A 57,671-nucleotide genomic window follows, 5' to 3' on the forward strand; every position below is an offset into this window, starting at 1 on the left:
CCTCGTTCCTGAACCTGACGCCGATGATCGAAGTGATCACGAATATCGACGCCGATCACATGGACACCTACGAGCACGATTTCGAAAAGCTCAAGCAGGCCTTCGTGCAGTTCACGCACCGCTTGCCGTTCTATGGCCGCGCCATGCTGTGCATCGACGATCCGCACGTGCGCGCCATCATCCCGTCCGTCACCAAGCCCGTCACCACCTACGGTTTCGCGGAAGACGCGCAAGTGCGCGCCATCAACGCGCGCGCCGTGGGCCTGGAAATGCATTTCACCGTGCTGCAGGAAGGTTATCCGGACCTCGACGTGGTGCTGAACCAGCCCGGCATGCACAATGTGCAGAATGCCTGCTCGGCGATCGCCATCGCGCGCGAAATCGGCATCGCCGACAGCGCCACGCAGCAGGGCCTGGCCGAGTTTTCCGGCGTGGGCCGGCGTTTTACGCGCTATGGCGACGTGGCGCTGCCGAACGGCGGCACTTTCGCGCTGGTCGACGATTTCGGCCACCATCCGGTGGAAACGGAAGTGACCCTGGCCGCCGCGCGCGCCGCCTATCCGGGGCGCCGCCTGGTGCTGGCTTTCCAGCCGCACCGCTACAGCCGCACGCGCGACCTGTTCGAGGATTTCGTCAAGGTGCTCGGTGCGCCCGACGTGCTGCTCTTGTCCGAAGTGTATGCGGCGGGCGAGGCGCCTATCGTCGCCGCCGACGGCCGCGCCCTGGCGCATGCGCTGCGCGCGCGCGGCAAGATCGAGCCGATTTTCGTCGAGTCCATGACGGACATGGCCGACACCATCATGAGCGTGGCGCGCGACGGCGACGTCGTGCTGACCATGGGCGCCGGTTCCATCAGCGGCATCCCGAATCAACTGACAACGTATCAATCTCACACTGTAAAGGCCTGACGTGAACCAAGCTTCAGCTATCGACGTTAAACAATTGGGCAAGGTCGGCGTCCTGTTCGGCGGCCGCTCGGCCGAGCGCGAAGTGTCGCTGATGTCCGGCGCGGGCGTGCTGGCCGCTTTGAAAAGCCATGGCGTGGATGCGCATGGCTTCGACACGGGCGAACGCAGCCTGGCCGAACTGGCCGCTGAGAAGTTTGACCGCGTCTTCATCGCGCTGCACGGCCGCTTCGGCGAAGACGGCAGCCTGCAGGGCGCGCTGGAACAGCTGGGCATCCCGTACACCGGCAGCGGCGTGATGGCTTGCTCGGTGGGCATGGACAAGGTCTATACCAAGATGATCTGGCTGATGCACGAGCTGCCGACGCCGAAGTACGCGGTGCTGGACGACAGCTCCGACCTGGCCAAGGTCGCCGCGGAACTGGGCTTGCCGCTGATCGTCAAGCCGCCGCATGAAGGCTCGAGCATCGGCATCACGACGGTCAACGAGGCCTCGGCCTTCCAGGCGGCCTACGACATCGCCGCCGGCCTCGATGATTCGGTGCTGGCCGAGGAATTCATCAAGGGCCGCGAATTCACCGTGGCGATCCTGGGCAAGGGCGCCGCGGCGCGCGCGCTGCCGCCGATCGAAATCGTCGCGCCGCAAGGCAATTACGATTACCAGAACAAGTACTTCACGGACGATACGCAGTATTTCTGCCCGCCGCAGCTGGACCCGGCGATCATCGCCGAGATGGAACGCATCGCCCTGGCGGCCTACCGCGCCCTCGGCTGCGAAGGCTGGGGACGGGTCGATGTGCTGATGCGCGCGGCCGATAGCAAGCTGTTTTTGCTGGAAGTGAATACCTCGCCAGGCATGACGGGCCACTCGCTCGTGCCGATGGCGGCGCGCGCGGAAGGCACCAGCTATGAGGACCTGTGCCTGGAAATCGTTTCCGGCGCAAGCCTGAAAATGCACAAGGGACAGCGCTGATATGTGGCATGACGCTAAAAGCCTCAATACGACTGCCAACGGCTTGCTGGCCGCGGTGCTGGTCGTGTGCGTGGCCGCCGGCGTCTGGTGGGTGTCGCAGCGTCCCATGTTCGACCTGCGCACGATCAAGGTGGAGAGCGCGGACGACAAGGGCCTGCGCCACGTGAATTACCTGACCCTGCGCAGCGGCACTTTGGGCCGCATCAAGGGCAATTTTTTCACGACCAACCTGGAAAGCGTGCGCGGCGTGTTCGAATCGGTGCCCTGGGTGCGCCGCGCCAGCGTGCGGCGCGAGTGGCCGAACCAGCTGATCGTGGCGCTGGAAGAACACGAAGCGCTGGGCACCTGGGGCGAAGATGGACGCCTGCTGTCGGTCAAGGGCGATGTGTTTACAGCCAATGTGGCCGAAGCCGAGGATGACCATGAGTTGCCTGCGTTTGCCGGCCCCGATGGCAGCGAGAAGGAAGTACTGACCACCTATGTGCAGCTGGCAAAGTGGTTTTCACCGTTGAAGATGGTGCCTGAATCGCTGTCGCTGTCGAGCCGCTATGCGTGGACGGTGAAACTGAATAACGGCATGAGCGTGGCGCTGGGGCGCGAGCAGAATCATACAACCCTGAAAGCGCGGGTCGACCGGCTGGTGGGCATCTACCCGCAGCTGGCGAGCCGGCTGGAAAATATCGACACGATCGATATGCGCTACCAGAATGGCCTGGCGCTCAGTTCAGCCGGCCTGGTGATACCGGCCGAAGGCAAGGATGGCAGGCCGGCGCCGGCGATCAAGAAGAAAAATGGCAGTCCGATTAAAAAACCGGCTTGACCGAATACTCAATTAATCAATTAATAGCCCAAAAAACTAGGCGAAAGAAATGACAAAAGACGCGAAAAACCTGATCGTCGGCCTCGACATCGGCACCTCGAAAGTGGTGGCGGTGGTAGCCGAAGTGATGTCCGACGGGCGCCACGAAGTGATCGGGCTGGGCCAGCACGAATCGAAGGGCCTGAAAAAAGGCGTAGTGGTCAATATCGAGGCCACGGTGGAGTCCATCCAGCGCGCGCTGGAAGAGGCCGAGCTGATGGCCGACTGCAAGATCCGCAATGTGTACGCGGGCATTGCGGGCAGCCATATCCGCAGCTTCAATTCCAGCGGCATGGTGGCCATCAAGGACAAGGAAGTGACGGCGACCGACGTGGCGCGCGTCATCGAGACGGCAAAAGCGGTTAACATTCCGACCGATCAGCAATTGCTACACACGGTGCCGCAAGAGTTCATCGTCGACAGCCAGGAAGATGTGCGCGAGCCTATCGGCATGAGCGGCATCCGCCTGGAGGTGAAGGTGCATATCGTCACCGGCGCCGTGTCGGCGGTGCAGAACATCGTCAAGTGCGTGCGCCGCTGCGGCCTGGAAGTGTCGGACCTGATCCTGCAGCCGATGGCCTCGGCCGATGCGGTGCTCACGCCCGACGAGAAGGAACTGGGCGTGGTCCTGATCGACATCGGCGGCGGCACGACCGATGTGGCGGTATTCTCCGATGGCGCGATCCGCCATACGGCAGTCATTCCCATCGCCGGCGACCAGATCACCAACGACATCGCCATGGCCTTGCGTACCCCGACCGCGGAAGCGGAAGAAATCAAGATCCGCTATGGCGTGGCCAAGCAGGTCCTGGCCGACCCCGGCGAATCGCTGGAAGTGCCTGGCCTGGGCGACCGCGGCCCGCGCAACCTGTCGCGCCAGGCGCTGGCGGCAGTGATCGAGCCGAGGGTCGAGGAGCTGTTCGCGATGGTGCACCAGGTGGTGCGCGAATCCGGCTACGAAGGCGTGCTGTCGTCGGGCATCGTGCTCACGGGCGGCACGTCCATCATGCCCGGCATGGTGGAAATGGCCGAAGATATTTTCCTGAAACCGGCGCGCCTGGGCACGCCCGAGTATCGGGGCCAGCTGGCCGACGTGGTGCGCAGTCCGCGCTATGCCACGGTATTGGGCCTGCTGCTGGAAGCGAAGAAGCAATACCTGCGCGGCCACATCGTGACGCGTCAGGACGGCTCGGTGAAGGCAGTCTGGCAACGCATGAAGGAATGGTTTTTAGGGAATTTTTAAGGGCATGATTTACGCCCGGCAGTACAGGTTTTTTGGCAGCATCGCAGGTACACACACATAACTTTATTTTATATTTAACCGCAGTTTTCAATCTCCAGTTCTCCTACCAATATGAGGCCTGGCGCTTGGAAACCGCATCTGATAGGAGCACATCATGGAGTTCGATATGGTCGATAACACAGCTTTAGGTACCGTCATCAAGGTCGTCGGCGTCGGCGGTGCGGGTGGCAATGCAGTCCAACACATGATCAACAAAGGCATGTCGGGCGTGGAGTTCATTGCCGCCAACACCGACGCACAGGCCCTGTCAACATCGAAGGCCCACAACATCATCCAGATCGGCGATACCGGTCTGGGCGCCGGCATGAAGCCTGCCGTCGGCCGCCAGCTGGCCGAAGAATCGCGCGCACGCATCGCCGATTCGCTGCGCGGCGCGCACATGGTCTTCATCGCCGCCGGCATGGGCGGCGGCACGGGCACTGGCGCCGCTCCTATCGTGGCCGAAGTGGCCAAGGAACTGGGCGCGCTGACGGTGGCCGTGGTCTCCAAGCCATTCTCGTACGAAGGCCAGAAGTGCATGGACATCGCCGACGAAGGCCTGGAGCAGCTGTCCCTGCACGTCGATTCGCTGATCATCATCCTCAATGAAAAACTGGAAGAGATATACGAAGACGAAAGCATGCTGGAATGGATGCAGCACGCCGATGATGTGCTTAACAACGCGGTGGCCGGCATCGCCGAAATCATCAACGTGCCTGGCCATATCAACGTCGACTTCAACGACGTGAAAACCATCATGGGCGAGCAGGGCAAGGCCATGATGGGCACGGCGACGGCGTCCGGCGTCGACCGCGCGCGCATCGCAGCCGAACAGGCTGTCGCTTCGCCGCTGCTGGACGGCATTGATCTCTCTGGCGCGCGCGGCGTGCTGGTCAACGTCACGGCCAGCCGTGGCTTGAAAGGCAAGGAGATCAAGGAAGTCATGGCTGCCGTGCGCGCGTTTGCCGCGCCGGACGCGTCGATCGCGCAAGGTATCGCCTACGACGACGCCATGGGCGACGATATCCGCGTTACCGTGGTGGCTACGGGCCTGGGCCGCGCGAAGAAAAACATCCAGCTGGTACCGCAGCAAGTGCTGCGCACCGGCACCCACAACAGCCCGCTGACCCCGTCGGCTGCCATGGGTAGCGCGCAAGCGGCGACGACGACGGTTGGCGTAGCCACGCCGGCAGCCGGTTTTGACGGCATGAAGGCGCCGGCAGTATGGCGCCGCGAATCGGCTTCCGAGCAAGTGCGCGCGATGGAAAAGAATGGCATGGAAACGTACGACATTCCAGCGTTCCTGCGCAAGCAAGCAGATTAAGGTGATCTGATGTCAGTAACGATGACGGCGGCCTGAGGGCCGCCGTTTTTTTTTCCGTTTTTTGACTTTTGGCTTTGCCTTTCTTGCCGCTTTCTGCACAAATGCGGCAAGTCAGGCATACTATCGCGCAGTGCCGGCATCATGCCGGCAGCATCCTCAACCGACAGCACACAAGGAGTCAACATGACCATCAAGATCGGCGACACCCTGCCAGAAGGCACCCTGGCCGAATTCATCGAAAGCGAAACCGAGGGTTGCGCACTGGGCCCGAACACGTTCAACGTGCAAGACCTGGTCAAGGGCAAGAAGATCGCCATCTTCGGCCTGCCAGGCGCCTACACCCCGACTTGCTCCGCACAGCACGTGCCAGGCTACGTCAAGCACGCTGCCGACCTGAAAGCCAAGGGCGTCGATGAAATCTGGTGCATCTCCGTCAACGACGCGTTCGTGATGGGCGCCTGGGGCCGCGACCAGAAAGCCACCGGCGTCGTACGCATGATGGCTGACGGCAATGCCGCCTACAGCAAGGCCCTGGGCCTGGACGCTGATTTTTCCAAGCACGGCATGGGCACGCGCTCGCAGCGCTACTCGATGCTGGTCGACAATGGCGTCGTGACGCAATTGAACGTCGAGCAGGGCGGCAAGTTTGAAGTGTCGAACGCCGAAACCTTGCTGAGCCAGCTGGCCTAAGCAGATCGTAGGTCGGCGTAGGTCGGCTTAGCGCAGCGTAAGCCGACGAGCGGAATTGGCATCACGTTTGCTCTGGCATTGTTGGATTACGCGCTGCGCGCTAATCCAACCTACGCAATAAAAAACGGCGCCATCGGCGCCGTTTTTACGTTTACTGTACCGATGGCTTGGTCGCTTCGAACATGGCCGCATCGATGCTGAACGAATAGTCGTCCTGCAGTTGAGCCAGCTGGCCTAAGCAGATCGCAGGTTGACGTAGGCCAAACGTAGGCCAGGCGTAGGTCGGCGTAGGCCAGGCGCAGGTCGGCGTAGGTCGGCTTAGCGCAGCGTAAGCCGACGAGCGGAATTGGCATCACGTTTGCTCTGGCATTGTTGGATTACGCGCTGCGCGCTAATCCAACCTACGCAATAAAAAACGGCGCCATCGGCGCCGTTTTTACGTTTACTGTACCGATGGCTTGGTCGCTTCGAACATGGCCGCATCGATGCTGAACGAATAGTCGTCCTGCAGCGCGAAATACCGGCGCGCTTCCTCGGGCGCGCCATCGAAGAGGTTGCGGATGGCCGCCACGCGCTCGTCCGGCGTGCGCATGCGCGCCACCCACTCGTCGAACTGCATCGTCAGTTTCCATACGCTGCGCAAGCTGTGCGTAAAGCCCGCGTTGCCGAACTTGGCGCCCCATTCGCACGTGCGGTAGTCGCGCACGTGCGAGGCGTCGCGCAGCATTTCCACCGCCTGCAAGGTGCTGTCGTACAGGGCCGTCTTGGGCGCCACGATATCGACCACCAATAACGTGCCGTTCGGACGCAGCACGCGCCACGCTTCGGCCAGGGCTCCCGCCACGTCGTTCCAGTGGTGCGCGGAAAAGCGCGTGACCACCATGTCGAAGCTGGCATCGGCAAACGGCAGACGCGCCACGTCGCCCTGTTGCGTGCGGATGTTGTGCAAGCCCCGCTGCGCTCTCGCGTGCTCCACCACGTCGAGCATGGGTTGCGCCAGGTCGTAGGCGACGACGGATGCCGCCACGGGGGCGACGGCAAAGCTGGCGTGGCCGGCGCCGCAGCCCAGGTCCAGCACGGCCGGCCGGCCGTGGCGGCGCGCGCATTCCTGCATCAGCACCAGGTCGGCGCCTTGCGCGTGGATTGCGCTGCTCAGGTAGGCATGGGCTGTCTTGCCAAACTGTTCGGTAACGACATCGTGCTGCTGCATGGTTTTCTCCTGTTGATGGGTGAGTTCCTGCAGAATAGGGATAAAATTATCCTGTAACAAGACCATAACTTATACTGGTATGTCCACTACCATGCATCTGTGCCATGTCGAACAAGCTCGCTGAATTCATCCGCGCCCGGCGCGAAGCCGTCACCCCCGCCATGGCTGGCTTGCCCGGTGGAGGACGCCGGCGCACGCCCGGCTTGCGGCGCGAGGAACTGGCGCAGCTGTGCGACGTCAGTCCCACCTGGCTGACGTGGCTGGAGCAGGGGCGGCCCGTGTCGGCGTCGGCCAAGATGCTTTCTCGCCTGGCGCAGGTACTGCAGCTGAGCGCGGCCGAGCGCGCCTATCTGTTCGAGGTGGCCGACAAGCATGACCCCAGCCATGGCACAGGCGAGGGCGGCGGGCCTGCCAGCGCCGAGCTGGCCGCCATCGTCGCCGCCATCGACGCGCCCGCCTACATCCTCGACCGCGAATGGAGCGCCGTGGCGTGGAACGGAGCGGCGTCCGCCTTGTTCACGGGCTGGCTGCATGGCGACGGGGACGCGCCGAACCAGCTGCGCTTCATGTTCCTGGAACCTGGTGCGCGCGACCTGATCGTCGGCTGGCCCGAGCGGGCGCGGCGGCTGGTGGCGGAGTTTCGTGCCGATATCGGCCGCCAGGCGGACCAGGCGCCGCTGGCCGGCCTGATCGCGGAGCTGGCCGACGCCAGCCCTGAATTTCGCCTGTGGTGGGGCGCGCAGCAGGTGCAGGGCCGCGATGGGGGGTTGCGCCGCTTCCAGCATGCGCAACAGGGGGCGCTCAGCTTCAACCAGGTCACCTTGCACCTGGCGCGCCAGCATGAGCTGAAGCTGGTGATGCTGTTGCCTGTGTCATAAGGTAAAACGGCCGCGCTTGCTATAATCGGCTTGATGGTTTGGCCTTGCCATGCTGTCCTGGCTCCGGCCGTCGCCATGATGACGGTCCCGTTCTTTTGCCAGGAGTCTGTCCTGTTACCCCGCAATCCCAACCTGCGCAGCATCTATGTGATGCTGATCGCCGTCGCCATGTTTTCCCTGATGGACACGGCCATGAAGCTGTTGTCCGCCCACTATCCGCCCATGCAGGTGACGGCCTTGCGCGCCCTGTCGTCCTTGCCGCTCGTTTGCCTGTACCTGCTGTACCGGGGCGCGTTCAAGAATGTGCTGAAGGTGCGCTGGCCGCTGCACTTGCTGCGCGGCGCGCTGGGCGTGCTGATGATTACCCTGTTCGCGTATGGCTTGAAGCGCATGTCGCTGGCCGAGACGTATGCGCTGTTTTTTGTTGCGCCCTTGCTGATCACGGTGCTGTCGGTTTTTATCTTGAAGGAAAAAGTCGACTTCGCGCGCTGGTGCGCCATCGCCGTGGGTCTGCTGGGCGTGCTGGTGGCGCTGCGTCCCGACGGTTCGGGATTCTTTTCGCTGGCCGGGCTGGCCGTACTGGGCTCGGCCGCCTGTTACGCCATTTCCGCCGTCACGGGCCGCATCCTGAGCCGCACGGATGCCAGCGAAAGCATGGTCTTCTGGCTGATGGTGATGATGGCCGCCGGCGGCGTGGCCTTGTCGGCGCACGAATGGGTGAGCATCCGCCGCGAAGACTGGTGGCTGCTGGCCGGCTTGTCGCTGAGCGGCTTCCTGGGCCAGCTGGCCATCACGGAAGCTTTTCGTTTTGGCAAGGCATCGAGCGTGGCGCCATTCGAATACTCGGCCCTGGCCTGGGGCATGGCCCTGGACTGGATGCTGTGGCGCGCCTTGCCCGACGAATACACCTTGATCGGCGCGGCCATCATCATCGGCAGCGGCATTTACCTGGTGCGGCGCGAAGCCGTGCATGCGGAAAGCGAACATCCGTGAGGAACGGTTGTGGTATTTCTGGCGTGAGCCATGCCGCACCGCAACGAAAATCCGGCAAATAGATATAATCGACAGATGTTAAAACAACGCACCATCAAACAACAGGTCCGCACCATCGGTGTCGGTTTGCACTCCGGCACCAAGGTTGAGCTGATTCTGCGTCCCGCCGCGATCGACACGGGCATCGTGTTTCGCCGCATCGACCTCGATCCCATCGTCGAGTTTCCCGCCAGCGCCATGGCCGTGGGCGATACGCGCATGGCGTCCGTACTGATCAAGGACGGCGCCAGGGTTTCCACGGTGGAACACCTGATGTCGGCCGCAGCCGGCCTGGGCATCGACAATATGGTGATCGACGTGAATGCGGAAGAAATTCCCATCATGGACGGTTCCGCTTCGTCCTTCGTCTACCTGCTGCAGCAGGCCGGCGTGGAAGAGCAGCAGGCGCCGAAGAAATTCATCAAGGTCATCAAGCCCGTGGAAGTGCGTCAAGGCAAGGGCGACGCGGAAAAATGGGCGCGCCTGTCGCCGTACGACGGCTTCAAGCTCGATTTCTTCATCGAATTCAACCACCCGGCCGTCGATGGCACGATGCAGCGTGCCTCGGTGGACTTCGGCGACGTGTCCTACGTGCACGACGTGGCGCGCGCGCGCACCTTCGGTTTCATGCAAGACGTGGAAAGCTTGCGCGGCATGGGTCTGGCCCGTGGCGGTTCGCTGGAAAACGCCATCGTGATGGACGAGTACCGTATCCTCAACGCCGATGGCCTGCGCTACGAAGACGAGTTCGTGCGTCATAAAATCCTCGACGCCATCGGCGACCTGTACCTGGTGGGCCATCCCTTGCTGGCGTACTACACGGCGCACAAGTCCGGCCACGCGCTGAACAACCAGCTGCTGCTGGCGCTGCTGGAGCAGCCGGAATCGTATGAAATCGTCTCGTTCGATACCAATGAGGCGGCGCCGCAGTCGTATTTGCGGCAGATGGAGCGCGAGTGGTCGTTGACATAGGTCGGATTAGGCCGCAGGCCGTAATCCGACAACCCCGGAGGCGCCAACAATGTTGTCGGATTACGGCCCGAAGGGCCTAATCCGACCTACGTGCCGCCGCATGGTGTTCTTAATCTTTTGGTTCGCGGTGGTGGCGGACCATATTGCGCAGCGCCGCGATCAACTGCTCGTTCTGCTTCGATGGCGGCAATGCCGTGCTCAGCTCTTCCAGGGCCGACATGGCTTTTTCCGGCAAGACCAGCGCCCGCGTATGCACGATGGGCGCAATGCTCTTGATGACTTGCACTTTCAGCTTGATGCCTGAAATCTGCCAGCCCTTTCTTTCCAGTTCCCCTTGCAGTTTCGGCAATTGCTGCTTGAGCTTGGCCGCCAGCGCCGCGTTCGGCGTGGCCAGCACCAGCTGCCCGCCTTCGAATTGCAGGATGTCGCAATGCTCGAACATCGCCGGCAAGGCCTTGGCGCAATCTTTCTGCAGGGCGGCCAGGCGCGTGACGGTGGGCATCAGGGAAGCCATCGTCGCGTTGCCGCGCAGAAAATCGGTTGCCCCCGTCGCGGCCGGGCCGGAACGGGCAAAGCCGTAGCCGCGACGGGGCGCCGGAGAATAAGTGGGAGTTCGCATGGCCGAAACATAGCACACTCGCCCGCGCATGACGAGTGCGGCGGCGGGTGCGGCGCAGGCGGGCAGGCCGTATTGCCTTGCAGTATGGGAAATGTCCGCAATTTCTGCCATTTGTTTGTCATTAAGCTATTGTTATATGGTGCATTACCCCAACCTTGGCGGGAACGCATGATAAAATCATCGTCTTTTGCCATAGTCGAACTCCGTGCGGTGACGCGATTACTACCTCGTTGTTCCCTACCGAGCTTTTTTTAACGGCGTTTTTTCAAGAATTCAAGCATGTCATTACTGACCCAGATTTTCGGTAGCCGCAACCAGCGGCTGCTCAAGCAATACCAAAAAACGGTACGCGAGATCAATGCGCTCGAGCCGGCCATCGAAAAGCTGTCGGATGCCGAGCTGCAAGCGAAAACGCCTGCCTTCAAGGAACGCATCGCCGCTGGCGAATCGCTCGATGCCTTGTTGCCGGAAGCCTTTGCCGTTTGCCGCGAGGCCAGCAAGCGCGTCCTGCGCATGCGCCATTTCGATGTGCAGATGATCGGCGGCATGGTTTTGCATTTCGGCAAGATCGCGGAGATGGGCACGGGCGAGGGCAAGACCCTGATGGCAACCTTGCCAGCCTACCTGAATGCCTTGTCGGGCAAGGGCGTGCATATCGTCACCGTCAACGACTACCTGGCGCAGCGCGATGCCGAGACCATGGGCCGCCTGTATGCATGGCTGGGCCTGTCGACGGGCGTGAACATGTCGCAGATGGAGCACAGCGCCAAGCAGCAGGCGTACAACTCCGACATCACGTACGGCACGAACAATGAATTCGGTTTCGACTTCTTGCGCGACAATATGGTCTACGAAGCGCGCGAGCGCGTGCAGCGCAGCCTGAACTTCGGCATCGTCGATGAAGTCGACTCGATCCTGATCGATGAAGCGCGTACGCCGCTGATCATTTCGGGCCAGGCCGAGAACCACACGGACCTGTATCACAAGATCAATGAACTGCCTGCGCGCCTGACCCTGCAGATCGGCGAAGAAACGCCGGACGGCAAGGGCAAGGTTGAAGTGCCGGGCGACTACACCAAGGATGAAAAAGCGCACCAGGTGCTGCTGACGGAAGCCGGCCACGAAAAGGCCGAAGGCATCCTGATGGAGATGGGCCTGCTGCCGGAAGGCGCGTCGCTGTACGATTCGGCCAACATCACCCTCGTGCACCATCTGTATGCGGCCCTGCGCGCGCATGCGCTGTACTTCAAGGATCAGCACTATGTGGTGCAGAACAATGAAGTGGTGATCGTCGATGAATTCACGGGCCGTCTGATGACGGGCCGCCGCTGGTCCGACGGCTTGCACCAGGCCGTCGAAGCGAAGGAAGGCGTCAATATCCAGAACGAGAACCAGACCCTGGCCTCGATCACCTTCCAGAACTACTTCCGCATGTACGCCAAGCTGGCCGGCATGACCGGTACGGCCGATACGGAAGCGTACGAATTCCAGGAAATCTACGGCCTGGAAACGGTCGTGATTCCGCAAAACCGTCCGCTGCAGCGCAAGGACCGCCAGGATCAGGTCTACAAATCGTCGGCGGAAAAATACAACGCGATGTTGAACGACATCCGCGACTGCTACGAGCGCGGCCAGCCCGTGCTGGTGGGTACGACCTCGATCGAGAACTCGGAACTGCTGTCGGGCATCCTGACCAAGGCCGGTTTGCCGCACAACGTGCTGAACGCGAAACAGCATGCGCGCGAAGCGGAAATCATCGCCCAGGCAGGCCGTCCGAAAGCCATCACCATCGCCACCAACATGGCAGGCCGCGGTACGGACATCGTGTTAGGCGGTAACGTCGAAAACCAGATCAAGTTCATCGAAGCCAATGCTGAGCTGAGCGACGCCGACAAGGCAGCCCAGTCGCAGACCTTGCGCGATGAGTGGCAGTCGCTGCACGACCACGTGGTCAATGCGGGCGGCTTGCACATCATCGGCACCGAACGCCACGAATCGCGCCGCGTCGACAATCAGTTGCGTGGCCGTGCCGGCCGCCAGGGCGATCCGGGTTCCTCGCGCTTCTACCTGTCGCTCGACGACGCGCTGCTGCGCATCTTCGCCGGCGACCGCGTGCGCGCCGTGATGGACCGTTTGAAAATGCCGGAAGGCGAACCGATCGAGGCAGGCATCGTCTCGCGTTCGATCGAGTCGGCCCAGCGCAAGGTCGAAGCGCGCAACTTCGACATCCGCAAGCAATTGCTGGAATACGATGACGTCGCCAACGACCAGCGCAAGGTCATCTACCAGCAGCGTAACGAGCTGCTGGAAACGACCGATATTTCCGAGATGATCGGCTCGCTGCGCCATGGCGTGTTCACCGACCTGGTGCACGAATACGTGCCGCGCGAATCGGTGGAAGAGCAGTGGGATATCAAGGGCCTGGAAAACACCCTGGCCAGCGAATGGCAGCTCGACCTGCCGCTGCAGCAAATGCTGGAAGCCGATTCGACCCTGACGGACGAAGAGATCCTGGAAAAAGTGCTGGCCGCGGCCGATGCCGTGTACCAGTCGAAGATCGATATCGTCGGCAAGGAATCGTTTGGCGGCTTCGAGCGCAATGTCATGCTGCAAAGCGTGGACAGCCACTGGCGCGAACACCTGGCGGCGCTCGATCACCTGCGCCAGGGTATTCACCTGCGCGGTTATGCGCAGAAGAACCCGAAACAGGAATACAAGCGCGAAGCGTTTGAACTGTTTGGCCAGATGCTCGACATGATCAAGAACGACGTCACGAAACACGTGATGACGGTGCGTATCCAGTCGCGCGAAGAAGTCGATGCGGCCGAACAGGCGATGCAGCAGTCGCACGTGGAAAACGTGCACTACCAGCACGCCGAATTCGACCCGAACGCGGCGCCGGAAGAACTGCTGGCGCCGACGGCTGGCGACAGCAACGACCAGTATGTCGACGACATGAGCGTGAGCATGGGCGTCAAGGTCGGCCGCAATGATCCATGCCCTTGCGGCAGCGGCAAGAAGTACAAGGCTTGCCACGGCAAGCTGGCTTAAGCGCGGTTTGTCAGCGTGAACAAAAAACGGAGACTGCGGTCTCCGTTTTTTTATGCTTGCTTTTCTGTCGCAGTCAATGCCAGCTCAAGGAAATTCCCAATACCGCGGCACGGGTAATGGCCTGCCCCGCAATCCGCCACGATCTTTTGCCCGCAGACCCGCCTTGATCATGGTGGCAACATCGGTCAGTACGACACGATTGCTGACAAGATAGTCGTGGCCGATAAAGTTCATTGTCACGTTCGAGGCATCGATAAAATCAAGGCCGGGAATGTTGACGATGGGGCCGCGGATGTCGCCAATTTTGTCCCAACCGGAATACCTGTAGGACAAACGCATAGCCATGTCATTCTTCGATGCATACAGCGTGACTGGCAAGCCCAGACTGGCAAGGCGAGGTGCGATCTGCTCGCGGAATACATCGGCGTTGATGTCCGGCGCCGCCAGCACCACTTGCTTGAAACGCGGCAGCAGTTCCGGGCGTTTTTCCAGCAAGTTGGCCAGGGCCATCGTCGTCGGGCGGTTACCCATGCTGTGCGCAATGATGTAAATATCGGTGGCATCGGAGCGGTCGGCGAAATCAGCGAGGAAGTTTTGCAGATGTGCCTGCGTCCATTGAGCAGAGTTGTCATCAAAACGATAGCCGGTAAATTCTCCCTTCGATGGCCAGCTGTAAAACACGGGCATGGCGTTGACATTAAGATCGACAGCCATCTGCGCAGTGCGCAAGGCGGCATCGTCAAACGCATTGTAGTATCCATGGATATAAATGAAGGCGGCCCGCCTCTCCGGGGGGAGAGAGGCTGCCAGCCGCGTTTTGACTGTGGCAAAAAACCTGGCGGCCGACCAGCGCTCCAGGTCCATGATGAGCATGTATTTTCGGGCGTCGCCGCCTTGACCTAAAATCCACCACGGCGTTTTTGTTACGGTGCCGATTTTCCTATCCTCGGGAACACTGACCAATACGCTGCCGTAACTTAAATGAGGCGCTTTGCGGTTTGGTTGCCAGCTATAGTTTTTCTTGTCAGCTTGAAATTGCCGGTCGGTGGCGTAATAAACCCTGACCAGCGTGCTGCCCGCTTGCGCCGCTACCTCTGCCGGCAGTCCGCCCGATACCGGCGGCGGGGCCGGAGCAGACCGTGGCGGCGGGGGAGGCGGAGGCGGCAGCGAAGCCGTTGCAGGCGCTTCCGGGGCGGGCTCGATCGTGCTGATCGATGCTGGTGGCGTCAGGGATGCGCATGCGCTCAGCACACTGCACAATAGGGCCAGGGACAAAGGCCCGGCTGTCACACGATATGATTTGATCAGGCAAACGCATTTCTGTTGATTCAGCATGGCATTCTCTCTTCTGTTGGTGCCGCATTGGAAGGTCGCACGCGAAGTACCGTGCACTCTCACCTTAGGCACGCATGTCTCTGCCATCATGACAAATCGCAAGCTTGCGAGCCGGGGCAGGAGCGAATGTTCGTCGAGTATAAGGGCGCCCGCATGGTCAATGCCGCCGCGAAGGCGCTACAATAGCGCTTCCCTTTTCCCTCGCAGAAGAACTCATATGGCCGTCAATTCTCCCAAGCCCGTCGCCGCCGACTTGAAAGCCGTCGCCGGCATTGAAATCGGTGTTGCCGAAGCCGGCATCAAGAAACCCAACCGCAAGGATTTGCTGGTATTGAAACTGGCTCCGACGGCCATCGTGGCCGGCGTGTTCACCCTGAACCGCTTCTGCGCCGCGCCCGTGCAAATCTCGAAAGCCAACCTGGCCGCCGTGACGGCCGGCGCCGCGCCGATCCGCGCGCTGCTGGTCAACACGGGCAACGCGAATGCGGGCACGGGCGAATCGGGCCTGGCCGACGCGCAGGCCAGCTGCGCCGCTCTGGCGGAGCTGCTGGGCTGCACGCCGCAGCAAATCCTGCCGTTTTCCACCGGCGTGATCCTCGAACCGCTGCCCGTGCAGCGCCTGGTCGCCGGCTTGCCGCAAGCCGTGGCCGCGCTGACCTCGGATAACTGGTTCTCGGCCGCCGAAGCCATCATGACCACCGACACGCAGCCGAAAGCCGGTTCGCGCACGGTCACCATCGGCGGTCATGCAGTGACCCTGACGGGCATCAGCAAGGGCGCCGGCATGATCAAGCCGAACATGGCCACCATGCTGGGCTTTCTCGCGTTCGACGCCACCGTGGCCCAGCCCGTGCTGGACCAGCTGGTGAAACAGGCGGCCGACAAATCGTTCAACTGCATCACCATCGACGGCGACACGTCCACCAATGACTCGTTCATGCTGGTGGCCACGGGCGCCGGCAGCCTGGTCATCGATTCGATCGATTCGCCGCACTATGCGGAACTGGCGGCCGCCGTCACCGAACTGTCGACTTTCCTGGCGCAAGCCATCGTGCGCGACGGCGAAGGCGCCACCAAGTTCATGACGGTGACCGTGGAAGACGGCCGCAACGTGGAAGAATGCCGCAAGATCGCCTATTCCATCGCCCATTCGCCGCTGGTGAAAACCGCGTTCTTTGCCTCCGACCCGAACCTGGGCCGCATCCTGGCCGCCATCGGCTACGCGGGCGTGGACGACCTGGACGTGGGTCAATTGAATTTGTACCTGGACGACGTGTGGGTCGCCAAGAACGGCGGCCGCAACCCCGATTACCAGGAGCAGGACGGCCAGCGCGTGATGCAGCAAAGCGAAATCACCATCCGTGTAAAACTGGCGCGCGGCGATGCTACGGCCACCCTGTGGACGTGCGACTTGTCGCATGATTACGTGTCGATCAACGCCGACTACCGCTCATGACCGCCCTCGATCAATTCCTGATCCGCGCCGAAGCCTTGCTGGCGCGCGTGGAAGCGATCCTGCCGCAGCCGGTGCCCGCACCGGACTGGAACAGCTTTGCCTTCCGCTGGCGCCGCCGGCAGGGCGCCGCCAGCCATCTGCAGGCGGTGGCGCACGTGTCGTCCATCGCCCTGGATGACTTGCACAACATCGGCACGCAAAAAGCGCAGATCGAGCAGAATACGCGCCAGTTCGTTGCCAGTCGCCCCGCCAACAACGTGCTGCTGACGGGCGCGCGCGGTACGGGCAAGTCGTCGCTGATCAAGGCATGCCTGAACCAGTTCGCCGGCCAGGGCCTGCGTCTGATCGAAGTGGACAAGGCGGACCTGGCCGACTTGCCCGACATCGTCGACCTGGTGGCGGCGCGTCCCGAGCGCTTCATCATCTTTTGCGACGACCTGTCGTTCGAAGAGGGCGAAAGCGGCTACAAGGCGCTGAAAGTGGCGCTCGACGGCAGCATCGCCGCGCAATCGGACAATGTGCTGATCTACGCCACCTCGAACCGCCGTCACCTGATGCCCGAGCGCATGTCGGACAACAGCAGCTACAAGACGGACGACGATGGCGATTTGCATCCGGGCGAGACGGTGGAAGAGAAAATCTCGCTGTCCGAGCGCTTCGGCCTGTGGCTGTCGTTCTACCCGTTCAAGCAGGACGATTATCTCGACATCGCGGCGCACTGGCTCGCTTCGTTCGGCTGCACGCCGGAACAGATCGCGCAAGCGCGCGGCGACGCCCTGCGCTGGGCCTTGCAGCGCGGTTCGCGTTCGGGCCGGGTGGCGTGGCAATTCGCGCGCGATTATGCTGGGAAACTACCTGCGGGAAAGCTGCCGCAATGAGCGAGATGAAAGTGAAACCGGTCGATGTGGCCGTTGGCATCCTGATGAAACCGAATGGCGACGTGCTGCTGGGCCAGCGTCCGGCTGGAAAGCCATATGATGGCTATTGGGAATTTCCTGGCGGTAAAGTCGAGCCAGGCGAAGCCATTTTGGACGCCTTGAAGCGCGAGTTTGTCGAGGAGCTGGGTTTATACATCGACAGCGCCGAAGCCTGGTGCGGCGTCGAATATGTGTATCCGCACGCCCATGTGCGCCTGCATTTCTATATCAGCCGCGACTGGCGCGGCGAGCCGCAAAGCCTGGAAGGGCAGGCGTTCGCCTGGCAGGGCACGGTGGGCGTGGAACCCTTGCTGCCGGCCACCATTCCCCTGCTGGAATGGCTCGACGAAGTGCGCCGGGAATCCCTGGCGCCTGCCTGATCCCCACTTGTGCCAGCGGGCAGCGCCATGCTGCGTGCTGGCGCAAGCTTTGCTGTGACTTTCCTTGTATCGTGCGCGCTTTGCGCTACAGTGCTTTCATCAAGCACCGGGGGAGTCTCGCATGCCGCTGACACTGACCTTTACCGATACCGATGAATTGCTGATCGCCGCCTTGCACAAGCGTGCCCGCGCGCATGGGCGCAGCATCGAAGACGAGCACCGCGACATCCTGCGCAGCGCCTTGCGGCCCCTGCCGAAGCGCCCGCTCGACGATATTCTACGCGGCATGCCCGACGTGGGCCTGGACGCGGATTTCGAGCGCCGCCCCTGATGCTCCATGCCTATGCCCGCCTACCTGGTCGATACGGATGTGATCGTTGCGGCGCGCAAGGGCAGTGCTGCGCCGGCGGGCGTGGCCGATTTTTTCGAGCGGGTAGCGCCGGAGTTGCGTTATGTGCCGGTGCAGGTGATCGCGCAATTGCGCGCAGGCATACAGTGCAGCTGGCGGCGCGAAGCGGCGCTGGAAGCACTGGCGCTGGAAGGCTGGCTGGAAGCCGTGCTGGCGGAATATGCGCCGCGGCTGCTGGAATTCGACCTCGATTGCGCGCTCGTGTGCGCGCGTCTGCATGGCCGTAGTCACGCGCATGGCGTCGATGGACAGATCGCGGCGATGGGCATCGCCTATGGCTTGACGGTGGTCAGCGGCAGGCTCGACAGTTTCGCGGCGCAGGGGCTGCGCCTGGAAAATCCATTCAAATGAAGCTTACTGGGGCTTGTTGTCTTCGTCTGCCAGGGGATCTTCGAACGGGTCGGCGGCGGGGATCGTGTATTTCTCTTCGGCCCAGGCGCCCAGGTCGATCTGCTTGCAGCGTTCCGAGCAGAAGGGGCGGTATTTATTGGCTTCAGTCCATTCGACTTTGGCGGCACAGGTAGGGCAGTTAACGACGGTCATGATGGGGCAAATAAGTAACAGTTAAAAATTACAGAGCGTGAGCTCGAATGGTACATCTTCTTCCAGCGGCTTGGGTTTCAAGTCGCCGCCCTGGGTAGTGAAGCGTACCCACAGCATGTATTTGTTGGCGGAAATTTCCGGGATGGCGCCGCTGTTTTCATCGAGGCTCAGGCGCAGCATCTGATACACCTTGCCTTGCAGCATTTGCTGGTAGCTGCCGCCATTGGCGATCAGCTTGACGGGACCGCCGGAATCGCGCAGCAGGCGCAAGACCAGGGCCAGCGCGTCGAACAGCGGTGCCAGCGGGGCGAACCACGCGTGGATATCGGTCAGGCGCTGCTCGCAGCTGCGTTTTTGCCAGGCAAAGTACGAGGGCAAGTCGAATTCGCAGGCGCCACCCGGGATGATGGTGCGGCCGCGGATGCTCATCAGCCATTCATTGTCGCGGATATTCTGGCCCGTCTTGCCTTGCGCCGCCACCAGGGCGCCGCTGACACTGTCGAGTTCGCCGAGGATGGCGTCCAGGGTTTCCGGCTCCACGTTCGGATTGCTGCGGTAGCCCAGCAGGCTCTGGCGCTGGCGTTCGAGTTCCTGCAGCAGGTCGGACTTCAGGTCGGCGCGGCCGGCCACTTCAAGCATATCGAAAATAGTTGCCAAAGCAACATGATGCTGCATTGCATGCTCTTGCTGGATGAAGAACTTGAATTTGTCGTACAGGTCTTCCAGCCGCAACAAGGTACGTATGCGTTCGTTGAAAGGGTATTCGTAGACAATCAAAATAATTCCCTTAAGTAAGGACCTGCAAACAATCCCGTGATTTTGAACCAAGCGTCGACAAATTACAAACGTTGCGGCCCGATTCCAGCCATTCTTTTTGAAAATGCCAGATATAAATCGTGCAACTGGGCAATCTGCGGCGCCAGGGCCGCCAAATCGCCATTATTGTCGATCACATCGTCCGCCGCCGCCAGGCGCATGGCACGCGTGGCCTGCGTGGCCATGATGGCTTTGACTTGTTCTTCCGACAAGCCATTGCGCGCCATCACGCGCGACACTTGCAGGCTTTCCAGGCAATCGATGACCAGTACGCGGTTGACCCGCTCCACCCAGCCGCCGGACTCGACCAGCAGGGGCACGGCAAAGATCACATAGCTGCCCGTTGCTGCGGCGGCCGCCTCCAGGGTCGCCTGGCGGATGCGCGGGTGCAGGATGGCTTCCAGTTTCGCCTTGGCGGCGGCGTCGGAAAACACGAGGTTGCGCATTTTTGTACGGTCGAGGGCGCCGCGCGCATCGGCGTAGCCGGGGCCAAATTCCGCCACCAGGGCTGGCATGGCCGCGCCATTGGGCGCCGTCAGGCTGTGCGCGATCTGGTCGGTGTCGACGATGGAGGCGCCGCGCGCGGCGAACAGGTCGGCCACCGTGCTCTTGCCGCAACCGATGCCGCCGGTGAGGCCGACGCTGAAATAGGGGGCGTTTTGTTGTTGCATGTGTGTATCCATAAGGGGCCGGTCAGCCGGTCAGGCCCAGCGTGAGCCGCGACAGGGGCGTGCCGTACAGCAGCGCGATCAGGCCTGCCGCCGCCAGGTAGGGGCCGAAGGGAATCGGTTTGTCGCGTCCCCGCTTGGCAAACACGATCAGGCCGATGCCGACCACGGCGCCGACCACCGACGACAACAATATGATCGTCGGCAACATGGTCCAGCCCAGCCACGCACCGAGCGCCGCCAGCAATTTGAAGTCACCATAGCCCATTCCCTCCTTGCCTGTCGCCAGCTTGAAGGCCCAGTACACGGCCCACAGGGCCAGGTAGCCGGCGGCCGCGCCGATGACGGCGTCCTGTAGCGGCACGAAAGTGCCGTTGATATTGACCAGCAAGCCGGCCCACAGCAGGGGGAAGGTGAGGTCGTCCGGCAGCATTTGCGTATCGGCATCGATGAAGGTCATGGCGATCAGCAGCCAGGCAAACACGAGCGTTGCCAGGCCCGTCCAGCCGCTGCCGAAATGCCAGATCAGCAGGGCCGACAGCGCGCCCGTCAGCAGTTCCACCAGCGGATAGCGCACGGAGATGGGGGCCTTGCAGGCGCTGCATTTGCCACGCAGCAGCAGGTAACTGATGACGGGGATGTTTTCCATGGCCGTGATGCGGTGGCCGCAAGCGGTGCAGTTCGAGTGCGGCAGCATCAGGTTGTAGCGGTCCGTGTGCGGCAAGGGCAAGCCGCTTTCTTCCGCCACGTAATTGGCGGAGTCGCGCTCCATCATTTTCGGCACGCGGTGGATCACCACGTTGAGGAAGCTGCCGACGATCAGGCCGAACAGGGCGGCGACGAGGGCGACGGGCAAATTGCCGGGCGCGGCGAACAGCAGGGTATCTTGCAGCATGGTGGCGTTGTCTGAGGTGGTGATATTGCCGTGCAAACATTGCTTGGCACTGCCGCAGTGTAAAACATCTGCCAGCACATGGGGATGTTTTGCGCAGGGTTCTGGTCGAGGGATGACGTCGGGCCAGCATGGCGGCCGTAGTTTTCGCGTGGATCGAATTCTTCCAGTCGCTCACCGATGTGTGGGTTTGTCACCCGGCTTGCGGAGGCTGTCCCGCAAACCGGACGCTGGAAACTCTTACGCTGCCTTTAGATGGTCAATATTCGGTTGGCGGCAACAATGAGGTCACCTTTCTGGCTTACGGTGCACCTTGTCGCGCCGGTTGACCGCGCGCGCCAACAGCGAGCGAGTCAGGAGCTTATGAAACGGCATGATGATAAACAAATAAACTCTTCCAAAGAGATTGTTTATTTTAACCAAGGTTGAAATCGTCACTTCCGATCCTTTCAGACTCGGTTGAATGCTTATCCAGATCCGAAAATCCAGATGCTTGTCGTCACCACCGACGACGACTTCAGTGCCCGTACTTGAAATAATCGGAAACATGCCAATCTTGCCCAGCCCGCGATCGCTAAAGCTAATACTTTTCTTTAGTCCCAACGGTGCGACGATTCCGTTGCGCAGAATAATGAGCCAGGTGAGCATGCAATGCGGTTCAGCGAACACGGCGCGCCCCGCTTGTTCGGCGTCCACGTAGGTTCGATCCCCCTGACCGGAATAGCCGTCGGAGAAATCAATGCGCGTCAATCCTGACGCCGACATGGCTGCTGCCGGTGCGGCAATGAGGAAGACTTTGTTTGCTTCGTTTGTCATGAATAAAACGCTCTCTGTAAAGTGAGTGACGGTCGGACTGCGGTTGTTTTGATTGGCGCGCATTCCAAGTTTGCAAACGTGCACTGGCGAACGGAGTGCTTGCATAGTGGTCACATGGGCCGGAATGCTCCATCTAAGTAATCATCAGGAAATTATTGTGAATTTATGACGAACAGAACCGAATGCTATGCAAGGCGCCCGCTGCGACGCAGTGCGAGCACTGCTAGCAGCGGGCAACACAGCAGAGCGCCGGTTATGGAAGTCAGAAATCACTATAATTTATTGGGGGTTACTTAATATTGCGCCAACGCCTGCTTTCGGGGCAATGGCGTCTCGAATACTCGTATCAATTAGTCGTTCATAGATTGCGCTTTGGCCGGCCGGAATAAGTTCTCTGAGTGTTTCTTTACGTTTGTCCCGGCCGAACAAGGCCTCAACGGCCCAAGCGATCAGATACACGGCAGACAAACAGCCGCCTGCGGTCGCCACATTCCCTTCGCATACCAGGGGCAAATCGAGAACCTCAATTCCCAGGGCTTGCAGTTCCTCTTTGGCATCGGGATGAGTCGTGGCTGGCCCCTTTGCCAGCAGACCCAACTTGGCAAGAATGAAGGAGCCGGCACAGATCGATCCGATGAGCTGCGTATCTGGATTCAGGGAAAATGCACGCATGAAATCCTGGTCGGCGATAGCGCCTTTCACGCCAACTTTACCGCTGGAAAACAATACAAGGTCTGCGTCATTCGCTTCGCTGATGCACCCGTGGGTCTTGATAATCAGACCGTTTGCGGATTGATGCGCTTCCTTTGTTCCCAATATCTTCACTTGCCAATCCGTCTTATTCCTCCCAAGGATGTCCCACATCAGGAATAAATCCAAATCGGTGAAATGATCAAAAATCACGATGACTATTTTCTTCATGTTGCGCTCCGCCGTTTGCGTTGATTCAAAATGAGACCACGGACGAGCACCACTTTTTTTTGCGTCCGCAGTTGTGACTAAGTCCGTCAAATATCTGTTTGGGAGGAACTTCTTTTCCTGATTGGAGGGGGGCTCAGTGCTGGCCCGCCAGGACAGTTCTTGCCGACTGCGCGTCGGCTTTCAGTGCGAAGTAGGTCCACATTCCTCCAAGCAGATCTGCGACGCCGAAAAAAACGATCATTGGGCTGGCAAGGCCTATGGCAGCGAAGGTCGTGAAGGCCGCGAACACGAAGAGGCGCGTGTATACCGACGCTACCAGAAACGGCTTGTTTTCGTGCTTGGCTGCGACCCACGCATAGACGCCAATCATGGATACAATAACGCCAAGCAAATGAATCCAGACCTCGGAGGTTGGCGGCATTTGTAAGATCGACAGCAAGAAGTTCGGCGCGACGACTAACACGGGCCCAACGACGAACAAGTAGATGGCGAATACTTTGGCGCTATACGCAGACTTGGACATGTTTTTCCTTTTCGAGAGCGTTGCCGATAGGCTTGATGGTTTCACGGCGGGTGATTGAACTGTGGTGGCGATACTGCGCAAGCGCGGCACGGCTGCTGCCAGGCATGATGAAGACCGCGCATCGCGGAGGCGGAAACGTGGTATGCATTTAACGAATCCAGGCGTTGGCGGTGCGCACACGTGCACCGAGGGTTTTGAGAAGCTGGATCAGACCTAAATAGGCCCGGTCTACGTAGGGCAGTTCCTCCGGCAAGGACTGCAGGTGCTGAAGTGCCTGGCGCTGATGCTCGGCTGATGGACGTGGGTATGGCGGGTGTTGCGCAAAGTCATACACCGCCACGGTAAACGGCAACTTCTGCCAGGCATGCCGCTCGGCCATTGCCGGCAGCAGTTGCTGGCAAAAGTCCTGCTCATTCAGATTCGGCCCAATCAGGCCCAAGTCCCGATAGGCCTGATGCATGGCACTGTGGTCCGCCGGGGTGCGCAACTGTGCCGACCAAAGCGCGCTGAGCGCTTGGCAAAAGTCAGCGGCCAGCGTGCGGGTGCAGCCAAAGTCCAGCAGGCCCAGTCGGCCGTCCGGCATGAACAGATAGTTGCCCGGATGCGGGTCGGCTTGCAAGCGGTGCAGCACAAAGGTGCAATGAAAGAAGGCGTCAAACAGCAACTGACCAGCCTGATCACGTGCGGCTTGATCGGGTTCGGTCAGCAACCATTCGTTGAGATGCAGTCCCGGCAGGCGTTGCATGGTCAGCACGCGGCGTGTGGTGCGGTCCATTACCGGCTGGGGGATCACCAGGCCCGGCAGCGTGAGATGCTGTGCAAACCATTGCATGGTCTGTGCCTCGTGCAAATAGTCCAGTTCCTCGGCCAGTTTCTGTTCGATGTCATCCATCATGCGCGCGATGATATCGGCTTTGGGCATCATCTCCGAGCGTTCCCCCCAGGCTTGCAGCAGGCTGCGCAGCATACGCATGTCGCTGCCAATGGAGTCCGCCATTCCGGGGTATTGTAGTTTGACGGCCACTGCCAGACCGTCGCTCATGATGGCAGCGTGGACCTGACCCAGACTGGCGGCAGCAAAGGCGATCGGATCGAATTGCTGGAACAGGGCTTGCGGATCCTGGCCAAACTCCTGGCGCATCACTTTGATCACCAACGCGCGGTTCAGCGGCGTAACCTGGTAGTGGGCGCGGGCCAGTTCCTGGCGCATGCCCTCGGGTAGAAAGCCTAGTTCCATGCTGAGCAGCTGCGAGGCTTTGAGTGCCGTGCCCTTGAGCTGGTTCAACGCGGCAAACAGGATGCGCCCGAGTTCCGCCTCATGTGCCACGCGGGCCTGTTCCGTTTTCGCATCGTCGCGCGTCATCGACTTGGCCTTATGGCCCAGGTGGGTCAGCCCGGCCCGCGCCACTGCCATGCCGACAATCGCGCCACGCGAAAGACGTCCGGTGCGCGGCAACTGCGAAACCTTGTTCGTCCTGGTCGTGGGCTTCATGAGCGTACCCCGCCCAAGCCGCGGCGGGCCAATTGCAGCAGATCCAGCAAGCCATTGCCGTCTTGCATCAGGCGCGCCAGCTGGCTGCGCACCATGAAACCGCCCAGCTCCAGCAGCTTGTCCACCAGGCCGCTGCGCAAGGCTAACACCAGCACGCTCAAACTTAAATCGACCATTTGTGTGGTGTTGGAAAACTGCTCGGAGGTGTCGCGCAGCCAGTACGCAATGACGCCGTACACATAGTCGGCCAACAGTCCGGCCAGGCTGGGCTTGAAGCCGCAAGGCACGATTTCACCGGTCGTCTCGGCCTGCTCCAGCATCTGGAGGAAGGTTTGCTGGAGCAAAGGCTTGCCGGGTAGTTGCTCGCCCAACAGCAGCGTGGGCGCGCGCTCCACCATGCCACGCGCCAGACCCACAAATTCGCGGTCGGCCAGCAAACCTTCCAGCAGACTCTCGATCACCAGTTGCAGGCGCTCCTGCAGCGAAAATTCGTTCTGTCCCTGCGTCTTGTCGGCCTGCGCCACTGCGTCTGCAATTGCTTGCTGAAAGTAGGCGGTTACCAGTTTCTCCTTGGTAGGGAAGTATTTGTAGATGGTGGCATCACCGACGTCGGCGGCACGCGCGATCTGCTTCATCGTGGTGCCCTCAAACCCATGCTGGGTCATCAGGTCCACTGCGGTCTGAATGATCAGCCGATGGTTTTTGGCTTGTTGGGCTTTGGAAGTACGCATGATCGAAATTTGAAAAAGAGTGGAATGTCGGGGCGGGGCGAAACAATCAAGTCTGGCCCTACCATGTAAGCAGTGCGACGGCGAGCAGGCATATCGTTGCCCCCGCAGCTACAAAATATCCATTCATAGAATGGCTTGCGAGAAAGTTGCGGCCACGTGCCTCTTGAACTTGACGACGCCACAGACGACGCGTGCAAGCCCCGACCAGTACGTGAACCAGACCACTGTATTTGCCATATCCATTCTCGAGATTACCTCATGCCCTACATTGCGATATGAATATACGATACTTACTATCTATTCATTTAATATATTTCACATCTATTGCATAGTCAATGACTATTATTTGATAAAGAGGTCGATGTATTCCAAGCATGGCTTCATGCCGGGTGTCGGTGGCAATCCACCGAACTTGGCAGCGCCGCGCCTCGGCACGGCTTCTGACTCATGGATTTGTGCGATTCAGGACGTGGAGCCCGAGGCTGCGATTTGATGATGCCAGGGCGGTGCCAGTAGGCGAGCGGCAACGCGCCATGTGGGCCTAAGTAGTACCGGGCGACGGCATGGCCCTGCTCAGCAGCTCGTAAGAACCATATTCTCGCGGCTACGTAGTCGATTCGGACACCGTCCCTGGAGATGCATGAGGACTGGCGACATTGATTTGGGCATCGGCACGTCTAAGCCCGGCTTCGAATGCCCATCGTGATACGGCATGTTGCACCGAGTCCTGACTCATCGAACGCTTCCATCATGTCTCATCACTAAGAACCTACAGGCGCGCAGTCAAATCACGGCTCCCAACTTGAAAATCGGCAAATACAGGGCAATCACGAGGGAGCCGACGAGCACACCCAGCACCACCATCAGCGCCGGTTCCAGCAGGGCCGACAGGGTGGCGACGGTGGCGTCAATGTCCGCCTCGATGATCTCGGCCGCGCGCGACAGCATGGCGTCGAGCGCGCCCGACTCCTCGCCGATCAGGGCCAGTTGCGTCAGCAGCGGGGGAAATACGCCGCTGTGTTCCATGGCCAGGGCCAGGCCGCCGCCGGCGCGGATTTCACGCTCGATGCGCGCTGTCGCTTCGTGGTACAGCGCGTGGCCGGAGGCGGCGCCCACGAGGCCGAGCGAGTCGAGCAGCGGCACGCCGGCGGCGAACATGGCGGCCAGGGTGCGCGTCCAGCGGGCGATTGCCGCCTTGCGCAGGAGCGGGCCGAACACGGGCAGGCGCAGTGCCCGCAGTTGCGTGTTGCGCCTTAAGACGGGCCAGCGGCGCCAGGCCAGGTGCAGCAGCACGCAAACGAGCACGAGCGCTGCCAGCAAGACCAGCCAGTAGCGGACCAGAAAGGCGGACACGCCCATGACGGCCAGGGTGGGCAACGGCAAGGGCGCGCCGAAGCTGTCGAAGACCTGGCGGAAGGCGGGCACGACCACGCTCATGATGATGGCCGTGACAACGATGGCGACGAGTACGATGACCAGCGGATACATCAGCGCGCCGCGCACCTGCCGCCGCAAGGCGATGGCTTTTTCCTGGTGCGTGGCCAGGCGCGCCAGCAAGTCCTGCACGATGCCGGCCTGTTCGCCCGCCGCCAGCAGGTTGCAATACAGCTCGTCAAACAGCAGGGGAAACTGGCGGAACGCTTGCTGCAGGCTGCTGCCCGCTTCGATGTCGTGGCGCAAGTCGCGCATCAGCTCGGTGATCGCGGGTTTGGCGTGGCCCTTGCCTGCGATGTCGAAGGCGTGCAGCAGCGGCACGCCGGCCGCCATCATGGTCGACAACTGGCGCGTGAACAGGGCGATATCCTTGCGCGTGATGGCCTTGCCCGGCGCGGCGCGCGCGGCCTGTACCCGGGTGGCCAGGATGCCCTGGCGTCGTAGCGCGACCGTGGCCGCGCCGGCGTCGGCGGCGCGCAAGACGCCTTCGGCCGCCTTGCCATGGCGGTCCGTGCCCTTCCACGCAAAGCGCCGCTCGACCGCCATGTGCACCTCCTGCCGTCACGGTAGCAGCGCCGGACAAAAGCACCAGCGGCGCTGGCGGCAGGCTTGATGTGGCTCAGCTTTTTGTGGTTTGCACTTCCGTCTGCACAACGGCCTGGGCCTTCACGTCGGCCGCATCGTCCTCGTCGCTGTCCGTGCCCTTGCTGATGCTTTCGCCATCGTCGCGGCGCAGGGTCCAGAAGGTCAGCGAGGACAGCACCGTCAGGGCGGCCAGGGTGAGGAAGGCGTGGTGCAGGGCCGTACTGAGCATGGCGCGGTCCGACTGCGGCATGTCGCCCAGGTACCAGCCCGTGATCAGCGAGCCGAAAGCGAGGCCAAAGCTCATCGACAGTTGCTGCATCGAACTGGCGATGGTGCTGGCCATGCTGGAGTCGCTCTTGTCGACGTCGGCGTACGCGATGGTGTTCATGCTGGAAAACTGCAGCGAATTGAAAAAGCCCATGCACAGACTGATGGCGACGATCACGTACAGGGGCGTGCCCACGCCCACGAGCGAAAACATGGCGATGGTGATGCCGATCAGCACCGTGTTGACGATCAGCACCTGGCGGTAGCCGAAGCGGGCCAGCACGCGCGCGGAAATGAATTTCATGCCCATGGCGGCCGCTGCCGACGGCATCATCAGCAAGCCCGACTGCCAGGCGGGCAAGCCCAGGCCCAGCTGGTACAGCAGCGGCAGCAGGAAGGGCAGGCCGCCCACGCCCAGGCGCGTAACGAAGCCGCCCACCACCGAGACGCGGAAGGTGCGGATCTTGAACAGGGTCAGGCGCAGCAGCGGGTGCAGCACTTCGCTTGAATGCCAGGCATACGCGGCCAGCAGGCTGATGGAAATGAACAGCAGCACGGCAAACGAAGTGCCGTCGATGCGGTGTTCGCCGAAGATTTCGAGCAGCCACGACAGCAGCGCGATGCCCGTGCCGAACAGCACCAGGCCGATCAGGTCCAGCGGACGGGGCTTGTCCCCATAGTAGTCGGGCATGTAGCGGTGCGCCAGGTACAGCGCCGCCAGGCCGACAGGCACGTTGACGAAGAAAATCTCGCGCCACGACAGCCAGTGCACGATCAATCCTCCCACCGTGGGGCCCAGCAGGGGGCCGATCAGGGCGGGGATGATGACGAAATTCATGGCCGCCAGCAATTGCGACTTGGGAAAGGTGCGGATGATGGTGAGCCGGCCCACCGGCATCATCATGGCCGCGCCCACCCCTTGCAGCAGGCGCGCGGCCACCAGCATCGGCGCATTGACGGACAGGCCGCACAGGATGGAAGCGATGGTAAAGATGGCAACGGCGGCGGAAAACACGCGCCGCGTGCCGAAGCGGTCGGCCATCCAGCCGCTGATGGGAATGCACACGGCCAGGCTCAGGATGTAGCTGGTGACGACGGCCTTCAGGCTCAGCGGCGTCACATGCAGGCTGGCGGCCATGGCGGGAATGGCGGTGTTGACGATGGTGGAGTCGAGTTGCTCCATGAACAGGGCGGTGGCGACCACCCAGGGAAGGTAGCTTTTAATCGGGGAACTGGTCATGGATGCGAGCCTGAGGAGGTAAGACGGAGCCGACAGTACGATGAATTGTCACATAAATGGTGCCCGCGTGCCGCCCGCGCCATTCATTCTGGCAGTGCGCCGGGGGCATCGTCCATGGAACATTTGTTCCATGGCAATAGATTACTGGCAAGGCTAGCATGTGTTTTCCGGCAGTTCCCGCCCCTCCTTCCCGAAAGTCCTATCACATGAAAAATGCACTTACCTTCCTTGCCCTGAGCGCCGCCCTGTCCGCCTGCGGCGGCGGCAGCGATGGCGGTACGCCGGAAGCGCCAGTCACGCCGCCCGTCGTGGTCACGCCCGTCCCCGATCCCGTGACGGTCGCCTCGCAAGCGGTCGCGGCCCAGGCTGGCCTGGCCGTGATCGCCGGCGCCAATGCAGACGAGACGGTGTATGATGTGGCGGCCGATATCGGCGACACGTGGCGCATCACGTTCGACAGCGCGAAGAAAACCTACGCGATCCGCGTGCTGTCGACGCAGTTCGGCTTGAGCGACCGCAGCGGCACGTTCAGCGCCGTCACCGTCGGCCATCTCACCACCTACACGGCAACGGATTTCAGCGTCACCGTCGATGCGCGCACGCGTCTTCTTTCGGGCAATATCAAATTGGGTAATATGGTCTCGACCGTCAGCGGCACCGGCTATGCGGTGGGCGACGTGGCCAGGCTGGCCGGCAGCTATATTTTCCTGGGGGCCATGCGCAATGCCTCGAACGGCGGCGACCGTTTCAATCCGAAAGGCAGCCTCAAGGTGGCGGCCGATGGCAGCGCGCAACTGTGTAATGGCGGCGTGTTCAATGCGCAAGGCGTGTGCTCCGCGGTATCGCCGCAGCTGGAAGCGGAAAACGCCAGCCTGACCCTGGTCAAGGATGCGAAGAATGGCTTGCTCGTCGCCCGCCAGGGCCAGCAGGATTTCGGCATCGTCCACGTGCATGCGGGGGACCGGGGGCTGGCGCTGTTTATCGACCGCTACAGCCGCAACCAGGAAAACGTGCTGCGCGTCGGTACCATCGTGGCCGCCAAACAACAGAAGATCGGCAGCGAAATCGCCGGTACTTACGCCTGCGCGGCGCCGGGCATCAGCGCCAAGATCGAGATTGCGGGCAACACCGCCACCTTGACGAATAACACGAGCGGCAAGACGCACGCGGAAACCATCACCGCCAACAAGCTGGGCCTGGGCGCGCAGGCCGTCGATTTCGATGGCATCGCCGTGTTCAAGGACCCGGCCGACGTGCCGGCAGATTACTCGATGTTCATGCCGGTGTCGTCGAGTATGGCGGTCGAGTTTTCGACCGACCGCTCGTACATGGGCACATGCTTGAAAAATTAAGGGCTAGGTGTCGGATTACGCGCTCACGCGCTAATCCGACCTACCACGGGTCGGTGCAAGCAGGTCGGGTTAGCCGGTACGGCGTAACCCGACATCACCATCAGCGTGGCATTCGTTCCAGCGCATCCATCAACGGCATCGCCGCATCGGCAATCCGTTCCAGGCTCGCTTCGCGCAGGGCGGCGGTGTCCACCGTGTGGCCGGAGTCCAGCCCCGCCCAGCGCAGCAGCGCCGCACACGCGGCGGGCGTGTCGAACATGCCGTGCAAGTAGCTGCCGAGGATTTGCCCGTCGCCCGATACGGCGCCTTCCGGCCGCCCGTCGATGACGAAAGCCGGCTGCGCCAGCGCCGCGCCATGCGACATGCCCATGTGGATTTCATAGCCTGACACGGGCGCTTCGGCCGCGCCGCCAAACGCGCAATGGCCGGCGACTTGCTGCAGGCGTTTTTCCGCTGTCAGCTCCGTCACCAGGTCGAGCAAACCCAGTGCCGCTGACTCTCCAGCCGCGCCTTCCACGCCCCGCGGATCGCGCACGCTTTGCCCCAGCATCTGGAAGCCGCCGCAGATGCCCAGCACCTTGCCGCCATAGCGCAGGTGCTTGGCCAGGTAGGCGGGCCAGCCTTGCTGCTGCAGCCAGGCCAGGTCGCCACGCGTGTTCTTGCTGCCGGGCAGGATCACCAGGTCGGCCGGCGGAATCGGCTGCCCCTGCTGGATAAATTGCAGGTCGATGCCGGGGTGGGCGCGCAGCGCGTCGACATCCGTGTGGTTGCTGATGCGCGGCAGTTGCGGCACCACCACCTTGAAGGCGCCCCGTTCGGCTTGCGTCGTTTCGACGGCGTCTTCCGCATCGAGGAACAGGCCTTGCAGGTAGGGCAGCACGGCCAGCACGGGCTTGCCCGTCTGCTGTTCCAGCCACTCGATGCCGGGCGCAAGCAGCGAGATGTCGCCGCGGAAGCGGTTGATGACGAAGCCGACGATGCGTGCCCGTTCGCTGTCGGACAAACACGCCAGGGTGCCGATGATGTGGGCGAAGACGCCGCCCCGGTCGATGTCGGCCACCAGGATCACGGGGCAGTCGACGGCTTCGGCAAAGCCCATGTTGGCGATGTCGCGCGCGCGCAGATTGACTTCGGCGGGGCTGCCCGCGCCTTCGACGATGACGGCGTCGTATTGCTGGCGCAAGCGCGTAAAGGATTCCAGCACGGCGCCCATCGCGATGGTCTTATATTGCTGGTAGTCGCGCGCATCCATCTCGGCGCGTACCTTGCCGTGGATGATCACTTGCGCGCCCGTGTTCGACGACGGTTTCAAGAGCACCGGATTCATGTCCGTGTGCGGCGCGATGCCGCAGGCCAGCGCCTGCAAGGCCTGGGCGCGGCCGATCTCGCCGCCGTCGCTCGTCACCGCGCTGTTCAAGGCCATGTTTTGCGGCTTGAACGGCGCTACCGTCACGCCACGCCGTTTCAATAAGCGGCACAGGGCCGCGACGACGGTGCTCTTGCCCGCGTCGGATGTCGTGCCCTGCACCATCAGGACGGGGAAGGGGCTCTTCATGTCTGCTGCTCCTGCAGATGTTGCCAGCGCGCGATGATGTCGCTGATCTGGCGCAGCCCTTCGGTAATCGCCGCCGGGCCGGGCGACAGGATGTCGGGCGACTTGATCTCGAACAGCATCTGGTTTTTCACGGCGGGAATCGCATCCCAGCCCGGGCGCGCCGCCAGTTGCGTGGGCTGGAACTTCTTGCCGCACCAGCTGGCGAGGATGATGTCGGGCGCGCGTGCGGCCACGTCACGGGAATCGGCGATGATGCGTTCCTTTGCGCCGGGCTGCCGGGACAATTCCGGGAAGGCGTCCGTGCCGCCGGCGATGGCGATCAGTTCCGCCGCCCAGCCGATACCGCTCATCAGGGGATCGTTCCACTCCTCAAAGTAAATCACGGGCTTGCGCGTCCACGACATTGCGCGGGCCTGTGCGGCGGCGATGTCCGCGCGCAGGCTGGCGATCAGCAATTTGCCCGCTTCCTCGCGCTGCACCAGCGCGGCCAGCACGGCGATCATGCGCAGGATGCCGTCGACCGTGCGCTGGTTGAACTGGTGTACTTCGATGCCGGCCCTGACCAGGTCGCGGCAGATATCGGCCTGCATGTCGCAAAAGCCGATCACGAGATCCGGCTCCACTGCCAGGATGCGTTCCAGGTTCGTGGATGAAAAGCCGCTGATCTTGGTTTTTTCCTCGCGCGCCCGTGGCGGACGCACGGTAAAGCCCGAGATGCCCGCGATGACGTCCTCGGCGCCCAGCGCGTACAGCGTCTCCACGGCCTCCGTCGATAAACAGGCGATGCGCTGGTAGTGGCTCATGATGCGGACTTGGCGCGGCGCTGGCGCGCCGTTTCCAGCTGTTCGCACATGGCGGCCGTGCCTTCGATCATGCGCGGGCCGGCGCGGTTGAGCAGGTCGCCATTCAGGCGGAACAGGTTATTTTTGCGCACGGCCGTCATCGACGGGAAGGCGCGCCACATGGCCAGGCCGCCTTCGCTGCGCGGGTCGCTCTTTTCGCTGGTGCCGAAGATGACTTCCGGGTCTTCCTGCAGCACGCCTTCCGGCGTGACGACGGGCGCCACCACCTTCATCGCGGCGAACACATTCTGGCCGCCGCACACGCGCATCGAATCGCTGATGATGCTCGCGCCGCTCAAGGTATATAGAGGTTTGTCCCATACCTGGTAAAACACGCGCACGGGCGGGCGCTGCGCGTATTGCGCCGTCAAGCTGGCCAGTTTGGCGCGCAGCTGGGCGGCGGCCGGCCTGGCGATTTTTTCCGTGCCCATCAGCTGGCCCAGGCGCTCCATGCTGTCGGGGATATCGGCCAGCTTGCGCGGCTCGCTGTGATAGATGGGCACCTTCAGCTGGCGCAGCATGGCGATCTGGCGCTCGGCGCTGCCATGCATCCACACGACGATCAGGTCCGGCTTCATGGCGATGATGCGTTCCATGTCGTACTGGCGGTTGTCGCCCACCTGAGGCAGTTTCTTGGCCGCTTCCGGGTAGTCGCTGTAGCTGACGACGCCGGCGATCTTGTCGCCGCCGCCGGCCGCGAACAGCAGTTCCGTGACGTGCGGCGCCAGCGCCAGGATGCGCTGTGCCGGTTTTGCCACGGTGACGGTATTGCCGTCGTCGTCGCGCACGGTGATGGCGGCATGCGCCTGCAGCGAGACCAGTCCGGCCAGCAGCAGCGATATTTTCAGGATTTTCATGTGTGCTTCCATGCGGTGAGGGCCTGCTGCAGGCGCAGCCAGGCATGTTCGTCGGGGGGCAGGCCCAGGCGGATGCCATGGGCGGCATGGCGGAACAGGCGCACCCAGATGCCCGATTCCGCCATGTGGCGCCAGAGCGCCTCGGCGCGTGCTTCCGGCCACCATTGAAACAGCGCCGTGCCGTTGCTGGCGATGCCGTGCGCGGCCAATAACTGGCGCAGGCGGGCGCCTTCGCCGCGCAGGCGCTTGCGCATGGCTTCCTGCCAGCGCGTGTCGTTCAGGGCGGCCAGCGCCGTTTGCTGCGCCGGGCCGCTGACGGTCCACGGACCCAGCGTGTCGGCCAGCTGTGCCAGCAGCGCGGGATGGGCGGCGACAAAGCCCAGGCGCAGGCCCGCCAGGCCAAAGAATTTGCCTACCGAGCGCAGCACGATCAAGCCTGGCCGATGCGCATGGGGACCCAGGCTGGCGTGGGACTCCGTGTCGCCAAACGCTTCATCGACCACCAGCCAGCCGCCGCGCGCGGCCAGCTTGCCGGCCCACTCCAGCAGCAGTTCCGGTGCGATGCGTTCGCCCGTGGGATTGTTCGGGTTGCAGACGACCAGCACGTCGCAGTGGTCGACGGCATCGGCCAGCAGCGCATACGGCACTTGCCGCAACTGGTGGCCGTGCTGGCCCCAGTGGTGCGCATGTTCCGCATACGACGGCGCGGCCACTGCCACGCGCGACGGTGCGCGCAGCCGGGGCAGGGCCTGGATGGCGGCTTGCGTGCCTGCCACGGGCAGCATGGCCGGCGCGTCGTAATACGCGCAGGCGGCGGCCGCCAGCGCGGGATCGGCTTCCGGCAGCCGGTGCCAGGCGTTGGCGTCGGGTGCTGGCGCCGCGTACCAGTGCGGATTGATGCCGGTCGACAGGTCGATCCAGTCGGCGATCGGCCGGCCGTATTCGCGCGCCGCGTCGCGCAGGTTGCCGCCATGTTCAAGCAAGATAGGTCTCCCGCAGGTAAGACAGGCCCGCCAGCAGCGCCACCCAGATCAGCCACAAGACAGCCGTTTCGGCGACCAGGCGCCAGGCGCGGTCGATGTCGCGCGCTTCGGCGGGACGGCCGGCGCCCAAAGGCGGGCGGCGTTCCAGCTCGCCGTCATAGATGGCGTCGCCGCCCAGGGCCAGGCCCAGGGCGCCGGCGCCGCTGGCCATCACGGGCCCCGCATTCGGGCTGCCCCAATTGGGCGCCTGCGTGCGCCAGCAGTGCCATGCGTTTTTTTTGTCCGCCATGCTCTTGCCCAGCAAGACATAGGACAAGGCCGTCAGACGCGCCGGCAGGTAATTGAGGATGTCGTCGATGCGCGCGGCGCAGCAGCCGAACCAGTCGTAGCGCGCATTGCGGTAGCCCCACATGGCGTCGAGGGTATTGGCCAGCCTGAAAAGCACGGCGCCGGGGCCGCCCGCCACGGCAAACCAGAACAGGGTGCCGAAGACGGCGTCGTTGCCGTTTTCCAGCAAGGACTCCGTGCTGGCCTTGGCCAGGCTGGCCGCATCGGCATTGGCCGTGTCGCGGCTGACGATGCGCGCCGTCAGCAGGCGCGCGTTGTCCAGGTCATCGATGGCCAGGGCATCGGCGATCGGTTGATTGTGGTCGCGCAGGCTGCGCAAGCCGAGGCACAGATACAGCAAAAGGACGTGCAAGGCCGCCCCGGCCAGGCCGCACAGCCACCAGGCGGCATAGCTGAGGGGCAGCACGGCCAATGCCCATGCCAGCGCGCCGCGCAGGAAACGCCCACGGCCCCGGTTCAGCAGGCGCTCGAGCGCGCTGGCGAGGCGGCCAAAACCCACCAATGGATGCCAGCGGCGCGTTTCTCCCAGCAGCATGTCGAGCAGCACGCCGGCCGCCATCAAGGCGGCCAGCATGGGCAGCGACAGGCCGCTCAGCATGGGCTGCCTTTCAGGTACAGGGGCAAGCCGGCGGCGACAAAGACAGCCTTGTCGCACACGGCGGCCACGGCCTGGTTCAAGCGGCCCGCTTCATCGGTGAAGCAGCGCGAGATGGCGCCGTAGGGGACGATGCCCATGCCCACTTCATTCGAGACGAGCACGAGGTCGCAGCCGGTGTCTTCGATTTCGGCCAGCGCGTACAGCAGGTGCGCGCGCTCGCTGTGGAACAGTTCGGGCAGGGCCAGGTCGCCCACGTCCGGATACGTCGCGCCGCCGGAAAACATCAAATTCGTCAGCCACAGTGTCAGGCAGTCGACCAGCAGCAGCCTGCCGGGCAGTGCTTCCCGCAGGATGGCGTCGCCCAGGCGCAGCGGTTCTTCGATAGTCACCCACCCGGCCGGGCGCTGGGCACGGTGATGCGTGATGCGCGTGGCCATCTCTACATCGCCCGCCTGCGCGGTGGCGATGTAGAGCACTTCCTTGCCGGACTCGCGGGCCAGCTTTTCGGCATAGGCGCTCTTGCCGGAGCGGGCGCCGCCGAAGACCAGGGTGCGCGTCATGGCGCTGTTACCACTCGGTGCCGATTTGTGCGCCGATGCCGGCCGCGTACGCATGCTTGACGACGGCCATTTCGGTGACGGTGTCGGCGATGGCGATCAATTCGTCCGGCGCGCCGCGGCCCGTGATGACCACGTGCTGCATGGCCGGGCGTTCCAGCAGGTCGGCGATGACTTTATGTACGTCGAGGTAGTTGTACTTGAGGGCGATATTGAGTTCGTCGAACAGCACCAGGCCGTAGCTTGGGTCGGCCAGGAAGGTTTTCGCCTGCTCCCATGCCAGTTCGGCTTTTTCGATGTCGCGTTCGCGGTTCTGCGTTTCCCAGGTATAGCCTTCGCCCATCGCATGAAAACTGATTTCATCGGGGAAGCGGCGCAGGAATTTCTCTTCGCCCGTCGACATGGCGCCCTTGATGAACTGCACCACGCCCACTTTCATGCCGTGGCCCATGGCGCGGATGGCCATGCCGAAGCCGCTCGAGCTCTTGCCCTTGCCGTTGCCTGTATTGACGATGATGATGCCGATTTCCTTGTCGGCCTTGGCGATGGCCGCGTCGATGATGGCTTTTTTTCTCTCCATGCGTACGCGGTGGCGTTCGTTGATTGCGGCTGTTTCTACGTCGATAGGTTTGTTGTCGCTCATGTCTGATCCTCTTTCGGTATGAATATCTTGCGTTTGCCGTGATCGATGATCTCGATCGGGTGGCCCAGGTAGTCGCCCAGGATGGAGGCCTGCATCACCTCGGCCACGGGGCCGGCCAGCCAGCCGCCGTCGCCCATCAGCAGCAGCGCATGGGTCGAGACGCTGTGCGCCAGGTTCAGGTCATGGCCGACCATGACCACGGTTTTATTCTGTTCGCGGCACAGCCTGGCCAGCAGGCCCATGACGCTGACCTGGTGCGCCAGGTCCAGCGCGTTGGCCGGTTCATCCAGCAGCAGCAGGGGCGTGTCCTGTGCCAGCATGGCGGCAATCGCCACGCGCTGGCGTTCGCCGCCGGACAGGCTGCGCACGTCGCGTTCGGCCAGGTGGTCCACTTCCATCGAGGCCAGCGCCGCCAGGGCGATGCGCTGGTCGTCGCTGCCTTCCCAGTAATGGTTGTCGTGATACGGGTGGCGCGCCGACAGCACGGTTTCGATGACGCGGTACGAGAACGCGTCGTGCCGCGCCTGCGCGAGGAAGGCCCGTTCGCGCGCCAGTGCTTCCAGTGGCCAGTCGATCAGGGCGCGGCCCTGTATCGTCACGTGGCCGGCATCCGGTTCGCGCAAGCCGGCCAGGGTGCGCAGCAAAGTACTTTTACCCGCGCCGTTGCGGCCGATGACACTCCAGCATTCACCGTCTTTGATCTGCCAGGTGAGGTTTTCCACGAGGGAGCGCGTGCCCGCCTTCAGGCCCAGTTGGTAGGTGCGGATCATGCTTTTTTCATCTCCTGCGCAATCGATGGAGCTGGTACAGGAAGACGGGCGCGCCGATCATGGCCGTCACCACGCCGACGGGCAACTGCAATGGCGCCAGCACGGTGCGCGCCAGGGTATCTGCCAGGACGAGGAAGGTGCCGCCGGCCAGAGCGGCGGCCGGTATCAGCAGGCGATGATCGGGGCCGCAGGCGAAGCGCAGCGCGTGCGGCACGATAAGTCCCACGAAGCCCACGCTGCCGGCGCTGGTGACGGCGCTGGCCGTGAGCAGGCCGGAACAGAAAAACAGGCCCTTGCGCAGGGCGCCCACGCGTACGCCCAAGGTGCTGGCAGCTTCCGCGTGCAGGGCCATGACGTTGAGCGAACGCGCGCAGCGCAGCGCAAAGACCATGGCGCCCGCCAAAACCAGCCAGGGCATCAGCCGCGCTGGCGCGCCGGACAGGTCGCCGATCATCCAGAACACCATGCTGCGCAAGCGGCTTTCCGGGGCGATGGAGAGCATCAGGGTGACGATGGCCATGCAGGCCGAGGCCAGGATCACGCCCGTCAGCAGCAACAGCGAGGCGCCGCCTTCGGCCGCCGTGCCGCCGCGCAGGTCGCGCCGGGCAAAGAAGTACAGCAGCATGGACACGCCGACGGCGCCGGCGAAGGCGGCCGCGTCGACGACCCACAGCGCGCACATGAACAGCAGCGCGGCCAGCGCGCCGACGGAAGCGCCGGCGGAAATGCCCAGCACGTAAGGATCGGCCAGAGGATTGCGCAGCAGCGCCTGCATCATCAGGCCCGCCAGCGACAGCGCCGCGCCGGTGACAAAGGCGGTCAGCGCGCGGCCCAGGCGCAGGTCGAGCAGGGTGGCGGCGAGGGTATCGGTCTTGCCCTGTACAACATGGAACAGGGCGGAAGGCAGGTCGGCGAGCGGAATCGCGATCGAACCGATCATGCCGGAGAAAATCAGGCTGGCAATCGCGCACGCGATCAATACCGTGATGATCACGGTGGCGCGGTGGCGCATATTGCGGAAGAATGGGTGCATGTACTGCCTTAAAATCGGGAACCGCATCTGCGGGCGATGGCGGCATGCCATCGCCCGCAGCTTACATCATTACATCATGCTTATTTCATGCCGTAGCGTACGCCAACGAAGAGGTTCGAGCCTGGCGTTGCGTAGAAGCGGCCCAGTTCGTAGTCCTTGTTGGTGATGTTGTTCCAGCGTGCCAGCACCGACCAGTCACGCGCGAACTGGTAGGTGGTGTACAGGTTCAGCAAGCCATAGCCACCGAGCGTGGTTTTGTTGGCGGCATCTTCAAAACGCTTGCCAGACAACTGCCACTCCGTACCAGCGGTCAAAGGACCGGTCGTGTAATCGACGGTGAAATTGGCATGCTTTTTCGCGCGGCGTGCCAGTTGCTTGTCCGTGGTTTCATTGCGCGGATCTTGCAGGTCGATATTGCCGCTGACGTTGAAGGCGCCGAATTTGCGCGCGCCAGCCAGTGTCACTCCCTCGAGCAGGGCTTTGTCGACGTTCATGCTGCAGCCATAGCCTGGCTTCCAGCCGATTACCGGGCAAGTTGACACGTAGGTGAGCATGTCGGTGATCTTGTTATGGTAGTAGATCGCGCTCAGTTGCGATTGGCCGTCGTTGTAATGCAAGCCAATTTCAGCGTTGCGGCCTTTTTCCGGCTTGTTCGTCGGGATGCCGGAGTCAGGGTAGTAAAGATCGTTGAAGGTTGGTGCGCGGAAACTGGTGCCATAGCTGGCGTTGGCGCGCAAGGCGTTGCTGAAACGATAGCCGTAGGCGACGCTACCCGTGTTGTGCGTACCATACGCCGAGCTGTCGTCGCGACGGCCGCTGATGCTGGCCAGGTGGGCGCCGCGCACCAGGTTGTACGATGCAGCGAACGATTTGGTATTGCGGCCGCCGGACAGGCCCTTGGCCGAGCTCACGACGTCTTCATCACGGTATTCGCCCAGCAATTGCAGGGTGTCACGGCCAATGAGAATATCGTTTTGCCAGCTGATGTCGCTTTGTTTGGTGTCGAACTGGCTTCGGCCGAAGGCGCCGGTGGCGGACACCGAGGTTTGTTTGTCCTTTGCCTGGGCGTAGCGCAGCTCACTGGTCCAGTTCGGCAAGAACTGGTTCTTCGTGAAAACCGAAATGTTTTCCAGCTTATTGTCGTTGCGTGCGTCGAAGTTCAAGCCCGAATCGTACTGCGCATCCAGTTTGCTGTTCAGGAAAGTCAGGCCGACTTCATGGCCCTTGGCCATCTGGTAACCGAACTGGCCGCTGACGCTTTCCTTGTCGTAGCCGTCTTTATCCGGATTGTAGGTATACGTCGAGGCACCCAGCTTGGAGGCGGAAAAGCCATCCGATTTTTCCTTGCCTGCGGTCAGCGCGTAGCTGAAGCTGTTGTTGCCACCAGTAGAGCCGGCAACGCTGGCTTCCGCCTGGCGCGTGTTGTAGCGGCCGTAGCCAGCGAAGGCGGAGAAGCGCGCCGCGCCATCGCCTTTCTTGGTAAAGATCTGGATCACACCACCGACGGCATCGGCACCATACATGGTGCTCAGTGGACCGTAGACGATTTCAACGTGGTCGATGCTCGACAAAGGCAGGGCGCTCCAGTTGGCTGTGCCCGAAGTGGCGGAGCCGATGCGCACGCCGTCGACCAGCACGATATTCTGGTTGCTGTTCGCGCCGCGAATGAAGACGCTCGAATTGGTGCCTGGGCCGCCACTGCGATTGACTTCGATGCCGCGCTGTTTTTGCAGCAGGTCGATCAGCGTACCGGCGCCGGAACGCGCGATGTCTTCCGCGCTGATGGTCTGCGTATCGCTCAATACTTCGCTCAGGTGCTGCGGGTAGCGGTTGGCGGTGACGACGATCGGATCGAAGGTATCTGGCGTGGCTTGGGCGAAAGCGGCAGGCGCGGCAATGGCTAGCGCGAGCGACGTGAGCGTCGCGCGGCAGGAAACAGCATGGGTCATGATAATTTTCAGTAAGTAATATGCAACCAGCCGACGTCCCCGTAGGCCAGATTGAACAGAAGTGGGAACTGAGATTGACGATCGAAGATGGCCATCGGCCATTCGGATCGCGAACATCCCCGTTCGCACACTTCCACCTGTCCTGGCCGGTATCCGGGCTGGCAAGTACGGCTATCCCACCTTCCCATGCTCGATGATTGCAAGCACAGTGGTTGTCAGAGATAGCTTGTCGTCCGCTTCCTGTAGAGAGGGGCGACACTTGCTTACCGTTGCGGGGGCAGCACACGTTCGCCGCGGTTGCGGCATCGTGTTTCCCGTTTAACTGCGCTCATGGACATGAGCGCGGGCACCAAAACCCCGTCATTATACGTGCAGTGGGCGTGGACTGACATGGCTGGCTGGACGATTCGATATCAGAAATCGACGACGACCGTCGCACCGTAGGCGATTTTGTGGGCGGAATGGGCGGCCAGCAGGGCCGTTTCCTCCAATGGCAGCTGCGCCTGCAGCGCCGACAGCAAGCGGATGGTGCCCGCATGGCAGATGATGATCGCCGTGTCGTGTTGTTCGCGCAACAGATCGCCTAAAAACGCATCGACGCGGGCAGCCATCGCCAGCACGTTCTCGCCGCCGCCGGGGCGGTACCAGGCCAGGTCGGCGGCCCAGGCATCGATGTCCGCGCGCGCAATCGCGTGCCAGGGCTGCATTTCCCAGGTGCCGAAATCCATTTCGGCCAGCCGGGCATCAAAGTGTAATTCGCTCGCGGGCAGATCCTGCGCCAGGGCCGTTGCCAGGCCGGCGCAGCGGCGCAGCGGACTGGCGTAGAGCGGCACACCGGGTGGCAAGGTCGCTTGCAGGCTGGCGCGCGCGGCGGCCATTTCATGCGGCGCCACCGCCACGTCGCTGCGGCCATAGCAGGTGCCGCTGGTCACCTGCGGCGCGGGGTGGCGAACGAGAATCAGGCGCATGGTGTCAATAGAAGCGTGTTGGCGGCTGAAAGCTGGAGAGAATGGCCAAGTAAATCGCCACTTCGGCCAGTTGCTGCACGGCGCCCAGGCAGTCGCCCGTATAGCCTTGCAGGCGGCGCTGGCATTTGCGGCCCAGCCAGAATGCGGCAGCTGCCGCCGCGACGATGGCAAAGACCAGCGCCGCCCAGTCAACTATCCCCAGCGCGCCGCAGGCGATGGCAGGCAGCAGGGCGCAGACGGCGGCGATGATGAATTCCCCCGTCGTCATTTCCTGCGCCATCGGTTTGGCCTTGCCTTCGTCGCGCGCATAGTCCATGAGCCAGATCAGCGAGACGGCGGCCAGGCGCGAGAGCGGATGGGCGATGAACAGGGTCGCCACCACGGAGGCAGGCGGCAGCGAGGCGAGTGCGGAGCACTTGATGGCCAGCAGACTGAGGATGCCGATGGCGCCATACGCGCCGATGCGTGAATCCTTCATGATTTCCAGCACCCGCTCGCGCGTCAGGCCGCCGCCGAAGCCGTCGCACATGTCGGCAAAACCGTCTTCATGGAAGGCGCCCGTCAGGTAGATACCGGCGGCGACGGCCAGCAGCACGGTCACCGCCGAAGGCAGGAGCCAGCTGGCCAGCAGATACACGGCGCCGCTGATGGCCGCCACCACCACGCCGACCAGTGGAAAGTAGCGCGAGGCGTGTTGCAGCCAGGCCGGCTCGAAACCCACCCAGCGGGGGATCGGCAGGCGCGTGAAGAACTGCAGCGCGATAAAGAACAGGCGGCACTGATGGACTGCGGCGGAAACGGGGTTGCTCATGATCTTAGTCTGGCGTGGACTTTTCGCTGACCTGGGCCGAGGCGAACGTGGCCATCTCGCGCATGAAGTTGACGGCCGCGTGCAGCAGCGGCAAGGCCAGCGCCGATCCCGTGCCTTCACCGAGGCGCAAATCGAGGTGCAGCAGCGGACGCGCTCCGAGGCTGGCCAGCAGTTGGCGATGGCCGTTTTCATCGGAGCAGTGCGAAAATACGCAGTAATCGAGGATGGCTGGCTGCAAACGGGCCGCCACCAGCAGGGCGCTGCTGACGATGAAGCCGTCGATCAGCAGAATCATGCGCCGTTCGGCTGCCTTGAGCATGGCGCCGGCCATCATGGCGATCTCGAAACCGCCAAAGGTAGCCAGCACGTCGAGCGGCTCATGGATTGCCGCATGATGGGCGACAGCCGCCTCGATCACCTGCTGCTTGTGTAATACCCCTTCCTTGGACAGGCCCGTGCCGGCACCGACGCAGTCGGCAACCGGCGTTTGCGTCAGCTTGTGCATCAGTGCGGCAGCGGCAGTGGTGTTGCCGATGCCCATTTCGCCAAAGCCCAGCACATTGCCGTCCAAGGTGGCGGCCAGGTCCATGCCCGCCTGCATGGCGGCCAGGCATTGTTCCTGGCTCATGGCGGGTTCCTTGGCAAAGTTGCGGGTGCCGGGAGCTTGCTTGCGGTCCAGCAGGCCGTCGCGCGGGCCGAAATCGTGGTTCACGCCGGCGTCTACTACATAGAGGGCGCACTCGCTCTGACGGGCAAAGACATTGATGGCGGCGCCGTTGCCGAGGAAGTTCTCCACCATTTGCCAGGTCACGCTTTGCGGATAGGCGGAAATGCCTTCGGCGACGACACCATGGTCGGCCGCGAAAACGATGATGGCCGGCTGGCGCAAGGCCAGTTGCGTGCTTTGCTGGATCAGGCCGATCTGGCGCGCCAGGGTTTCCAGCATGCCGAGACTGCCCAGCGGCTTGGTCTTGCTATTGATGGCGTGTTCGAGGGCGTTGGCCAGGGCGGAATTGGCGGTGGGGACGATGTGTGGGATAGGCATGGAAGTCAATGTGATGGGGCAGGGGATTGTCGGCACTACGATATCACACAGCAATATTTGCCCAGCTGCAAATTAGCGCTTGCGGGTCGCGCGGCGCAGGGCTATAATTCGCCCCCTCGCTGAACGACGCATGCAAATGCTGAGTACGGTGAGAAAAAGAAGGAGTTGACGGATGTAGTAAAATGCTTCATACTCTTCCTTCTTCGCAGCTGACAAACACAACGCTTTGTCGATAGCGCGAAAGCAGTACCGAATACAGTTCTTTAACAATTAACAGTCGATAAGTGTGGGCATTTGATGCAAGTGCAGCGTCAATCTTCGGATTGGCGTCTAACTTAAAATATCAAATGTTCACAAGAAATAATGAAATAGGCGCTACGAAAGTAGTGGCCTGTCAGTTTTTTGAGTGAGCGACCCGTCGCAAGACGGTGCCGGTAAAACGGCAAAGTAACAGAGATTAAACTGAAGAGTTTGATCCTGGCTCAGATTGAACGCTGGCGGCATGCCTTACACATGCAAGTCGAACGGCAGCACGGAGCTTGCTCTGGTGGCGAGTGGCGAACGGGTGAGTAATATATCGGAACGTACCCTGGAGTGGGGGATAACGTAGCGAAAGTTACGCTAATACCGCATACGATCTACGGATGAAAGTGGGGGATCGCAAGACCTCATGCTCGTGGAGCGGCCGATATCTGATTAGCTAGTTGGTAGGGTAAAAGCCTACCAAGGCATCGATCAGTAGCTGGTCTGAGAGGACGACCAGCCACACTGGAACTGAGACACGGTCCAGACTCCTACGGGAGGCAGCAGTGGGGAATTTTGGACAATGGGCGAAAGCCTGATCCAGCAATGCCGCGTGAGTGAAGAAGGCCTTCGGGTTGTAAAGCTCTTTTGTCAGGGAAGAAACGGTGAGAGCTAATATCTCTTGCTAATGACGGTACCTGAAGAATAAGCACCGGCTAACTACGTGCCAGCAGCCGCGGTAATACGTAGGGTGCAAGCGTTAATCGGAATTACTGGGCGTAAAGCGTGCGCAGGCGGTTTTGTAAGTCTGATGTGAAATCCCCGGGCTCAACCTGGGAATTGCATTGGAGACTGCAAGGCTAGAATCTGGCAGAGGGGGGTAGAATTCCACGTGTAGCAGTGAAATGCGTAGATATGTGGAGGAACACCGATGGCGAAGGCAGCCCCCTGGGTCAAGATTGACGCTCATGCACGAAAGCGTGGGGAGCAAACAGGATTAGATACCCTGGTAGTCCACGCCCTAAACGATGTCTACTAGTTGTCGGGTCTTAATTGACTTGGTAACGCAGCTAACGCGTGAAGTAGACCGCCTGGGGAGTACGGTCGCAAGATTAAAACTCAAAGGAATTGACGGGGACCCGCACAAGCGGTGGATGATGTGGATTAATTCGATGCAACGCGAAAAACCTTACCTACCCTTGACATGGCTGGAATCCCCGAGAGATCGGGGAGTGCTCGAAAGAGAACCAGTACACAGGTGCTGCATGGCTGTCGTCAGCTCGTGTCGTGAGATGTTGGGTTAAGTCCCGCAACGAGCGCAACCCTTGTCATTAGTTGCTACGAAAGGGCACTCTAATGAGACTGCCGGTGACAAACCGGAGGAAGGTGGGGATGACGTCAAGTCCTCATGGCCCTTATGGGTAGGGCTTCACACGTCATACAATGGTACATACAGAGCGCCGCCAACCCGCGAGGGGGAGCTAATCGCAGAAAGTGTATCGTAGTCCGGATTGTAGTCTGCAACTCGACTGCATGAAGTTGGAATCGCTAGTAATCGCGGATCAGCATGTCGCGGTGAATACGTTCCCGGGTCTTGTACACACCGCCCGTCACACCATGGGAGCGGGTTTTACCAGAAGTAGGTAGCTTAACCGCAAGGAGGGCGCTTACCACGGTAGGATTCGTGACTGGGGTGAAGTCGTAACAAGGTAGCCGTATCGGAAGGTGCGGCTGGATCACCTCCTTTCTAGAGTTTGCACGAATCAGTAATGATTCACGCATCAAATGTTCACACTTATCGGCTGTTAAATGAAGAAGAAACAGTAGTCGTAGTAGCACCGCGTTGGGGCTGTAGCTCAGCTGGTTAGAGCACCGTGTTGATAACGCGGGGGTCGTTGGTTCGAGTCCAACCAGCCCTACCAGTAAGACCCGAGTCGTAGAAATATCCTGGGGGATTAGCTCAGCTGGGAGAGCACCTGCTTTGCAAGCAGGGGGTCGTCGGTTCGATCCCGTCATCCTCCACCAAGTACTTTGAAAGTGCAAACGTAAGCCAGTCAACAAGACTTGGGTTTAGGTTTGATCTTTTAGCGATCAAAGCTGTTTCGTTCTTTAACAATCTGGAAGAAGTAAAGATTATTTATTGATCGGTTTGCCGTAACAAGCGAATCGATGGGTAATGATTGTATGTATCAACAAACAAGCAACAACGTTGTACTTTCTTATCCCTGTAGCGCTCTTTTCGTTTGAAAGAATGAAGAGGCTAACGTTATAGGGACAAGCGAATAAGTGCACATGGTGGATGCCTTGGCGATTACAGGCGATGAAGGACGTAGTAGCTTGCGATAAGCTGCGGGGAGTGAGCAAACACACTTTGATCCGCAGATTTCCGAATGGGGCAACCCACCCTTTTAGGGTATTGCATACTGAATACATAGGTATGCAAGGCGAACGCGGCGAACTGAAACATCTAAGTAGCTGCAGGAAAAGAAATCAACCGAGATTCCCAAAGTAGCGGCGAGCGAAATGGGAAGAGCCTGTACGTGATAGTCGGACCGATAACAGAATCCCCTGGAAATGGGAGCCATAGTGGGTGATAGCCCCGTATGTGAAATCGGACCGGTGGTACTAAGCGTACGACAAGTAGGGCGGGACACGTGACATCCTGTCTGAATATGGGGGGACCATCCTCCAAGGCTAAATACTCGTAATCGACCGATAGTGAACCAGTACCGTGAGGGAAAGGCGAAAAGAACCCCGGAAGGGGAGTGAAATAGATCCTGAAACCGTGTGCATACAAACAGTAGGAGCGGACTTGTTCCGTGACTGCGTACCTTTTGTATAATGGGTCAGCGACTTACATTCAGTGGCAAGGTTAACCGAATAGGGAAGCCGTAGAGAAATCGAGTCCGAATAGGGCGATCAGTCGCTGGGTGTAGACCCGAAACCAAGTGATCTACTCATGGCCAGGATGAAGGTGCGGTAACACGCCCTGGAGGTCCGAACCCACTAATGTTGAAAAATTAGGGGATGAGCTGTGGGTAGGGGTGAAAGGCTAAACAAACTTGGAAATAGCTGGTTCTCTCCGAAAACTATTTAGGTAGTGCCTCAAGTATCACCATCGGGGGTAGAGCACTGTTATGGCTAGGGGGTCATTGCGACTTACCAAACCATTGCAAACTCCGAATACCGATGAGTGCGAGCTTGGGAGACAGACGTCGGGTGCTAACGTCCGGCGTCAAGAGGGAAACAACCCAGACCGCCAGCTAAGGTCCCAAAGATTGGCTAAGTGGAAAACGAAGTGGGAAGGCTAAAACAGTCAGGATGTTGGCTTAGAAGCAGCCATCATTTAAAGAAAGCGTAATAGCTCACTGATCGAGTCGTCCTGCGCGGAAGATGTAACGGGGCTAAGCCAGTCACCGAAGCTGCGGATATGCGTAAGCATATGGTAGGAGAGCGTTCTGTAAGCCTGCGAAGGTGTCTTGTAAAGGATGCTGGAGGTATCAGAAGTGCGAATGCTGACATGAGTAGCGATAATGGGGGTGAAAAGCCTCCACGCCGTAAGCCCAAGGTTTCCTGTTCAACGTTCATCGGAGCAGGGTGAGTCGGCCCCTAAGGCGAGGCAGAGATGCGTAGCTGATGGGAAGCAGGTTAATATTCCTGCACCGTCGTATGATGCGATGGGGGGACGGATCGCGGAAGGTTGTCTGACTGTTGGAATAGTCAGTTTCTGTCTCATAGAAGGCGCTTAGGCAAATCCGGGCGCAGGATTCAAGGGGATGGGACGAGTGAATTTATTCACGAAGCAATCGGAAGTGGTTCCAAGAAAAGCCTCTAAGCTTCAGTCATACGAGACCGTACCGCAAACCGACACAGGTGGGCGAGATGAGTATTCTAAGGCGCTTGAGAGAACTCGGGAGAAGGAACTCGGCAAATTGGTACCGTAACTTCGGGAAAAGGTACGCCCCGGTAGCTTGATTGGTTTACTCCATGAGGGTGAAAGGGTTGCAATAAACTGGTGGCTGCGACTGTTTAATAAAAACACAGCACTCTGCAAACACGAAAGTGGACGTATAGGGTGTGACGCCTGCCCGGTGCTGGAAGATTAAATGATGGGGTGCAAGCTCTTGATTGAAGTCCCAGTAAACGGCGGCCGTAACTATAACGGTCCTAAGGTAGCGAAATTCCTTGTCGGGTAAGTTCCGACCTGCACGAATGGCGTAACGATGGCCACACTGTCTCCTCCCGAGACTCAGCGAAGTTGAAATGTTTGTGATGATGCAATCTACCCGCGGCTAGACGGAAAGACCCCATGAACCTTTACTGTAGCTTTGCATTGGACTTTGAACCAATCTGTGTAGGATAGGTGGGAGGCTTTGAAGCGGGGACGCTAGTTCTCGTGGAGCCAACCTTGAAATACCACCCTGGTTTGTTTGAGGTTCTAACCTTGGTCCGTTATCCGGATCGGGGACAGTGCATGGTAGGCAGTTTGACTGGGGCGGTCTCCTCCTAAAGTGTAACGGAGGAGTTCGAAGGTACGCTAGATACGGTCGGACATCGTGTTGATAGTGCAATGGCATAAGCGTGCTTAACTGCGAGACTGACAAGTCGAGCAGGTACGAAAGTAGGACATAGTGATCCGGTGGTTCTGTATGGAAGGGCCATCGCTCAACGGATAAAAGGTACTCTGGGGATAACAGGCTGATTCCTCCCAAGAGTTCATATCGACGGGGGAGTTTGGCACCTCGATGTCGGCTCATCACATCCTGGGGCTGTAGCCGGTCCCAAGGGTATGGCTGTTCGCCATTTAAAGTGGTACGTGAGCTGGGTTTAAAACGTCGTGAGACAGTTTGGTCCCTATCTGCCGTGGGCGTTGGAAATTTGAAGGGGGCTGCTCCTAGTACGAGAGGACCGGAGTGGACGAACCTCTGGTGTACCGGTTGTCACGCCAGTGGCATTGCCGGGTAGCTAAGTTCGGAAGAGATAACCGCTGAAAGCATCTAAGCGGGAAACTTGCCTTGAGATGAGATTTCCCAGAGCCTTGAGCTCTTTGAAGGGTCGTTCGAGACCAGGACGTTGATAGGCTGGGTGTGGAAGTGCAGTAATGCATTAAGCTAACCAGTACTAATTGCCCGTACGGCTTGTCCCTATAACCTTAGCAGGTACAGAGGATAAGACGGTACAACGTTGCGTGTGTGTTGATACACCAATTCATTACCCCGATCTTTGCTTCTTCCAGATTCATGGCTTTGTCGCTCTACTGAGGACAAATGCCGGTACAAGTTATGCCTGATGACCATAGCAAGTTGGTCCCACCCCTTCCCATCCCGAACAGGACCGTGAAACAACTTTGCGCCGATGATAGTGCTGCAACCAGTGTGAAAGTAGGTTATCGTCAGGCTTGTTATACGAAAAAACCCCCATCGGTGACCCGGTGGGGGTTTTTTTACGTCTGGCGCTTGGATACGCCGCTGGTGCTGTCGGCTTACGCTGCGCTAAGCCGACCTACGCCGGCCTGCGCCGGCCTGCGCCGACCGACATCGACCTACGTCGACCTGCGCTTGACTCCGGTACTTCGCCGTTGGGAGAATGCTGGACGAAAAAAAGCAGCGCTGTGCGCTGCCTCTGTTATCTAATACTGTCCCATTCCAGGTCAAAGCGGGCCAGGAATTTCTTGAGCCGGTCCGCATCATTCGGTTTCGCCTTTGCCTCGCGCGAAACGGCATACAGCTTGCGGCCCGCATCGGACAGGCTGTTGGACTGTCGGCACACCTGGATGACTGCCTGCAGCTGCAGCGCATCGAACAGGTCGAGTTGCGCTGCCGCCTGCTCTCCCATCAGCTCTGCCAGGTCCACTTCCGGACGACCGGTTCGTCCATCATGATGCTGCCACATCCGGTTCAGGCGCCTGATCTCTTCGTCGACCACACTATCCGTGATGCGGCCCGCTTCCGACAGCGTGGCAAGGCGCGTGACGGCGGCGGACAGGTCGCGGAAATTCCCCTTCCATGCGGAGGTAGGCAGGCTGGCAAAGCGCATGAAACGCTCGCGCGCCTCCTTGTTGAAGCGCACTCTTTCGCCAGTCTCCGCACCGTACTGCGCCAGCAGGTAGTCCAGGTTCGGCTCAATATCCTCGGCTCGCTGCGCCAGACCCGGTAATTCGTACGTCCACAGGTTGATGCGCGCATGCAGGTCTTCGCGGAAGCGGCCGGCGGCCACTTCTTTTCCCAGGTCGCGGTTGGTGCCGGCGATCAGCTGGAAGTCGCTTTGCACCTCCGTATCCGCACCAACAGGAAAGAAGCGTTTTTCTTCGATCGCTTTCAGCAGCATCGCCTGTTCATCGAGTCCCAGCTCGCTGATTTCATCGAGAAACAGCAAGCCCTTGTGCGCGCTGCGCAGCAAGCCTGGCCTATCCGAACCCGCGCCTGTAAATGCCCCCTTGATATGGCCGAACAAGGTTGAGGCTGCGCCATCGCCATGCAGGGTGGCGCAATTGAGGTCGATGAATTTGCCGTCGATCTGGTGACGCGATTTTTTCAGTTCATACACGCGGCGCGCAAGAAAGGACTTGCCGGCACCGGTAGGTCCCATCAGCAGCATGGGCGCGCGCGACTTGATGGCGACGCGCTCGATTTCCTCGATCATGCTGTTGAACTTCGCATTGCGCGTGGCGATGCCGGACTTCAGGAAGGCCACGCCCTCGGCCTGTTCGCGCGTAAAACGCTGCGCGATCTGGTCGTAGCGCGACAGATCGAGGTCGATCAGCGCGTAGCTGCCTGGATTGCCGATGGCCTGGCGCTTCGGTGGCGACGTCTGCACGAGGCGGCCGGGAAAATAGCGCGCTTCCGTCATCAGGAACATGCAGATTTGCGCCACGTGGCTGCCGGTGGTGATGTGGATCCAGTACTCCTCCTTGTCCGGATCGAAGGCGTAGCTGTTGGCAAAATCGTAAAGCGCGCCATACACGTCTTCAAAATCCCAGGCATCGCTGATGGGCAGTTCATGGGCGACCAGCCTTGTTTCAGGCGAGACGCTGGCGATGTCCTGCGATACCTGGCGCACCAGGTTATCGAACTGCCTGCCTGCATACAGCAGCTCGAAACGGTCGATGATCTTGTCCTCGTGCTGGGTCAGGGCGATGCTGGGGCGCCACTTTTCCCAGCGTGCCGCTCCCCTGCCATTGTCGAGCTGCGTGCCGAGAAAGCCGATGACGACGATACGTTTTGCTTGCATAGTTGGGATAAATATTTATCTTAAAAGATAATTGTATTCCAAATCACCGTGGCAGGGATATTTTCAACGCACAGCTTACGTGAAAATATTATTTAATGAAATCAATGGTTTATGGAAATGTTTGAGGAAATATTGAAAGCTGGCACGGCGTTTGCAATAGAGGAGATACCAACGAGATAAACGTAGAGAGCAGAGAGGAACGAAAAATGGCCAACGCCCACTTATTCCAGAGCGCACAACAGACCGCGACCGTGCCAGCGGCACTGGCACGCAATGCCGAAGGCGCGCCGGCCTACGCGTTGACGCCCCGGCATCAACTGGCGCAATATGCGGCCACCGGTTGCCTGAACACGACGTTCTATGCCAGCGCGGAAGCGCAGCTGGCGAAAGTACTCGAGCTGTGCCAGGCCGTCGAGCCGGCTTTCATCGCGCAAACGGCCGTGTACTGCCGCGAGCGGGGCTACATGAAAGACATGCCGGCCTTGCTGGTGGCCGTGCTGGCGGGGCAGGGCGCTGCCGAATTTGCGCCGGCCTTCCAGCGCGTGATTAACAACGGCAAGATGCTGCGCAACTTCGTGCAAATCATGCGTTCGGGCGCCGTGGGCCGCAAGTCGCTGGGATCGCGTCCGAAAAAGCTGGTACAGGCATGGTTGAACAACGCATCCGAGCAGGCCTTGCTGGCCGCTGCCGTGGGCAATGCGCCGTCGCTGGCCGACGTGGTGAAAATGGTGCATCCGAAACCGCAGGCAGCGTGGCGGGAGGCATTCTTTGCCTGGCTGATCGGCAAGGAATATACACGCGATGCCTTGCCGCCGGCGCTGGCCGCGTTCGAGGCATACAAGGCCGATCCTTCGCAGCCGATACCGGCAGTGCCGTTCCAGATGCTGACGGCGCTGCCCTTGAGCGCGCAGGATTGGGCGCAGATCGCCCGCCAGGGCAGCTGGCAGATGGTGCGCATGAATCTGAATACCTTTGCCCGCCATGGCGTGTACGCGATTGATGGCATGCCGGAACTGATCGCCGCCAAGCTGCGCGATCCCGAAGCGATCGCCAGCTCGCGCGTGTTTCCCTACCAACTGATGTCGGCGTACATGGCCGCCGGCGACAAGGTACCGCGCATCGTGCACGCAGCGCTGGAGCAGGCGCTGGAAATATCGCTGGCGAACGTGCCGCGGATCGCGGGCAAGGTGGTGGTGTGTCCTGACGTTTCCGGCTCGATGGCCTCGCCCGTTAGCGGTTTTCGCGGCAGCGCCACCTCGAACGTGCGCTGCATCGATGTGGCGGCTCTGGTGGCGGCAGCCATGCTGCGCAAGAATCCGGACGCCATGGTGCTGCCGTTCGAGCACAACGTGGTGCAGTGCGCACTTGGCGCCGATGACAGCGTAATGGCGAATGCGGCCAGGCTGGCGGCCATCGGCGGTGGCGGCACCAATTGCAGCGCACCCCTGCTGCGCATGAACGGCAGGAAGGAGCTGGCCGACCTGGTGATCTATGTGTCCGATAACGAATCGTGGATCGACGCGAAGCGCAGCGGCGCCACGGCGACGATGGGACAGTGGACGGTTTTCAAGCAGCGCAATCCGCAGGCAAAGCTGGTGTGCATCGATATTTCGCCGCATGCCACGACACAGGCGATGGAGCGCGAGGATATCCTGAATATCGGCGGTTTTTCCGACGACGTCTTCAAGATCATCGCCGCCTTTGCCGCCGGTCAGCTGGACCCGGCCCACTGGGTGGGAGAAATCGCCGCCCTCGATGTCGCGGCACCAGCTTGTTGACGTAAGGCGCACGAATGCGGACAGGACTACATGAGAGACGTCCTGTCCAGGCTTGTCATGCGCCGCAGTACCCCGAATGCCGACAGGATTACATCGATCAGCCGCGTCAAACCGGTCTGCCAGGCACATTGCGCCTGGCAGAAAATCCTGTCCCCCCTTGTCGGGTTGTCGTATTGATGAATGCCGGTGGAACTACATCCAGAGCCGATGCGTCGGCAATGTTTCACCAATCCTTGTCATCACCCCCTATACAATAGAAGAAGAGCATAGCGATGAAAAACGAAGAATACGAAGTTCTGCATACCGAAGGCAGCCGTCCCGTGAAAATGTGGACGCGTGGCGTGCCTGTCGAAGAAGCGGCCAAAAAACAATTGCGCAACACGGCGACCCTGCCGTTCATCTACAAGCACATCGCCGTCATGCCCGACGTCCACCTGGGTAAAGGGTCGACCATCGGCAGCGTGATCCCTACCCTGGGTGCCGTGATTCCGGCGGCAGTGGGCGTCGATATCGGTTGCGGCATGATGGCGGCGAAAACCACGCTGACGGCCAGCGATTTGCCCGATAATCTGGGGCCGCTGCGCAGCGCCATCGAGCGCGCCATTCCACACGGGATGTCGCCGAAGACGCGCGGTCACCGCGGCCGCGACGAGGGTTCCTGGCAGACGCCGCCCTCGGTGGTTGATGCCGCGTGGCTGCAGCTGAAGGATGAATTCGACGCCATCTGCCTGAAAACGCCCAAGCTGAAGAACACGAATAACTATCGTCACCTGGGAACTTTGGGCAGCGGTAACCACTTCGTCGAAGTCTGTCTCGATGAACAGGGTTCTGTATGGTTCATGCTGCATTCCGGTTCGCGCGGCGTGGGCAATGCCATCGGTACGCATTTCATCGAACTGGCCAAGCAGGATATGCGTACCCACTTCATCAACCTGCCCGACCAGGACCTGGCCTATCTGGCCGAAGGCACGCAGCATTACGACGATTACGTGGAAGCGGTGGGCTGGGCCCAGCGTTTCGCGCGCAACAACCGCGAAGTGATGATGCAAAACCTGATCGCGGCCGTGCGCACGGTCATCCATAAGCCGTTCCAGACGCATGTGGAAGCCGTCAACTGCCACCATAACTATGTGCAGAAGGAGCACCACTTCGGCAAGGACGTGCTGGTCACGCGCAAGGGCGCCGTCTCGGCCCGCGCCGGCGAACTGGGGATCATTCCCGGTTCCATGGGCGCGAAGAGTTTTATCGTGCGCGGCAAGGGTAATGCGGACAGTTTCCATAGCTGCAGCCACGGCGCGGGACGCACGATGAGCCGTACGGAAGCGAAGCGGCGCTTCAACCTGGACGACCAGATCCGCGCCACGCAAGGCGTGGAATGCCGCAAGGATGAAAACGTGATCGATGAAATTCCAATGGCCTACAAGGATATCGATGCGGTGATGCTGGCACAGCGCGAGCTGGTCGACGTCGTGCATATCCTGAAGCAGGTCGTTTGCGTCAAAGGTTAATAAAGAGAAAGTACAGATGATAGAAATTGATGGAGCGCAAGGTGAAGGCGGCGGACAGATTTTGCGCTCGGCGCTGAGCCTGTCGATGATCACGGGGCAGCCGTTCCGGCTGACGAATATTCGCGCGGGGCGGGACAAGCCCGGCTTGTTGCGCCAGCATTTGCTGGCCGTGCAGGCAGCGACCGCCATTTGCGGGGCGCGCACGACGCCGGTGGTGCTGCGCGCAGCCAGCCTGGAATTCGTGCCTGGCCCCATACGCGGCGGCGATTACCGCTTTGCCATCGGCAGCGCCGGCAGCTGCACCCTGGTGTTGCAAACCTTGCTGCCGGCTCTGCTGTATGCGGATGGGCCGTCTACCGTGCGCATCAGCGGCGGCACGCACAATGCCATGGCGCCGCCCGTGCATTTTTTGCAGCGCGCGTATGGCCGCATCCTGGAACAGATGGGCGCCGAGGTGGAGATTACGCAGCAGCGCTATGGCTTTCATCCCGCAGGTGGTGGCGAGGTGCTGGCCACCGTGCAACCGTGCCAGCGTTTGCGGCCCATTTCACTGCTGCAGCGCGGCGAGCGGAAGGCCGGGTATGCGGAAAGCGTGGTGGCGGGCGTGCATGTGAACGTGGCGCAGCGCGAGCTCGAGCGTGTCGCCGACGGCATGGGCTGGAGCGGCAAGCAGCTGCGTCTCGTCGGCTTGCCGGCGGAGCAGGGACCGGGCAACGTCCTGTTGCTGACATTGGAACATGAGCACGTCACGGAAGTATTTACGTCGTTCGGCGAAAAGCACTTGCTGGCCGAATCCGTGGCCAAGCGCCTGTTGAACGAGGTGCGCGCCTATCTCAAGACGGACGCGGCCGTGGGCGAGCACCTGGCGGACCAGCTCTTGCTGCCGATGGCGCTGGCCGGCGGCGGTAGCTTCAGTTGCAACAAGGTGTCGCAGCATGCGTTGACGAATGCGGACGTGATTGCCCGCTTCTTGCCCGTGCGTATCACTTTCGAGCAGCAGGCGCAGGGCAGCATCTGCACGGTGGCCGCCGCCTGACGCGCGCGGTGACACAATCGCTGTTGCAGCTGCTCCAAATTGATACATGGGCGGCCCGATGTGGGGCATATACGCATGGCATGGCATTTGCTCTTCTTGGATATTCACTAAAAAAACCAAGGAGACCAGCATGACCTATTCCATCCGTACTCTGCTCGGCGTGGCCGCCGCCGGCGCCGTTGCCCTCACCTCCCTGCTGACCTTGCCGCATGCCTATGCGCACGGCAATGTCACGCCGCAAGGCGTCGACACCACGGGCTTGCCCAAGGTGGGCGACAAGTGGCTCGAGCAAAACCCGTATCGCGGCAACAAGCTGGCCCTGACGGTGGGCACCTCGGCCTATAACCAGAATTGCGCGCGCTGCCACGGCATCGAAGCCATTTCGGGCGGCATCGCGCCGGACTTGCGCCAGCTGGACCGTGATTGCTTCGGTATCAAGAATGAGACAAAGAAACAGGCGTGCTACAAGGAAACGGATAATTATTTCCTGGCGACCATCCGTCACGGTAAAGTGCGTAATGGCGCCGTGTACATGCCGCCGTTCGAGGGCGTATTCAACCAGGAAGCGATGTGGGCCATCAAGACCTACCTGGAAACCCGCCGCGAGTCTAATTAGGTCGAACTGATAACGAAGGAGTTCCATGCGTTCATTTCAACTCCGTGGCGCGCGCGCGATGCTCTCGCTCGCTTGCATGGCGCTGTGCGCGGCCGCGCCGGCGCGCGCCGATTGGCAGAAAGTGCAGCAGTCGGGCAGCCTGAAGGTGGCTGTGTATAACGAGTTCGCGCCGTTTTCCGACAAGGGCGCGGGCATCGATATCGACATCGCCGAAGCGCTGGCGAAAAAGCTGGGGCTGAAACTGAGCTTGCTGCCCTTTCCCGCCGGCGAAAACCTCAACGACGACTTGCGCAATATGGTGTGGAAGGGGCATTACCTCGGCTATGGTCCCGCCGACGTAATGCTGCACGTGCCGGTCGACAAGAAATTGATGGCGGACAACGACAAGGTCGAGATATTCGCGCCGTACTACGTGGAAACCGTGCGCCTGACGCGCAGCGCGCAAGCCGTACCGCAATTCGATGGCGTCGCCAGCCTCGCAGGCAAGCGTATCGGCGTGGAAAAGGTGTCGATCGCGGCCATGCTGATGCTGGGCGAAGACAATGGCAGATACCGCGACGATGTGCGCATCTTCGATACGGCCGCCGAAGCCTTGCAGCAATTGCAGGCCGGCCAGCTCGACGCCGTGCTGGCCAACCGATCGGAAATCGAATCGGTGCTGAAAAGCGATCCCGCTTTCCCCATGAATGAAGTGGCGTTCGCCCGCTTGCCGCGTGCCGGCTGGGCCGTGGGCCTGGCCGTCAGCAAGCAACAGCTCGACGTGGCCAAGTTACTGCAGGCGGCCATGAACGAGATGGCGGCCAGCGGTGAATTGAAAGCCATCTTTGAGAAGCATGGCGTGAAGGAAGCGCGGCCCTGATTTAGCTTGCTCTCGTTGAAAAGCCCGCGCATCTTCCGATGCGCGGGCTTTTTAATTAGAAGGAATACATGGCGCTGACGCCTAACAACCAGTTGCGCCCCGGCGCCGCTTCATAGTAGCGCTTGTTGCTGTCGCCGACGATGACGGAGCCCACGTAGGTCTTGTCGAAAAGATTATTCAGGCGGGCAAACTCCTTGAAGCGCCAATTCCCTACGTTTTGTTTGGCGTTGAAGCGGGCATTGAACACCGTGTAGCCGGGTGCCGGCTTTTCGCTGTTGCTGTCTTCCGCGTAGACCTGGTTGCTGGCCACGCTTTCCACTGCCGCGCCGAAACGGTCCAGCGTGTCTTTCCAGGCCAGTTCCGCGAACAGGTTAGCGCTGGGCACGCCCGGCAAGCGGCTGCCTTCGCGTACGCTGCCGAACGCCTGGTCATACACGGCGTGCAGGCTGGTCAGCGCCACTTTTGTCGTGAAACCGTACGGCAAGCTGGAGTCGAGCGACACTTCCATCCCCTGACGCAAGGTCTTGCCCGCATTGCGGTAGCTGGTGCGCCCGCCGCTGGAACTGTCGACCACCAGTTCATCGTTGGTCTTGATCTGGAACACGGCCGCGTTCACATGCGTGTTGTTCGCGATCCTGGCCTTGATACCCGCTTCCAGGTTGGTGCTGGTGGCCGGTTTCAGCTGGTAATTGAAGCCGCCGCCCGTGCCCGAGTAAAACAGTTCGTTCAGGGTGGGTGCTTCGAAACCGCGCGCGGCGCTGGCGTACACGTTGACGTTGGGCGTCAGTTTATACAGCAGGCCCAGCACCGGTGTCGTGTGGCTGAACTCCAGGCTGCCGCTGTCGTCGCCATTGCCGAGGAAGCGGTCGT

The 57,671-nt window shown here is 61.0% G+C and carries 50 protein-coding genes, 2 tRNA genes, 3 rRNA genes and 1 riboswitch (2 of these 56 cut by a window edge); of the genes, 26 read left to right on the top strand and 29 right to left on the bottom strand.

Features of this window, described 5'->3' with window-relative positions; translation table 11 throughout:
• From murC to JAB4_RS06045, 6 genes are all read left to right on the top strand, one after another.
• Positions 1-908: the 3' portion of a UDP-N-acetylmuramate--L-alanine ligase gene (gene murC, locus JAB4_RS06020; protein WP_070222485.1), read on the top strand. It extends 496 nt beyond the left edge of the window; 908 of the gene's 1,404 nt are visible here — the last part of the coding sequence; its start codon lies beyond the left edge, outside the window; the stop codon is at positions 906-908.
• Position 909: 1 nt separating this feature from the next.
• A complete protein-coding gene (locus JAB4_RS06025; RefSeq protein ID WP_070222483.1) occupies positions 910-1,878 on the top strand; it encodes a D-alanine--D-alanine ligase in 969 nt (322 codons plus the stop codon).
• A gap of 1 nt (position 1,879) precedes the next feature.
• Positions 1,880-2,698, top strand: a complete 819-nt coding sequence (locus JAB4_RS06030; protein ID WP_070222481.1) for a cell division protein FtsQ/DivIB — start codon at positions 1,880-1,882, stop codon at positions 2,696-2,698.
• Between the two features lie 49 nt (positions 2,699-2,747).
• Positions 2,748-3,980 (top strand): cell division protein FtsA, encoded by a 1,233-nt coding sequence (ftsA, locus tag JAB4_RS06035; RefSeq protein WP_010394955.1) that lies wholly within the window; start codon positions 2,748-2,750, stop codon positions 3,978-3,980.
• A gap of 154 nt (positions 3,981-4,134) precedes the next feature.
• The gene (gene ftsZ, locus JAB4_RS06040; RefSeq protein ID WP_034784974.1) at positions 4,135-5,343 is read left to right on the top strand and encodes a cell division protein FtsZ; all 1,209 of its coding nucleotides are present in this window, start codon (positions 4,135-4,137) and stop codon (positions 5,341-5,343) included.
• A 183-nt stretch (positions 5,344-5,526) separates the two neighbouring features.
• Positions 5,527-6,033, top strand: a complete 507-nt coding sequence (locus JAB4_RS06045) for a peroxiredoxin (protein WP_070222479.1) — start codon at positions 5,527-5,529, stop codon at positions 6,031-6,033.
• A 442-nt stretch (positions 6,034-6,475) separates the two neighbouring features.
• Here the strand turns inward: JAB4_RS06045 and JAB4_RS06050 are convergent, their stop codons facing one another.
• Positions 6,476-7,243, bottom strand: a complete 768-nt coding sequence (locus tag JAB4_RS06050; RefSeq protein ID WP_070222477.1) for a class I SAM-dependent methyltransferase — start codon at positions 7,241-7,243, stop codon at positions 6,476-6,478.
• A 104-nt stretch (positions 7,244-7,347) separates the two neighbouring features.
• On the opposite strand from JAB4_RS06050, the gene JAB4_RS06055 reads away from it, so the two are divergent.
• The 3 genes from JAB4_RS06055 to lpxC all read left to right on the top strand — a co-directional run bounded on the left by JAB4_RS06055 (position 7,348) and on the right by lpxC (position 10,125).
• On the top strand, positions 7,348-8,121 hold the full coding sequence (locus JAB4_RS06055; RefSeq protein ID WP_070222475.1) for a helix-turn-helix transcriptional regulator: 774 nt from the start codon (positions 7,348-7,350) through the stop codon (positions 8,119-8,121).
• Positions 8,122-8,271: 150 nt separating this feature from the next.
• Positions 8,272-9,114: a DMT family transporter gene (locus tag JAB4_RS06060; RefSeq protein WP_070222832.1), complete on the top strand. Its 843-nt coding sequence runs from the start codon at positions 8,272-8,274 to the stop codon at positions 9,112-9,114.
• A gap of 75 nt (positions 9,115-9,189) precedes the next feature.
• Positions 9,190-10,125, top strand: coding sequence for a UDP-3-O-acyl-N-acetylglucosamine deacetylase (gene lpxC, locus JAB4_RS06065; RefSeq protein ID WP_070222474.1), 936 nt, complete (start codon positions 9,190-9,192; stop codon positions 10,123-10,125).
• A gap of 109 nt (positions 10,126-10,234) precedes the next feature.
• Here the strand turns inward: lpxC and JAB4_RS06070 are convergent, their stop codons facing one another.
• On the bottom strand, positions 10,235-10,744 hold the full coding sequence (locus JAB4_RS06070) for a DciA family protein (protein ID WP_070222473.1): 510 nt from the start codon (positions 10,742-10,744) through the stop codon (positions 10,235-10,237).
• Between the two features lie 279 nt (positions 10,745-11,023).
• On the opposite strand from JAB4_RS06070, the gene secA reads away from it, so the two are divergent.
• A complete protein-coding gene (secA, locus tag JAB4_RS06075; RefSeq protein ID WP_070222472.1) occupies positions 11,024-13,795 on the top strand; it encodes a preprotein translocase subunit SecA in 2,772 nt (923 codons plus the stop codon).
• A gap of 84 nt (positions 13,796-13,879) precedes the next feature.
• On the opposite strand, the gene JAB4_RS06080 is transcribed toward secA, so the two are convergent.
• Entirely contained in the window at positions 13,880-15,130 is a 1,251-nt protein-coding gene (locus JAB4_RS06080; RefSeq protein ID WP_175444774.1) for an alpha/beta hydrolase, read from the bottom strand.
• A gap of 217 nt (positions 15,131-15,347) precedes the next feature.
• Between JAB4_RS06080 and argJ the strand changes: the two genes are divergently transcribed.
• The 5 genes from argJ to JAB4_RS06105 all read left to right on the top strand — a co-directional run bounded on the left by argJ (position 15,348) and on the right by JAB4_RS06105 (position 18,643).
• A complete protein-coding gene (argJ, locus tag JAB4_RS06085; protein ID WP_070219358.1) occupies positions 15,348-16,586 on the top strand; it encodes a bifunctional glutamate N-acetyltransferase/amino-acid acetyltransferase ArgJ in 1,239 nt (412 codons plus the stop codon).
• The gene (locus JAB4_RS06090) at positions 16,583-17,464 is read left to right on the top strand and encodes an ATP-binding protein (protein ID WP_070219359.1); all 882 of its coding nucleotides are present in this window, start codon (positions 16,583-16,585) and stop codon (positions 17,462-17,464) included. The genes argJ and JAB4_RS06090 overlap by 4 nt, the downstream gene beginning before the upstream one ends.
• Positions 17,461-17,883: an NUDIX domain-containing protein gene (locus tag JAB4_RS06095; RefSeq protein ID WP_070219360.1), complete on the top strand. Its 423-nt coding sequence runs from the start codon at positions 17,461-17,463 to the stop codon at positions 17,881-17,883. The genes JAB4_RS06090 and JAB4_RS06095 overlap by 4 nt, the downstream gene beginning before the upstream one ends.
• Positions 17,884-18,004: 121 nt before the next feature.
• Positions 18,005-18,214 (top strand): hypothetical protein, encoded by a 210-nt coding sequence (locus JAB4_RS06100; protein WP_070219361.1) that lies wholly within the window; start codon positions 18,005-18,007, stop codon positions 18,212-18,214.
• Positions 18,215-18,220: 6 nt separating this feature from the next.
• Positions 18,221-18,643: a type II toxin-antitoxin system VapC family toxin gene (locus tag JAB4_RS06105; protein WP_139143048.1), complete on the top strand. Its 423-nt coding sequence runs from the start codon at positions 18,221-18,223 to the stop codon at positions 18,641-18,643.
• 3 nt (positions 18,644-18,646) lie between these two features.
• Here JAB4_RS06105 and yacG read toward each other — a convergent pair whose 3' ends face one another.
• From yacG to JAB4_RS06160, 11 genes are all read right to left on the bottom strand, one after another.
• A complete protein-coding gene (gene yacG / locus JAB4_RS06110; RefSeq protein ID WP_034785391.1) occupies positions 18,647-18,838 on the bottom strand; it encodes a DNA gyrase inhibitor YacG in 192 nt (63 codons plus the stop codon).
• Positions 18,839-18,856: 18 nt separating this feature from the next.
• Entirely contained in the window at positions 18,857-19,612 is a 756-nt protein-coding gene (gene zapD / locus JAB4_RS06115) for a cell division protein ZapD (protein WP_070219363.1), read from the bottom strand.
• 62 nt (positions 19,613-19,674) lie between these two features.
• Positions 19,675-20,322: a dephospho-CoA kinase gene (coaE, locus tag JAB4_RS06120; protein ID WP_070219364.1), complete on the bottom strand. Its 648-nt coding sequence runs from the start codon at positions 20,320-20,322 to the stop codon at positions 19,675-19,677.
• A 22-nt stretch (positions 20,323-20,344) separates the two neighbouring features.
• Entirely contained in the window at positions 20,345-21,214 is an 870-nt protein-coding gene (locus JAB4_RS06125; protein WP_070219386.1) for an A24 family peptidase, read from the bottom strand.
• Between the two features lie 285 nt (positions 21,215-21,499).
• On the bottom strand, positions 21,500-22,090 hold the full coding sequence (locus tag JAB4_RS06130; RefSeq protein ID WP_070219365.1) for a DUF2867 domain-containing protein: 591 nt from the start codon (positions 22,088-22,090) through the stop codon (positions 21,500-21,502).
• 216 nt (positions 22,091-22,306) lie between these two features.
• Entirely contained in the window at positions 22,307-22,948 is a 642-nt protein-coding gene (locus tag JAB4_RS06135) for a DJ-1/PfpI family protein (RefSeq protein WP_070219366.1), read from the bottom strand.
• A gap of 133 nt (positions 22,949-23,081) precedes the next feature.
• The gene (locus JAB4_RS06140) at positions 23,082-23,471 is read right to left on the bottom strand and encodes a hypothetical protein (protein WP_070219367.1); all 390 of its coding nucleotides are present in this window, start codon (positions 23,469-23,471) and stop codon (positions 23,082-23,084) included.
• A 148-nt stretch (positions 23,472-23,619) separates the two neighbouring features.
• Positions 23,620-24,963: an AarF/ABC1/UbiB kinase family protein gene (locus JAB4_RS06145; protein WP_070219368.1), complete on the bottom strand. Its 1,344-nt coding sequence runs from the start codon at positions 24,961-24,963 to the stop codon at positions 23,620-23,622.
• Entirely contained in the window at positions 24,960-25,694 is a 735-nt protein-coding gene (locus JAB4_RS06150) for a TetR/AcrR family transcriptional regulator (RefSeq protein WP_070219369.1), read from the bottom strand. The genes JAB4_RS06145 and JAB4_RS06150 overlap by 4 nt, the downstream gene beginning before the upstream one ends.
• A 783-nt stretch (positions 25,695-26,477) precedes the next feature.
• The gene (locus JAB4_RS06155) at positions 26,478-27,674 is read right to left on the bottom strand and encodes a type II secretion system F family protein (protein ID WP_070219370.1); all 1,197 of its coding nucleotides are present in this window, start codon (positions 27,672-27,674) and stop codon (positions 26,478-26,480) included.
• Positions 27,675-27,747: 73 nt separating this feature from the next.
• Positions 27,748-29,220, bottom strand: coding sequence for a DHA2 family efflux MFS transporter permease subunit (locus JAB4_RS06160; RefSeq protein WP_227742102.1), 1,473 nt, complete (start codon positions 29,218-29,220; stop codon positions 27,748-27,750).
• Positions 29,221-29,426: 206 nt separating this feature from the next.
• Between JAB4_RS06160 and JAB4_RS06165 the strand changes: the two genes are divergently transcribed.
• Positions 29,427-30,572, top strand: a complete 1,146-nt coding sequence (locus JAB4_RS06165) for a hypothetical protein (protein WP_070219372.1) — start codon at positions 29,427-29,429, stop codon at positions 30,570-30,572.
• Positions 30,573-30,672: 100 nt separating this feature from the next.
• Here JAB4_RS06165 and JAB4_RS06170 read toward each other — a convergent pair whose 3' ends face one another.
• From JAB4_RS06170 to cobT, 13 genes are all read right to left on the bottom strand, one after another.
• Positions 30,673-32,127, bottom strand: a complete 1,455-nt coding sequence (locus JAB4_RS06170; RefSeq protein WP_070219373.1) for a cobyric acid synthase — start codon at positions 32,125-32,127, stop codon at positions 30,673-30,675.
• A complete protein-coding gene (locus JAB4_RS06175) occupies positions 32,124-32,930 on the bottom strand; it encodes an ABC transporter substrate-binding protein (RefSeq protein ID WP_070219374.1) in 807 nt (268 codons plus the stop codon). Before JAB4_RS06175 ends, JAB4_RS06170 begins: the two co-directional genes overlap by 4 nt.
• Entirely contained in the window at positions 32,927-33,826 is a 900-nt protein-coding gene (locus JAB4_RS06180; protein WP_070219375.1) for a cobalamin-binding protein, read from the bottom strand. The genes JAB4_RS06175 and JAB4_RS06180 overlap by 4 nt, the downstream gene beginning before the upstream one ends.
• Entirely contained in the window at positions 33,823-34,809 is a 987-nt protein-coding gene (gene cobD, locus JAB4_RS06185; RefSeq protein WP_070219376.1) for a threonine-phosphate decarboxylase CobD, read from the bottom strand. Before cobD ends, JAB4_RS06180 begins: the two co-directional genes overlap by 4 nt.
• On the bottom strand, positions 34,802-35,755 hold the full coding sequence (gene cbiB, locus JAB4_RS06190; protein ID WP_070219377.1) for an adenosylcobinamide-phosphate synthase CbiB: 954 nt from the start codon (positions 35,753-35,755) through the stop codon (positions 34,802-34,804). The genes cobD and cbiB overlap by 8 nt, the downstream gene beginning before the upstream one ends.
• Positions 35,749-36,315, bottom strand: coding sequence for a bifunctional adenosylcobinamide kinase/adenosylcobinamide-phosphate guanylyltransferase (gene cobU, locus JAB4_RS06195; RefSeq protein WP_070219378.1), 567 nt, complete (start codon positions 36,313-36,315; stop codon positions 35,749-35,751). Before cobU ends, cbiB begins: the two co-directional genes overlap by 7 nt.
• A 7-nt stretch (positions 36,316-36,322) precedes the next feature.
• Complete coding sequence (gene cobO, locus JAB4_RS06200; protein WP_070219379.1) at positions 36,323-36,955, bottom strand: cob(I)yrinic acid a,c-diamide adenosyltransferase; 633 nt, start codon at positions 36,953-36,955, stop codon at positions 36,323-36,325.
• Entirely contained in the window at positions 36,952-37,725 is a 774-nt protein-coding gene (locus JAB4_RS06205) for an ABC transporter ATP-binding protein (protein ID WP_070219380.1), read from the bottom strand. Before JAB4_RS06205 ends, cobO begins: the two co-directional genes overlap by 4 nt.
• A 7-nt stretch (positions 37,726-37,732) precedes the next feature.
• Complete coding sequence (locus tag JAB4_RS06210) at positions 37,733-38,758, bottom strand: iron ABC transporter permease (RefSeq protein ID WP_070219381.1); 1,026 nt, start codon at positions 38,756-38,758, stop codon at positions 37,733-37,735.
• Positions 38,759-38,838: 80 nt separating this feature from the next.
• A complete protein-coding gene (locus tag JAB4_RS06215) occupies positions 38,839-40,707 on the bottom strand; it encodes a TonB-dependent receptor (protein WP_070219382.1) in 1,869 nt (622 codons plus the stop codon).
• A 126-nt stretch (positions 40,708-40,833) separates the two neighbouring features.
• Positions 40,834-41,076, bottom strand: a riboswitch (cobalamin riboswitch).
• A gap of 44 nt (positions 41,077-41,120) precedes the next feature.
• Complete coding sequence (locus tag JAB4_RS06220) at positions 41,121-41,675, bottom strand: histidine phosphatase family protein (protein WP_070219383.1); 555 nt, start codon at positions 41,673-41,675, stop codon at positions 41,121-41,123.
• Between the two features lie 4 nt (positions 41,676-41,679).
• Entirely contained in the window at positions 41,680-42,486 is an 807-nt protein-coding gene (locus JAB4_RS06225) for an adenosylcobinamide-GDP ribazoletransferase (protein ID WP_070219384.1), read from the bottom strand.
• A gap of 4 nt (positions 42,487-42,490) precedes the next feature.
• Complete coding sequence (gene cobT / locus JAB4_RS06230; protein ID WP_070219385.1) at positions 42,491-43,531, bottom strand: nicotinate-nucleotide--dimethylbenzimidazole phosphoribosyltransferase; 1,041 nt, start codon at positions 43,529-43,531, stop codon at positions 42,491-42,493.
• A gap of 459 nt (positions 43,532-43,990) precedes the next feature.
• On the opposite strand from cobT, the gene JAB4_RS06235 reads away from it, so the two are divergent.
• The 5 genes from JAB4_RS06235 to rrf all read left to right on the top strand — a co-directional run bounded on the left by JAB4_RS06235 (position 43,991) and on the right by rrf (position 49,172).
• Positions 43,991-45,521: ribosomal RNA gene (locus tag JAB4_RS06235) — 16S ribosomal RNA — on the top strand.
• A gap of 98 nt (positions 45,522-45,619) precedes the next feature.
• Positions 45,620-45,696, top strand: a tRNA-Ile gene (locus JAB4_RS06240).
• Between the two features lie 27 nt (positions 45,697-45,723).
• Positions 45,724-45,799: transfer RNA gene (locus tag JAB4_RS06245), tRNA-Ala, on the top strand.
• A gap of 247 nt (positions 45,800-46,046) precedes the next feature.
• Positions 46,047-48,920: ribosomal RNA gene (locus JAB4_RS06250) — 23S ribosomal RNA — on the top strand.
• Between the two features lie 139 nt (positions 48,921-49,059).
• Positions 49,060-49,172 (top strand): 5S ribosomal RNA (rrf, locus tag JAB4_RS06255).
• The 16S, 23S and 5S rRNA genes sit together here with 2 tRNA genes alongside, the layout of an rRNA operon.
• Positions 49,173-49,399: 227 nt before the next feature.
• Here rrf and rtcR read toward each other — a convergent pair.
• Positions 49,400-51,004 carry an RNA repair transcriptional activator RtcR gene (gene rtcR / locus JAB4_RS06260; protein WP_070221744.1) on the bottom strand — a complete coding sequence of 535 codons (1,605 nt, stop codon included), beginning with the start codon at positions 51,002-51,004 and terminating at the stop codon, positions 49,400-49,402.
• 206 nt (positions 51,005-51,210) lie between these two features.
• On the opposite strand from rtcR, the gene JAB4_RS06265 reads away from it, so the two are divergent.
• From JAB4_RS06265 to JAB4_RS06285, 5 genes are all read left to right on the top strand, one after another.
• Entirely contained in the window at positions 51,211-52,782 is a 1,572-nt protein-coding gene (locus JAB4_RS06265) for a TROVE domain-containing protein (protein ID WP_070221745.1), read from the top strand.
• 272 nt (positions 52,783-53,054) lie between these two features.
• The gene (locus JAB4_RS06270) at positions 53,055-54,290 is read left to right on the top strand and encodes an RtcB family protein (protein WP_070221746.1); all 1,236 of its coding nucleotides are present in this window, start codon (positions 53,055-53,057) and stop codon (positions 54,288-54,290) included.
• Between the two features lie 16 nt (positions 54,291-54,306).
• Positions 54,307-55,326, top strand: a complete 1,020-nt coding sequence (rtcA, locus tag JAB4_RS06275) for an RNA 3'-terminal phosphate cyclase (protein WP_070221747.1) — start codon at positions 54,307-54,309, stop codon at positions 55,324-55,326.
• 130 nt (positions 55,327-55,456) lie between these two features.
• A complete protein-coding gene (gene pedF, locus JAB4_RS06280) occupies positions 55,457-55,942 on the top strand; it encodes a cytochrome c-550 PedF (protein WP_070221748.1) in 486 nt (161 codons plus the stop codon).
• Positions 55,943-55,967: 25 nt separating this feature from the next.
• Positions 55,968-56,801, top strand: coding sequence for a transporter substrate-binding domain-containing protein (locus tag JAB4_RS06285; RefSeq protein WP_070221749.1), 834 nt, complete (start codon positions 55,968-55,970; stop codon positions 56,799-56,801).
• Positions 56,802-56,856: 55 nt separating this feature from the next.
• On the opposite strand, the gene JAB4_RS06290 is transcribed toward JAB4_RS06285, so the two are convergent.
• On the bottom strand, positions 56,857-57,671 hold the 3' end of the coding sequence (locus tag JAB4_RS06290) for a TonB-dependent receptor (protein ID WP_070221750.1). 1,324 nt of this gene lie beyond the right edge of the window; only the last 815 of its 2,139 coding nucleotides appear in the window; its start codon lies off the right edge, out of view — the gene reads right to left on this strand; its stop codon occupies positions 56,857-56,859.

Source organism: Janthinobacterium sp. HH102 (genome assembly GCF_001758625.2).
Classification (GTDB): domain Bacteria; phylum Pseudomonadota; class Gammaproteobacteria; order Burkholderiales; family Burkholderiaceae_D; genus Janthinobacterium.

Excerpts from the sequence above, each read along its gene's own strand:
- ftsZ (WP_034784974.1), top strand. The coding sequence starts at position 4,135 with ATGGAGTTCGATATGGTCGATAACACAGCTTTAGGTACCGTCATCAAG.
- JAB4_RS06225 (WP_070219384.1), bottom strand. The coding sequence starts at position 42,486 with ATGAGCAACCCCGTTTCCGCCGCAGTCCATCAGTGCCGCCTGTTCTTT.
- JAB4_RS06130 (WP_070219365.1), bottom strand. The coding sequence starts at position 22,090 with ATGCGCGCCAATCAAAACAACCGCAGTCCGACCGTCACTCACTTTACA.
- JAB4_RS06220 (WP_070219383.1), bottom strand. The coding sequence starts at position 41,675 with ATGCGCCTGATTCTCGTTCGCCACCCCGCGCCGCAGGTGACCAGCGGC.
- JAB4_RS06125 (WP_070219386.1), bottom strand. The coding sequence starts at position 21,214 with ATGCTGCAAGATACCCTGCTGTTCGCCGCGCCCGGCAATTTGCCCGTC.
- cobO (WP_070219379.1), bottom strand. The coding sequence starts at position 36,955 with ATGAGCGACAACAAACCTATCGACGTAGAAACAGCCGCAATCAACGAA.
- JAB4_RS06045 (WP_070222479.1), top strand. The coding sequence starts at position 5,527 with ATGACCATCAAGATCGGCGACACCCTGCCAGAAGGCACCCTGGCCGAA.
- JAB4_RS06060 (WP_070222832.1), top strand. The coding sequence starts at position 8,272 with ATGCTGATCGCCGTCGCCATGTTTTCCCTGATGGACACGGCCATGAAG.
- JAB4_RS06095 (WP_070219360.1), top strand. The coding sequence starts at position 17,461 with ATGAGCGAGATGAAAGTGAAACCGGTCGATGTGGCCGTTGGCATCCTG.
- JAB4_RS06170 (WP_070219373.1), bottom strand. The coding sequence starts at position 32,127 with ATGAAGAGCCCCTTCCCCGTCCTGATGGTGCAGGGCACGACATCCGAC.
- JAB4_RS06055 (WP_070222475.1), top strand. The coding sequence starts at position 7,348 with ATGTCGAACAAGCTCGCTGAATTCATCCGCGCCCGGCGCGAAGCCGTC.
- JAB4_RS06145 (WP_070219368.1), bottom strand. The coding sequence starts at position 24,963 with ATGAAGCCCACGACCAGGACGAACAAGGTTTCGCAGTTGCCGCGCACC.
- JAB4_RS06215 (WP_070219382.1), bottom strand. The coding sequence starts at position 40,707 with ATGACCCATGCTGTTTCCTGCCGCGCGACGCTCACGTCGCTCGCGCTA.
- pedF (WP_070221748.1), top strand. The coding sequence starts at position 55,457 with ATGACCTATTCCATCCGTACTCTGCTCGGCGTGGCCGCCGCCGGCGCC.
- JAB4_RS06100 (WP_070219361.1), top strand. The coding sequence starts at position 18,005 with ATGCCGCTGACACTGACCTTTACCGATACCGATGAATTGCTGATCGCC.
- JAB4_RS06155 (WP_070219370.1), bottom strand. The coding sequence starts at position 27,674 with ATGGCGGTCGAGCGGCGCTTTGCGTGGAAGGGCACGGACCGCCATGGC.
- JAB4_RS06150 (WP_070219369.1), bottom strand. The coding sequence starts at position 25,694 with ATGCGTACTTCCAAAGCCCAACAAGCCAAAAACCATCGGCTGATCATT.
- argJ (WP_070219358.1), top strand. The coding sequence starts at position 15,348 with ATGGCCGTCAATTCTCCCAAGCCCGTCGCCGCCGACTTGAAAGCCGTC.
- JAB4_RS06210 (WP_070219381.1), bottom strand. The coding sequence starts at position 38,758 with ATGCACCCATTCTTCCGCAATATGCGCCACCGCGCCACCGTGATCATC.
- JAB4_RS06030 (WP_070222481.1), top strand. The coding sequence starts at position 1,880 with ATGTGGCATGACGCTAAAAGCCTCAATACGACTGCCAACGGCTTGCTG.
- JAB4_RS06205 (WP_070219380.1), bottom strand. The coding sequence starts at position 37,725 with ATGATCCGCACCTACCAACTGGGCCTGAAGGCGGGCACGCGCTCCCTC.
- JAB4_RS06090 (WP_070219359.1), top strand. The coding sequence starts at position 16,583 with ATGACCGCCCTCGATCAATTCCTGATCCGCGCCGAAGCCTTGCTGGCG.
- JAB4_RS06180 (WP_070219375.1), bottom strand. The coding sequence starts at position 33,826 with ATGAAAATCCTGAAAATATCGCTGCTGCTGGCCGGACTGGTCTCGCTG.
- ftsA (WP_010394955.1), top strand. The coding sequence starts at position 2,748 with ATGACAAAAGACGCGAAAAACCTGATCGTCGGCCTCGACATCGGCACC.
- JAB4_RS06105 (WP_139143048.1), top strand. The coding sequence starts at position 18,221 with ATGCCTATGCCCGCCTACCTGGTCGATACGGATGTGATCGTTGCGGCG.
- JAB4_RS06175 (WP_070219374.1), bottom strand. The coding sequence starts at position 32,930 with ATGAGCCACTACCAGCGCATCGCCTGTTTATCGACGGAGGCCGTGGAG.
- cobU (WP_070219378.1), bottom strand. The coding sequence starts at position 36,315 with ATGACGCGCACCCTGGTCTTCGGCGGCGCCCGCTCCGGCAAGAGCGCC.
- JAB4_RS06270 (WP_070221746.1), top strand. The coding sequence starts at position 53,055 with ATGAAAAACGAAGAATACGAAGTTCTGCATACCGAAGGCAGCCGTCCC.
- JAB4_RS06140 (WP_070219367.1), bottom strand. The coding sequence starts at position 23,471 with ATGTCCAAGTCTGCGTATAGCGCCAAAGTATTCGCCATCTACTTGTTC.
- JAB4_RS06165 (WP_070219372.1), top strand. The coding sequence starts at position 29,427 with ATGAAAAATGCACTTACCTTCCTTGCCCTGAGCGCCGCCCTGTCCGCC.
- JAB4_RS06285 (WP_070221749.1), top strand. The coding sequence starts at position 55,968 with ATGCGTTCATTTCAACTCCGTGGCGCGCGCGCGATGCTCTCGCTCGCT.
- JAB4_RS06265 (WP_070221745.1), top strand. The coding sequence starts at position 51,211 with ATGGCCAACGCCCACTTATTCCAGAGCGCACAACAGACCGCGACCGTG.
- JAB4_RS06135 (WP_070219366.1), bottom strand. The coding sequence starts at position 22,948 with ATGAAGAAAATAGTCATCGTGATTTTTGATCATTTCACCGATTTGGAT.
- JAB4_RS06160 (WP_227742102.1), bottom strand. The coding sequence starts at position 29,220 with ATGACCAGTTCCCCGATTAAAAGCTACCTTCCCTGGGTGGTCGCCACC.
- rtcR (WP_070221744.1), bottom strand. The coding sequence starts at position 51,004 with ATGCAAGCAAAACGTATCGTCGTCATCGGCTTTCTCGGCACGCAGCTC.
- JAB4_RS06080 (WP_175444774.1), bottom strand. The coding sequence starts at position 15,130 with ATGCTGAATCAACAGAAATGCGTTTGCCTGATCAAATCATATCGTGTG.
- JAB4_RS06070 (WP_070222473.1), bottom strand. The coding sequence starts at position 10,744 with ATGCGAACTCCCACTTATTCTCCGGCGCCCCGTCGCGGCTACGGCTTT.
- lpxC (WP_070222474.1), top strand. The coding sequence starts at position 9,190 with ATGTTAAAACAACGCACCATCAAACAACAGGTCCGCACCATCGGTGTC.
- cbiB (WP_070219377.1), bottom strand. The coding sequence starts at position 35,755 with ATGCTGAGCGGCCTGTCGCTGCCCATGCTGGCCGCCTTGATGGCGGCC.
- coaE (WP_070219364.1), bottom strand. The coding sequence starts at position 20,322 with ATGCAACAACAAAACGCCCCCTATTTCAGCGTCGGCCTCACCGGCGGC.
- rtcA (WP_070221747.1), top strand. The coding sequence starts at position 54,307 with ATGATAGAAATTGATGGAGCGCAAGGTGAAGGCGGCGGACAGATTTTG.
- JAB4_RS06050 (WP_070222477.1), bottom strand. The coding sequence starts at position 7,243 with ATGCAGCAGCACGATGTCGTTACCGAACAGTTTGGCAAGACAGCCCAT.
- cobT (WP_070219385.1), bottom strand. The coding sequence starts at position 43,531 with ATGCCTATCCCACACATCGTCCCCACCGCCAATTCCGCCCTGGCCAAC.
- secA (WP_070222472.1), top strand. The coding sequence starts at position 11,024 with ATGTCATTACTGACCCAGATTTTCGGTAGCCGCAACCAGCGGCTGCTC.